The 57,671-nt window shown below is 46.5% G+C and carries 44 protein-coding genes and 1 pseudogene (1 of these 45 running past the window's edge); 25 read left to right on the forward strand and 20 right to left on the reverse strand.

What is annotated here, in order from left to right; all coding sequences use genetic code 11:
• Positions 1-139: 139 nt before the first annotated feature.
• A complete protein-coding gene (locus tag QUA80_RS18110) occupies positions 140-688 on the reverse strand; it encodes an inorganic pyrophosphatase (RefSeq protein WP_333426502.1) in 549 nt (182 codons plus the stop codon).
• 174 nt (positions 689-862) lie between these two features.
• Between QUA80_RS18110 and QUA80_RS18115 the strand changes: the two genes are divergently transcribed.
• The gene (locus QUA80_RS18115) at positions 863-1,105 is read left to right on the forward strand and encodes a hypothetical protein (protein ID WP_333426503.1); all 243 of its coding nucleotides are present in this window, start codon (positions 863-865) and stop codon (positions 1,103-1,105) included.
• Between the two features lie 31 nt (positions 1,106-1,136).
• Here QUA80_RS18115 and QUA80_RS18120 read toward each other — a convergent pair whose 3' ends face one another.
• From QUA80_RS18120 to ruvB, 5 genes are all read right to left on the reverse strand, one after another.
• Positions 1,137-4,310: a GAF domain-containing protein gene (locus QUA80_RS18120; protein ID WP_333426504.1), complete on the reverse strand. Its 3,174-nt coding sequence runs from the start codon at positions 4,308-4,310 to the stop codon at positions 1,137-1,139.
• Positions 4,311-4,426: 116 nt separating this feature from the next.
• Complete coding sequence (locus QUA80_RS18125) at positions 4,427-4,573, reverse strand: hypothetical protein (RefSeq protein ID WP_333426505.1); 147 nt, start codon at positions 4,571-4,573, stop codon at positions 4,427-4,429.
• 339 nt (positions 4,574-4,912) lie between these two features.
• On the reverse strand, positions 4,913-6,667 hold the full coding sequence (recN, locus tag QUA80_RS18130) for a DNA repair protein RecN (protein ID WP_333426506.1): 1,755 nt from the start codon (positions 6,665-6,667) through the stop codon (positions 4,913-4,915).
• Between the two features lie 281 nt (positions 6,668-6,948).
• Positions 6,949-7,515, reverse strand: coding sequence for a Uma2 family endonuclease (locus tag QUA80_RS18135; RefSeq protein WP_333426507.1), 567 nt, complete (start codon positions 7,513-7,515; stop codon positions 6,949-6,951).
• 12 nt (positions 7,516-7,527) lie between these two features.
• The gene (ruvB, locus tag QUA80_RS18140; RefSeq protein WP_333426508.1) at positions 7,528-8,616 is read right to left on the reverse strand and encodes a Holliday junction branch migration DNA helicase RuvB; all 1,089 of its coding nucleotides are present in this window, start codon (positions 8,614-8,616) and stop codon (positions 7,528-7,530) included.
• Positions 8,617-8,687: 71 nt separating this feature from the next.
• Here ruvB and QUA80_RS18145 point away from each other — a divergent pair, with 71 nt between their 5' ends.
• The 7 genes from QUA80_RS18145 (at position 8,688) to QUA80_RS18175 (ending at position 21,169) form a co-directional block, all read left to right on the forward strand.
• Entirely contained in the window at positions 8,688-9,227 is a 540-nt protein-coding gene (locus QUA80_RS18145) for a hypothetical protein (protein WP_333426509.1), read from the forward strand.
• 189 nt (positions 9,228-9,416) lie between these two features.
• Positions 9,417-10,226, forward strand: a complete 810-nt coding sequence (locus QUA80_RS18150) for an ABC transporter permease (protein WP_333426548.1) — start codon at positions 9,417-9,419, stop codon at positions 10,224-10,226.
• Positions 10,227-10,395: 169 nt separating this feature from the next.
• Positions 10,396-11,808: an ABC transporter ATP-binding protein gene (locus QUA80_RS18155; protein WP_333426510.1), complete on the forward strand. Its 1,413-nt coding sequence runs from the start codon at positions 10,396-10,398 to the stop codon at positions 11,806-11,808.
• Between the two features lie 15 nt (positions 11,809-11,823).
• Positions 11,824-13,344: a methyltransferase gene (locus QUA80_RS18160; RefSeq protein ID WP_333426511.1), complete on the forward strand. Its 1,521-nt coding sequence runs from the start codon at positions 11,824-11,826 to the stop codon at positions 13,342-13,344.
• Between the two features lie 42 nt (positions 13,345-13,386).
• Positions 13,387-18,816, forward strand: a complete 5,430-nt coding sequence (locus tag QUA80_RS18165; protein WP_333426512.1) for a glycosyltransferase — start codon at positions 13,387-13,389, stop codon at positions 18,814-18,816.
• Positions 18,817-18,912: 96 nt separating this feature from the next.
• Entirely contained in the window at positions 18,913-19,641 is a 729-nt protein-coding gene (locus tag QUA80_RS18170) for a class I SAM-dependent methyltransferase (protein ID WP_333426513.1), read from the forward strand.
• A 247-nt stretch (positions 19,642-19,888) separates the two neighbouring features.
• Positions 19,889-21,169: a glycosyltransferase family 4 protein gene (locus QUA80_RS18175; protein WP_333426514.1), complete on the forward strand. Its 1,281-nt coding sequence runs from the start codon at positions 19,889-19,891 to the stop codon at positions 21,167-21,169.
• Between the two features lie 327 nt (positions 21,170-21,496).
• Here the strand turns inward: QUA80_RS18175 and QUA80_RS18180 are convergent, their stop codons facing one another.
• The 3 genes from QUA80_RS18180 to rppA form a co-directional block, all read right to left on the reverse strand.
• Positions 21,497-22,048 carry a DUF3124 domain-containing protein gene (locus tag QUA80_RS18180; RefSeq protein WP_333426515.1) on the reverse strand — a complete coding sequence of 184 codons (552 nt, stop codon included), beginning with the start codon at positions 22,046-22,048 and terminating at the stop codon, positions 21,497-21,499.
• A gap of 74 nt (positions 22,049-22,122) precedes the next feature.
• A complete protein-coding gene (locus QUA80_RS18185) occupies positions 22,123-23,403 on the reverse strand; it encodes a HAMP domain-containing sensor histidine kinase (protein WP_333426516.1) in 1,281 nt (426 codons plus the stop codon).
• Positions 23,404-23,421: 18 nt separating this feature from the next.
• Positions 23,422-24,099, reverse strand: a complete 678-nt coding sequence (gene rppA / locus QUA80_RS18190; protein WP_333426517.1) for a two-component system response regulator RppA — start codon at positions 24,097-24,099, stop codon at positions 23,422-23,424.
• Between the two features lie 71 nt (positions 24,100-24,170).
• On the opposite strand from rppA, the pseudogene QUA80_RS18195 reads away from it, so the two are divergent.
• Positions 24,171-24,494: pseudogene (locus tag QUA80_RS18195) on the forward strand (YnfA family protein).
• Positions 24,495-24,617: 123 nt separating this feature from the next.
• Positions 24,618-25,004, forward strand: coding sequence for a hypothetical protein (locus tag QUA80_RS18200; protein ID WP_333426518.1), 387 nt, complete (start codon positions 24,618-24,620; stop codon positions 25,002-25,004).
• A 132-nt stretch (positions 25,005-25,136) separates the two neighbouring features.
• On the opposite strand, the gene QUA80_RS18205 is transcribed toward QUA80_RS18200, so the two are convergent.
• Positions 25,137-25,541: a BON domain-containing protein gene (locus QUA80_RS18205; RefSeq protein ID WP_333426519.1), complete on the reverse strand. Its 405-nt coding sequence runs from the start codon at positions 25,539-25,541 to the stop codon at positions 25,137-25,139.
• 344 nt (positions 25,542-25,885) lie between these two features.
• On the opposite strand from QUA80_RS18205, the gene QUA80_RS18210 reads away from it, so the two are divergent.
• The 4 genes from QUA80_RS18210 (at position 25,886) to QUA80_RS18225 (ending at position 31,410) form a co-directional block, all read left to right on the forward strand.
• On the forward strand, positions 25,886-28,600 hold the full coding sequence (locus QUA80_RS18210; protein ID WP_333426520.1) for a cation-transporting P-type ATPase: 2,715 nt from the start codon (positions 25,886-25,888) through the stop codon (positions 28,598-28,600).
• Between the two features lie 201 nt (positions 28,601-28,801).
• Positions 28,802-29,329, forward strand: coding sequence for a hypothetical protein (locus QUA80_RS18215; protein WP_333426521.1), 528 nt, complete (start codon positions 28,802-28,804; stop codon positions 29,327-29,329).
• Between the two features lie 20 nt (positions 29,330-29,349).
• A complete protein-coding gene (locus QUA80_RS18220; RefSeq protein ID WP_333426522.1) occupies positions 29,350-29,535 on the forward strand; it encodes a hypothetical protein in 186 nt (61 codons plus the stop codon).
• Positions 29,536-29,778: 243 nt separating this feature from the next.
• Entirely contained in the window at positions 29,779-31,410 is a 1,632-nt protein-coding gene (locus QUA80_RS18225) for a sodium:proton antiporter (RefSeq protein WP_333426523.1), read from the forward strand.
• Here the strand turns inward: QUA80_RS18225 and QUA80_RS18230 are convergent.
• From QUA80_RS18230 to QUA80_RS18240, 3 genes are all read right to left on the reverse strand, one after another.
• Positions 31,367-32,083, reverse strand: a complete 717-nt coding sequence (locus QUA80_RS18230; RefSeq protein WP_333426524.1) for a TrkA family potassium uptake protein — start codon at positions 32,081-32,083, stop codon at positions 31,367-31,369. The genes QUA80_RS18225 and QUA80_RS18230 overlap by 44 nt on opposite strands.
• Positions 32,084-32,292: 209 nt before the next feature.
• Positions 32,293-32,574, reverse strand: coding sequence for an Asp-tRNA(Asn)/Glu-tRNA(Gln) amidotransferase subunit GatC (gatC, locus tag QUA80_RS18235; protein ID WP_333426525.1), 282 nt, complete (start codon positions 32,572-32,574; stop codon positions 32,293-32,295).
• 129 nt (positions 32,575-32,703) lie between these two features.
• Positions 32,704-33,225, reverse strand: a complete 522-nt coding sequence (locus QUA80_RS18240) for a photosystem I assembly protein Ycf3 (protein WP_333426526.1) — start codon at positions 33,223-33,225, stop codon at positions 32,704-32,706.
• 624 nt (positions 33,226-33,849) lie between these two features.
• Here QUA80_RS18240 and QUA80_RS18245 point away from each other — a divergent pair.
• A complete protein-coding gene (locus QUA80_RS18245) occupies positions 33,850-35,145 on the forward strand; it encodes a hypothetical protein (RefSeq protein WP_333426527.1) in 1,296 nt (431 codons plus the stop codon).
• 284 nt (positions 35,146-35,429) lie between these two features.
• On the opposite strand, the gene QUA80_RS18250 is transcribed toward QUA80_RS18245, so the two are convergent.
• Together QUA80_RS18250 and QUA80_RS18255 are read right to left on the reverse strand one after the other, a co-directional pair.
• A complete protein-coding gene (locus QUA80_RS18250; protein ID WP_333426528.1) occupies positions 35,430-35,696 on the reverse strand; it encodes a hypothetical protein in 267 nt (88 codons plus the stop codon).
• A gap of 220 nt (positions 35,697-35,916) precedes the next feature.
• Complete coding sequence (locus QUA80_RS18255; protein ID WP_333426529.1) at positions 35,917-37,092, reverse strand: SpoIID/LytB domain-containing protein; 1,176 nt, start codon at positions 37,090-37,092, stop codon at positions 35,917-35,919.
• A 268-nt stretch (positions 37,093-37,360) separates the two neighbouring features.
• Between QUA80_RS18255 and QUA80_RS18260 the strand changes: the two genes are divergently transcribed.
• The 4 genes from QUA80_RS18260 (at position 37,361) to secA (ending at position 45,819) form a co-directional block, all read left to right on the forward strand.
• Positions 37,361-38,299 carry a ribonuclease Z gene (locus QUA80_RS18260; protein ID WP_333426530.1) on the forward strand — a complete coding sequence of 313 codons (939 nt, stop codon included), beginning with the start codon at positions 37,361-37,363 and terminating at the stop codon, positions 38,297-38,299.
• A 68-nt stretch (positions 38,300-38,367) separates the two neighbouring features.
• On the forward strand, positions 38,368-38,682 hold the full coding sequence (locus QUA80_RS18265; protein ID WP_333426531.1) for a hypothetical protein: 315 nt from the start codon (positions 38,368-38,370) through the stop codon (positions 38,680-38,682).
• A 486-nt stretch (positions 38,683-39,168) separates the two neighbouring features.
• Positions 39,169-42,660, forward strand: coding sequence for a HEAT repeat domain-containing protein (locus tag QUA80_RS18270; RefSeq protein WP_333426532.1), 3,492 nt, complete (start codon positions 39,169-39,171; stop codon positions 42,658-42,660).
• Positions 42,661-43,002: 342 nt separating this feature from the next.
• A complete protein-coding gene (gene secA / locus QUA80_RS18275) occupies positions 43,003-45,819 on the forward strand; it encodes a preprotein translocase subunit SecA (RefSeq protein WP_333426533.1) in 2,817 nt (938 codons plus the stop codon).
• A 72-nt stretch (positions 45,820-45,891) separates the two neighbouring features.
• Here the strand turns inward: secA and QUA80_RS18280 are convergent, their stop codons facing one another.
• The 3 genes from QUA80_RS18280 to QUA80_RS18290 form a co-directional block, all read right to left on the reverse strand.
• Entirely contained in the window at positions 45,892-46,185 is a 294-nt protein-coding gene (locus tag QUA80_RS18280) for a DUF3288 family protein (RefSeq protein WP_333426534.1), read from the reverse strand.
• A 98-nt stretch (positions 46,186-46,283) separates the two neighbouring features.
• Positions 46,284-47,222: a hypothetical protein gene (locus QUA80_RS18285; RefSeq protein ID WP_333426535.1), complete on the reverse strand. Its 939-nt coding sequence runs from the start codon at positions 47,220-47,222 to the stop codon at positions 46,284-46,286.
• 46 nt (positions 47,223-47,268) lie between these two features.
• Positions 47,269-47,814: a tetratricopeptide repeat protein gene (locus QUA80_RS18290; RefSeq protein ID WP_333426536.1), complete on the reverse strand. Its 546-nt coding sequence runs from the start codon at positions 47,812-47,814 to the stop codon at positions 47,269-47,271.
• A gap of 152 nt (positions 47,815-47,966) precedes the next feature.
• Between QUA80_RS18290 and QUA80_RS18295 the strand changes: the two genes are divergently transcribed.
• Positions 47,967-48,707 (forward strand): SDR family oxidoreductase, encoded by a 741-nt coding sequence (locus tag QUA80_RS18295; protein ID WP_333426537.1) that lies wholly within the window; start codon positions 47,967-47,969, stop codon positions 48,705-48,707.
• 284 nt (positions 48,708-48,991) lie between these two features.
• Positions 48,992-49,978: an NADPH:quinone reductase gene (locus QUA80_RS18300; RefSeq protein ID WP_333426538.1), complete on the forward strand. Its 987-nt coding sequence runs from the start codon at positions 48,992-48,994 to the stop codon at positions 49,976-49,978.
• A gap of 188 nt (positions 49,979-50,166) precedes the next feature.
• Here the strand turns inward: QUA80_RS18300 and QUA80_RS18305 are convergent, their stop codons facing one another.
• A complete protein-coding gene (locus QUA80_RS18305) occupies positions 50,167-52,212 on the reverse strand; it encodes a serine/threonine-protein kinase (RefSeq protein ID WP_333426539.1) in 2,046 nt (681 codons plus the stop codon).
• A 499-nt stretch (positions 52,213-52,711) separates the two neighbouring features.
• Here QUA80_RS18305 and msrP point away from each other — a divergent pair, with 499 nt between their 5' ends.
• The 3 genes from msrP to QUA80_RS18320 all read left to right on the forward strand — a co-directional run bounded on the left by msrP (position 52,712) and on the right by QUA80_RS18320 (position 55,352).
• Positions 52,712-53,695 (forward strand): protein-methionine-sulfoxide reductase catalytic subunit MsrP, encoded by a 984-nt coding sequence (gene msrP / locus QUA80_RS18310; protein WP_333426540.1) that lies wholly within the window; start codon positions 52,712-52,714, stop codon positions 53,693-53,695.
• Between the two features lie 268 nt (positions 53,696-53,963).
• Positions 53,964-54,626: a Uma2 family endonuclease gene (locus tag QUA80_RS18315; RefSeq protein ID WP_333426541.1), complete on the forward strand. Its 663-nt coding sequence runs from the start codon at positions 53,964-53,966 to the stop codon at positions 54,624-54,626.
• 66 nt (positions 54,627-54,692) lie between these two features.
• Positions 54,693-55,352 carry a Uma2 family endonuclease gene (locus tag QUA80_RS18320; RefSeq protein ID WP_333426542.1) on the forward strand — a complete coding sequence of 220 codons (660 nt, stop codon included), beginning with the start codon at positions 54,693-54,695 and terminating at the stop codon, positions 55,350-55,352.
• A 109-nt stretch (positions 55,353-55,461) separates the two neighbouring features.
• On the opposite strand, the gene miaA is transcribed toward QUA80_RS18320, so the two are convergent.
• Positions 55,462-56,352 (reverse strand): tRNA (adenosine(37)-N6)-dimethylallyltransferase MiaA, encoded by an 891-nt coding sequence (gene miaA / locus QUA80_RS18325; protein WP_333426543.1) that lies wholly within the window; start codon positions 56,350-56,352, stop codon positions 55,462-55,464.
• Positions 56,353-56,610: 258 nt separating this feature from the next.
• Here miaA and gyrB point away from each other — a divergent pair, with 258 nt between their 5' ends.
• Positions 56,611-57,671, forward strand: partial view of a DNA topoisomerase (ATP-hydrolyzing) subunit B gene (gene gyrB / locus QUA80_RS18330; protein ID WP_333426544.1) — the beginning only. Its footprint extends 2,185 nt past the window's final position; 1,061 of the gene's 3,246 nt are visible here — the first part of the coding sequence; it begins with the start codon at positions 56,611-56,613; its stop codon lies off the right edge, out of view.

Raw genomic sequence — 57,671 nt, forward strand, 5'->3', positions numbered from 1 at the left:
GCAGACAACAGTCGCTAACTGACTCTCTGTCTTCATCTGGAGTGCTGGCGAGCGCGCGCAAACTTGACATGCTCCCTTTTGCACTGACCTACTTAATGCGATCGCGCACAATGAAGAGACCCGTGATTTAAGCTTGAATTTAACTTTGAATTTGCTTGTAAATTGACTGCACTACATCTAGCAGTGTCAAGACTTGCTGCCATTCGGGAGCGTCTGGTTTGTAGCTTTTGGCGCGCTGAGTTTTTAAACTTTGGTGCAAAAGGTTCAGCAGCGAATCAGGAGACTGCAAGGAGTTCTCATCTTCATCTGTTGGGCTGTGGGCTGCATTTTCTTCTATGTTTTCTTTGATACTTTGTGCCTTATCTGCCAGACTCAAAGCTCTGCCGGCGAGGTTTTCCGGCATTTTTGGCCGTTCCGACAAAGACTCGCCGGTCAGTTCTTCGAGCAGGTGACGGACTTGAGACACCCATTCAAGATCGTTTACCGAAAAGGAATCGGATTTAAATGCTTGCCCCTGTGGTCTTTGCTGAATGCTTTGTAGTTTCTGGATCAGGGGAAGAGACTTTAGAGTGATGTTTTCGGGGATTCTGGGGATATCTGACAGCGAACTGCGAGCAATCTCTAGCAATAGTTGGTAAACCTGATCTACCGACTCAATATCTCCCGATTGCGAATTCCAATTATCCATAACTGATGCTAGTAGTTTTCTATATCTAAGACTACAACGTTGACTATCTGATGAAAGCAAGCTGCTTTTATGAGTCGCCAACGCTATTAAAGCTTACGCGGGCGGGGTCAATAACCCGCTTTCTGAGCGGATGTTTCATCGCCTTTCCCCAAGATTTTTTTTATAAACTGGGTAATGCGAGCGCAACTCTTAACTGTGTTTCAAGCTCTTCTCACGGTAGAAGTGCTTTGTTTGTTGCCACTGGTAGCGCGAAAGGCGGGCATCGGGCAAAAGCAAGTTAGCGAGTTCAAGTCGGGTTATCTAACAATGATACCTGTTGGAGCAATTTTAAATAAGCTCCAACAGGATATTAAGGTTAATTGGCAGTCGGATGGGAGCCGCACCCCCGATCGCGATCGCCCCCGCCCCGAACCCTGACGCTACCGCGAGGATTTGCTGTGGGCCGCTGCTATTTTTCTGTGAGATTCCACACACCGTCCCAGTTGAGTACGTCTGAAAACCGATGTTGAAATAACATACAGCGATCGACGTGCAATTTAGCTGCCTTGTTTTTCGGGTCAACGTCCAGAACGGCGTTAAATTCGCGTGCGGCGTCTGTAAAAGCTTGCTTGGCTTTTGGTTCTAAGGCTTTCTTAAACTCGCTCAGCAGTTTTTTCACCCTATCGAGTCCCAGGTTTTCAAATTCCTCATCTAACATTTCTGCAACTGTCTCGCAGGCCCGACTTTTAATTTTCGCCTGCAATAGCTGCCTGATCTCGGCAGGTTTCAGCCGCTTGATTTGGGGATTTGATGGTTCTAAGATGTCTGCTTCCAACAGCTTTTTGACTTCGCCTTCTTGCAAGTATTGAATCTCGTCTGCTGATAGCGGCTTGATTTTTGCTTGCAGCAGCATTTTAGCTTCGTCTTCCGAGACGTTTTTGATGCCTTCCAATTTCAGCAGTTGGATTTCTGGCTGCAGAATCACGATGAGTTTGTCTGCTTCGGACAAGTGTTTTGGGTCGTACTCTGACAGCTTTTTCAGTTGACATAAGAGGTTCTTGAGTTCGTGTTCCAACTGTTGCTCGACATTGTAGGACAGTTTCTTAATCTCTGCCTCCGGCATTTCGGCGACATTCTTTAAGATCTTTTTCACCTCACTCTCAGAGAGTCTTTGGTGGACTGGAGCTTTGTAATATTCGCGCCCCTTCGTGTAATGTTCTATAATTTTTTGCTGTGTTGCGGTTAGTGACTTGCCCACTGGCGAGTATTCCTCGCGGATGCCGACGAGTTCGTAAACGATTACGGGTTCGCTTTTGCCTTTAACAGTAATAAAATCGAGTTCCCGCACGTACAGTCGATCTTTGTAGTCTCTGTATGTGTTGTCGCTGACGATCAAGTCGGTGCCGTACTGCTTGCTGGCTCCTTCTAGGCGAGAGGCTAGATTTACCCCATCTCCGATCGAAGTCAGTTCCATGCGTTTGCTCGATCCGATGTTGCCGCTGACAACTTCGTCGGAATGGATGCCCATGCCAATGCCGATCGGCAATTCCCCATGTGACATACGCTCTCGATTGAACTCAGCCAGTTTTTCCCGCATTTTCACTGCTGTTTGCATTGCACACCAAGCATGATCCTCTAGGGGCGCTGGAGAGCCAAAAACTGCCATCAAAGCGTCGCCGATGTATTTGTCGAGAGTCCCTCCGTACTCGAATACGACATCTACCATCACTTCAAAATATTTGTTGAGCATCACTACCACTTCTTCGGCTTGCAATTTTTCCGTAAGTGTGGTGTAGCTGCGAATGTCTGAGAACAGTACCGAAACGTTTTTGCGCTTGCCGCCCAATCCGTGATCCCCTGAAGCTAACAGCGCTTCGGCTACTTCGGGGGTCATGTAACGGTACATCAAGTTTTTGATTTGCTTGGCGTCGCTGATATCTTCCATGACGACTAACGCGCCGTTGACCTTGTTGGGGTCAGTAGCGTCGGTCATTGAATTAATCGAGAGATTGATACTCTGTGCTTTTCCTTCCAAGGAAAGCAAAACTTGATCTGGGTAATACTGCTGGCGGTCGTTATCGTCTTCGGGAGACAAAGACGCATCGAACCATTTGGCAAAATCGCCTTTTTCTAACTTAATCAAATCCCGCACAGATTGACCTTCTGCTAATTCGGCATCGCTGACACCCAGTAATTTTTTGGCACTGGGATTGGTCGCTACTATATTCCCTTTTTTATCGGTAGAAATCACGCCGTTAGTCAAGGCGTGCAGCATATCTTTTTGTCTTTGTTCTTGCTGTTTGACTTCTGCAAACAGTTTGGCGTTTTGCAGGGCGACTCCTGCTTGGATGTTAAACGCCTTCATAAATTCCAGGTCGTTGCGATTGAAACTCGCTTTCCACTGATCGGGGGCGTGCGGCCAATCTTCCGGGTTGTAGCGGGGGAATTCTCCTTGTCTTTTTTTGTTGATTAGTTGAGTAACTCCAATCAATTTATGGTCTGCATTAAACACTGGCATACAGAGCATACTGCAAGTCCGATAGCCAAACTGCTGGTCGGTTTTTTGGGAAGTAGCTGAACGCAAGTCGTCGTACAGGTCAAAGGGAATCAGCAAGGGTTCGCCAGATTGGGCGACGATCCCAGCAAACCCCGCGTTACTGGATATTCGCAGTTCTTCTAAGACGCCATCTTTGGGAATTTTTGTCCAGAGTTGATTTCTGTCTTCATCGATTAGCCAGAGGGTGCTGCGATCGGCGTTCATCAGTTCTTGGGCCTGATCCATAACCCTTTTTAGGGTATCTTCTAAGTCTAAACTGCTCTGAGAAAGAGCGTTGACGGCGTTCATCAGCGCTGTCGCGGCCCGTTGTCTTTGAGTTGCTGCGTAAAAAGATTTAGAAGACTCTAGAATTAAGCGAATCGACGGGGCAAATTCTCGAAAAACTTGTTCGTCTTCTTGAGTAAAACCTACCTTATCAATCTGTGCTTCTAAAGTACCATAATGTTCGTGGTTGGGCTTGAGTTTATTAATCAGTTGAACGACTGCTACTAACTCTCCTGTTTCTTCGTTGATCAGGGGCATCGCCAGCATTGTATAAGTGCGATATCCTGTTCTTTCGTCAGTTTTTTTGGCGTTAGCCGAGCGGGGGTCGTTATAAAAATCATAAGGAATGTTCACCACTTTTTTCTCCGTGGCTACTTCTCCAGCAATGCCTACATGGGCGGGTACTCTGATCTCTAGGTTGTTGCCATTTTCGTCTTTAGCGACTCTGGCCCAGAGTTCATTTTTTTCGTCGTCTAATAAAAATATAGTGCTGCGATCGGCATTTAGCAATTCCCCTGTTTTGAGGGTAATCGACTGCAACATTTCGTTAAGGATGGCGTCAAATCCCTGGCTGTCCAGGATATTGTCGAGCATTCCCAGCGTTTGATTGACAACCCTCAGTTTTTCCTCTACTTCCCTGGCGACTCCTTTAAAACTATCCTTGTTTAGGGGTGCGAGGAAACTGGAGAAGTTTCCTTGGCTTTTGACGATTTGATTATTGCTAGAGGGATAATGAGAATGCTGTTCCTGATGATTTTCACTTACAGGAGTGACATCTATCACGTTTTCCATAGCTGACAGATTGGAAGATGCAGATTTCATAGACCTTTACAGAAGCTTAAGTGTAAGGGTTAGTCTCTAAGCTAGGACAGCGGGCAAGTTCATTGGTGAGTCACCTGTCGCACAAAACTCAAGTATGTGTGAAAGTATTTCCCAGTTTACAGAACTCCGGCCACAGGGCAAGGGCAATTCTGTTGGGATTGCTGGTGAACTGCTGGTGCGACGGTAACGCTGCTGTGGCATTGCTGCACTCTTTTTAGAGAATGCGAATCCTGTTTAAATAGTTTATTAACTGATTGTGACATCGTGCGTGCCTGGTTTAACTAGGTTCTGCTGGTCTCCGATCCGATCGCCCGCAGGAACGCGAATGCGTGCAGCAGGAAGGACTGCTGAAAGAGGGACGGCTTTGCGGGACTACTGGCAATTGTGACACCACCAGTTGCTACTGATGTGTGCCCTTATCTACACAATTGTGTTTTTTAACTAGAATTTCTGTCAATTTTTCTGTTCTTAGCTTTCATCCCGCGACTAAAATTACGGGGCTTTCAGCTTTTTTTGTAAAATTTGCGGTTGATATTTTTAGTGTAACCTCCGGCTCTGAAAAAACTCCGTTTTTTGACCCCCCGATCGGCTTGAGGGTATCGTCAGGGTTGAGCCGACTGAATTTTTCGCAATCCGGCGGCTTCGACGAGCAGGGATTCGGCGAAGGCGATGGCTTCTGTTGCTGAGCGGCCGCTGGCGAGTTGGGCGAGTTCTTCGCGCCGCTGCTCGCTGTTGAGGGCGGCAACTCTGACTACCGTGCGTTCCAATGGTTCGGAATTGGCTGCGGGTTCGTCGATACTCGGTTCTGCTTCGATCGTCTGTTTGTTGACGCGAAAATGAAAATCAGCCATCGCGGCGATCAGCGGCTGGTGGGTGACGCAGAGAACTTGGTGTTTGTCGGAGAGTTGGTAGAGTTTTTTGGCAATCGCGCCGGCGACTCTCCCGGAGACTCCGGCGTCAATTTCGTCAAAAATCAGCGTACCGGCGCTTTCTATTTGCGAAAAACAAGCTTTGACGGCGAGCAAAAAGCGGCTCATTTCTCCCCCAGAGGCGATCGCGCCCAGGGGTTGCAGGGGTTCGCCGGGATTGGGACTGAAACAAAAGGCGATTTGGTCGGCACCGCTAGCGGTTGGGGTAGAAGGCGAGAGCTCGACTTGAAATTGCACTTTTTCCATTGCTAACGGCTTAAGTTCTCCTACTAAGTGCGTTTCTAGTTTGAGGGCTGCTTCGCGCCGCAGGGTAGTGAGGTGGCTGCAAGCGTCTTTTAATTGCTGTAGGGCGGTCTGATATGCGAGCTCTAAGGCTTCCATTGACTCGCCTCCTTCTAAAAGTTCGTTTAGTTCGTTTTGAATGCTTTGGTAGTAGGCGATCGCCTCTTTGAGCGGCCCGTATTTGCGGCAAATTTGTTTGAGTTCGCGAATTCTCTCTTCTACTTCTTCGAGTCTTTCGGGATCTGCTTCTAATTGTTCGCCGTAGCTGCTAATTTGCCTGCTGGCTTCTGTGGCTTGAGCTAAAGCATCGCTGACCATTTCTAGGATTGGTTGCAACTGCACGTCGTAAACAGCCATGTCGCTTAAAATTACTTCGGCTTTGCTCAACAAGTCGGCGGCTGATGCGGTGTCGCCGTCGTTTTGGTACAGGGCTTGGTGGACTTGGTAACTCTGCTGCTGCAATTCGACGACGTGGCCCAGCCGGATTGATTCTTGTTCTAGCTGTTCGAGTTCGCCGGGGTCTTCGATGTGGGCTTCGCCGAGTTCTCGGACTTGGTATTCTAACAAATCAAGTCTTTGCAGCCGCTGCTGTTCCGACTGACGCCTGCGTTTGAGGGCTGTTTTGGCATTGCTGGCACAGATCCACGCGGCTGCGACGATCGATCGCGCTTCAGCGAGCTTTTTGCCGCCGTAGAGGTCGAGCCATTCTCGCTGGAGGGTTTCTTGTCCGAGGTGGACGGTTTGGCCTTGGGCGGTAATTTCGACCAGCCGATCGCGCAGTTGGTCCATTAACTGGCGGTTGACCAGAATTCCGTTCAAGCGGGATCTGGTGCGCAGATTACCGCTTGATGCGTTAATTTCCCGGCTGCAAACGGCTAAATTTCCGTCTATGGGTTCGATTTCTTGCTCGCCCAGCCACAAAGCTGTGGCTTTGTCCAATTCAAAGGTAGCTTCCAATATTGCCCGCGCTGCTCCGGTGCGAATCGATCGGCGATCGACTTTCCCGCCCAACACTGCATCGATCGCGTCTAGAATAATCGATTTACCAGCGCCTGTTTCCCCTGTAAATACGTTCAAACTCGGGCCAAATTCTAGATCCAGGCAGTCAATTAAGGCAAAGTTTTCTATTCTGAGGGATATTAACATGGGGAATTGGTAATGCGTAATTGGAATTAGTAATTGGTAATGTGTAATTCTAATTGAATTAGTAATTGGTAATTGGAAGCACTGCCGGGAAAATTATTAGTACCCAATAACAAATAACAACTGTCAACTGTCAACTGACCGAAAGTAATTATGTCCGTGCCCCCGGATTCATCCGTGGAGGTAGAAAAAAAGCTCCGAATCATCTTGTGCTCGCCCCCGGATTCATCCGTGGGGTCGAATCTAAAATCTAAAATCTAAAATCTAAAATCGATTGACTTCTGCTATAGTTTCAACCACCCAAACAAATCTCCTACCGTCAGCCGCAATTCTGCTGCCCAATCTGGAACAGGCAACAATTCTTCGGGTTTTGCTAAAATTTCCGCTTGCTTTCCCGGTGGATAAATTAATATCGAGCGTACCATCGGATCGATCGGCCAACCCATTTTAGTGCCGTTTTTCAGACAGTGTAAAATATTCCCAGTTACTTGAGTTTGACTCTGGCATGGAGACAGAATTTCAATTGTCCAATCTGGGTAAGTTTCAAATACATTAGCAACATCCCCATTTTCATCAACAGGTATTCTTTCCCAAGTAAATACTGTGACATCTGGCACAATTGATCGACCGCCAAAAATACACCGAAATTCAGGAAAAGCTAAGGCAATTTTCTGATTTTTAACTGCCACATTAATAGCTGGGACTAATTCACATAGAATTCGGCTATGTTTTCCTTGTGGCATAGGCTTTTGGATGATTTTACCGTTGATATATTCGCTAGCTGGTTCTGTTTCTGGCTGTTTTAGAAACTCTGACAAACTTAGTGTTTTTGTTTCTTGTATTTGTACCATTTTTTACTCCTTCTATTCGAGTAAACCCAAGTGTTTTCTAGCAGCCACCGTTACCATTCTTCCGCGACTTGTCCGCTGCAACAATCCGATTTGCATTAAATAAGGTTCGTATACATCCTCAATGGTTTGAGTATCTTCTCCTGTAGAAGCTGCGAGGGTTTCTAAGCCCACTGGACCGCCGTTAAAGTTCTCAATCATTGCTGTTAAAATCCGCCGATCTGTCCAATCTAAACCTAGCGGATCGACGTTGAACAGTTCTAGGGCTACTGAGGCAACTTCTGCATCAATTGGCTTTAAATTTTTGACTTCGCTGTAGTCTCTAACTCGCCGCAGCAAGCGGTTAGCGATCCGGGGCGTTCCGCGAGATCGGCGGGCAATTTCTGCGGCTCCTTCTGGGGTGATTTGAGTGTCTAAAACTTGGGCGCTTCTTTGGATAATTAGACTGAGTTCGTCTATTTCGTAGTAGCGCAATCTTTGGATCAAGCCGAAGCGATCGCGCAGCGGAGAGGTCAGCGACCCGACTTTTGTGGTTGCTCCTACTAAAGTAAACGGTTTCAGGGGTATGCTGCGGATTTTCGCGCTTTTGCCTTGACCGATCGTAATATCTAACCGACAGTCTTCCATCGCCGGATAGAGAATTTCTTCTGTAACTTTAGATAAACGGTGAATTTCGTCAATAAACAGCACGTCGCCTGCTTTGAGGTTGATCAGCAATCCGACAATATCTCGCGGTTTTTCTAAAGCAGGGGCGGTGGTAATTTTGCATTCAACTTCCATTTCTGCTGCTAGAATTAGCGACATTGTGGTTTTACCCAACCCTGGAGGCCCGTATAGTAACAAGTGATCCATCGGTTCGCCGCGAGATTTGGCGGCTGCAATTGCGATCGCCAAAACTTCTCTCAAGTCTTTTTGCCCGATGTATTCTGCTAAGCGTTGGGGTCGGATTTTGTCGTCTTGTTTGCTGTTGATTTCGTCGGGTAGTTCTTGCGATTCTAGCAAAGATTCCGCCTGGGGTTTGGCGGCTTTTTTGCGGCGGGTCGGGGCTATGTCTTCAGGTAGATTTGGATCGGGGGGCTGTTGTTTGGAGGAGATAATAGCCATATTTATTTGCGATCGGGCAGCGGGAAGTGTTTACAATTGTTAGCAGATTCTTTAAAATTATTGAGCTCGTTATGAGTATTCCATCTTCTTTACTAGCATCGGAAAGCATAACTTTTGAAGGGGCGATCGAGCTGACTCAATCTTTACTGTCGTTCATGGAGGCCGATCGACTTTTACAGGCCGACATCGAGCAAGCTGTGGCTTCTCTGGTGAAAACACAGAACGGTGCTAGGGGGTTTTTTGTCACCTATCTAACGGACGACCGACAGGAGGCAGATCGCCCGTCACCCGGAGTAGTCGAGGCGCTGCGATCGGCTCCTGAGATCGTAGCAGAACTGCTGGTGAAAAATTTGGCGATGTCGGCGGCAATGGTCGTGCATCATTCGCGCCAGCAAAAGGAGGAAATGGCGGCCGATTCTGCTAGAGTGCAGGAGCGATCGCGCAATTTAATTCAAATCCTGCAAATGCCGGCCTGTCAAACTATAGGGTCGCAAATGCTAGAAAGTTTGCAGAATGCCAACGGCGAGTACGAAGAATTTTTCCGGCGGTGGGGCTACGACGACGAGCAAAAACTAGCGATCGGTTCGGCAGTGCGATCGGCGATCGGCTAAAATAACATCCTTCGCCAGGGTGACAGGTGCTTGATCAAAACGACGGGGCTGTGGAATAATTGCGGTTTAGTAAAAGCTGCACAATTGTAGCTTGAGTTGATTTAGGTGTGAAGGTAGTGAACGAGGGCGAAAAAATTGCTGAGAACGGTGAAAGGAGTTGCCCAAAAAGCCCGAAGGGTAAGCAGCAGGCTGCCCGCAAGTACGCCCCGGCGCTGGGCGAAGCTGAATCTGCTGGGAACATTGGTGCGCCGGGACTTGGAAGCTCAATACAAAGGCTCGATTCTGGGCAATTTGTGGCCGCTGCTGAATCAGCTATCGCAATTAGTGATTTACACATACGTATTTTCGATCGTCCTCAAGGTAAAGCTCAGCCTTGCAGGGTTCCCGGAAAACAGCGACATTACATTTGGAGTCTGGCTGTTTGCAGGTTTGCTGCCTTGGACTGCCTTCACCAGCGGTTTGATCAAGTCGGGAGTATCGGTGGTGGGACAGCCGAATTTAGTGAAAAAAGTGGTATTTCCTCTCGGTTTGCTGCCCCTAGTGCCGATTTTTACAGCTTTTCTTGAAAGTTCTTTGGGTTTAGCAGCTTTGATTGTGATAGTAGCAGTGTCGTCGCAAAAGCTCAACGCTACTTTATGCTTGCTGCCGCTGGTGTGGGTGCCTCAGTTGCTGATAACTGCTGGTTTGGGATATTTGACAGCGGGCTTGACGGTATTTTTGCGAGACATTCCTCAGACATTAGGTGTTATTCTAAATTTTTGGTTTTATTTGACGCCGATCGTCTACCCGGCATCAATCATCCCCCAAGAGTGGCGAGTGTGGATATTTTGGCTGAATCCAATGGCCGCCATCTCGGAGGTTTATCGAGACCTCATACTGCTTGGAGAAGTTAAGCATTGGGGCGAATGGGGTGTCGCCACGCTAATTTCTGCTGCTATATTTTGTGCGGGTTTTGGGATTTACCGACGTTTGCGTCCCGCTTTTGCTGACGTGCTGTAAATTTGTTTTAGATCCAAAGTCAATTCTTCAATCTAAAATCGCAATCAAGGTGTTTGCAGCATCGGAATGCAAGTCCTCATAAAAATCAGAGGACGATCGTACTCACTACAAACCTATTTTTCCTTCGAGCGGGCATAATATCAATCTAAAATCTAAAATCTCAAATCGGATGACAGAAAATGTAATTTCATTAAAAAATGTTTCCAAATGCTTTAAGCGGTACGATCGTCCAGGAGACCGCTTAAAGGAAATTATTTACCCCAGCAAAAAACTCGCTGACGAATTTTGGGCCCTGCACGATATCAATTTAGAAATTCCTCAAGGACAAACTCTGGGAATCGTCGGCCGCAACGGTTCGGGAAAAAGCACTCTCCTGCAAATAATTGTCGGGACGCTGACTCCTACCGCAGGAAGCGTAGATGTTAAAGGCAGAGTCTCCGCTTTGTTGGAACTCGGAAGCGGGTTTAACCCGGAATTTACCGGGCGGCAAAATGTGTTTTTCAACGCTCAGTTACTGGGATTCAATCAAAAACAAACTGAAGAAAAGTTTGACGATATCGCTGCTTTTGCTGATATTGGGGATTTCATAGAACAGCCAGTCAAAACTTATTCTAGCGGTATGTTTGTCAGGCTAGCTTTTGCCGTTGCGACTAGCGTAGAGCCAGATATTTTGGTGGTTGACGAGGCGCTTTCGGTGGGCGACGAAGCTTTTCAACGCAAGTGTTTTGCCCGCTTGCAAAGCATTCAAGAAGGTGGCGGAACGATTTTATTTGTTTCTCACGCTGCTACTTCTGTGGTGCAACTTTGTACCTCTGCGATTTTAATGGATAGCGGTGAATTGCTGCTCGCTCACACTCCGAAGGTAGTAATTTCTAAGTATCAAAAGCTGATTTATGCCGACCCGGATCTGGTTCTGGGATTGAAGTCAGATATTCGAGCTCTGAACCAACTGACCAAACAGGAAAGTCAAGACCAGCTTCAGGATGCTAATTTAGACAGCACAAAGACGGAAGTTAAACCGGAGCAACATCTCTCTAAACCCAAGGAATATTATGATGAATTTTACGATCCGGGGATGATACCGTCGAATACGGTAAGGTATCCGTCTCGCGGCGCGGAAATTATCAACCCCCACATCGAGACGCTGAAGGGAAATCAGGTAAATCACTTGATCGGTCGTCAAGATTATATTTACACTTACTCTGTCACTTTCTCCCGGTCAACTTCCAAAGTTAGGTTTGGAATGTTGGTTAAAACAATTAGCGGTTTTGAGTTGGCGGGTGCTTCTTTGAAGGCTTCTACTCAGTCAGTTAGGTATGTGGAAGCGGGAACGACAATTGTAGTGAAGTTTCAGTTTAAATGTTTGCTGAATCCCGGGGTTTATTTTCTGAATGCTGGGGTTGTGGGAACGGTAGATGGAGATTTAACTTATCTGGATCGCTGCGTTGATGTGGCGATGTTTAGAGTTCAGTCTTGTACTGAGTCCTGCGGTAACGGCATCGTTGACTTGCTGATCGAACCGTGTTTAACTGTGGTTAATGCTGACACTCTAGTGAAAGAGGAGTCAACAGAGGTTATCTAAAATCCTGTAAAAACAATGAACGATATCAATTTAGATTTAGTCAAAAATCCCGTAATCAAAGCATTTATTCAAGATCAAACTAAGTTTCCCGAAAATTTTAAATTGAATATCTGCGAAGACGATGAAATGTATTTGTTCAGCTTGAACAACGTTAAAGACGATCGCGATCGGGCTTTGGTGCGCTACTATTCGATCGGGCGTCGCATCTTGGATACGGTTAAACAAGTTGTGGATTGGCATTTTGGCAGTTTTGAAAATGTACCCTCTTTTCTAGATTTTGCCTGCGGTTACGGTCGATTTACCCGGTTTTTGATTCAGGAAATGCCGCCGGAACGAATTTGGGTTTCTGACATTTATGCTAACGCGGTTAAGTTTCAAACTGAATACTTGGGCGTCAACGGTATTGTCTCGACGGGAAAACCAGAAAATTATTTAATTGACCGCAAGTTTGACTGTATTCTGGCTAATTCTTTTTTCAGCCATATGCCGGAAAGAACTTTTACCAGTTGGTTGCAAAATCTGTACGATTTGTTGACTCCTAGTGGCATTTTGATGTTCAGCGTTCACGATGAGTGTTTGCGCCTAGCTGATATAGAAATGCCGGCCAACGGTATTTTGTTTAGTCCTCAAAGCGAAAGCCAGTCTTTAGATAAGGAGGAGTACGGCACAACTTATGTAACTGAAAAGTTTGTGAGAGAATGTGTCGAGCGAGTTAGCGGAGGCAAAGCTTTTGTTCACCGCATCAAAAAAGGCATATGCAGATTTCAAGATTTGTATGTTGTCACAAATGAGCTAGTTAGAGATTTTTCGGAGTTAAAATTCAATCACCACCCGGAAGGATATATTGATGTTGCTGCTTTTACTAATAAGGAGAATTTGTATCTGGAAGGATGGGCGGCGGATGTGAACCTCGACGGTCGAATTGAGGAGCTGCAAGTGCTGGTAAACGGCGAGGTTGTACAGAGGTGCGAGCCTTTTTACGATCGCCAGGATGTGGCTGGATATTTTGAAACTGATGTGGCTTTGCAGTCGGGTTGGAGCTGTTATTTACCAAAAAACACTGTAGGGCTGGAGGATGTGTTAACAGTCAAAGCAATCAATAACTACGGTTGGGAATGGATTCTGGAAAATAGCACTGTGAAATCGCTGGTTAATCAAAGGCAATCGCAGTCTTTGTTGGGGTCTACTCAAACCAAACTCAAATTACTCGAAACTCAGTTAGCGTCAGCTAGGATAGAATGGGAGCAAAGCCAAAGTAACTTAATGATTACTCAAACAAAGTTGGAAGAATCTCAAACAAAGTTGCAAGAAACTCAAAATCAATTAGTTTCAGCTCAAACGCAATTGGAGCAAACTCAAAATCAGTTAGTATCTGTGCAAATGCAGTTGGAGAAAACTCAAAATCAACTCATGAATGTCAAGCAAGAATTAGAGCAAGCGAAGTGTCGGGTTTTGGCAATGGAAAGCAGCAAGTTCTGGAAACTGAGAAGCGCGTGGTTTCAAGTCAGGCGATCCCTGGGCGTAGCGGGAGAGTAGCGAGTAAATTTGGTGTGGGAATTAGGGCGAGGGAGATAAATTGTGAGTACAAATGACAGCAAACCGTCGGTTTTTATTGTTACCGGAATGCACCGTTCCGGTACGTCTTTAACAGCTTCTTTGTTTCAAAAAGTCGGGGTTGATATTGGCAAAAAGTTAGTGGGCCCGGCAGACGGAAATGTGAAAGGTCATTTCGAGAATGTTGATTTTGTGGAGTTTCACAAAAGTGTTTTGCGATCGCACGGTATTGATGAACTCGGCTGTACGTTTGAAAAAACGATTCCGGTAGCAGCAGAATACGTGGAAATGGCCAAAAGGGCGATCGACCAAAATCAACTTCCTCACAAACATTGGGGTTGGAAAGACCCGCGAACAGCCCTTTTTTGGGATTTTTGGCTGACTTTGCTTCCCGAAGCTAATTTTATCTGTGTTTATCGATCGCCCTGGGAAGTAGTCGATTCCCTTTACCGCCGGGGAACGGATGTCAGCTTGCTGCAAAATCCCGCAAAGGCAGTAAAAATGTGGATTCACTACAATCAAAAAGTTTTAGAACTTTACGAACGTTTTCCCCATCGCTGTCTCCTAGCAAACGTTTACCCCATCGGCAATACTCCCGAACTTTTCCTCGATCGAGTCAACGAAAAATTTAATGTTAACTTAGGTGCAATACCTGCCGACAATTTTGAAGAATCTTTATTAGTCAACGATATTGTTAACAGTCACAGACCGAGTTTAATCGAAAAATATTTTCCCGAAGCATTAGAATTATATGAAGTTTTGGAAACCCAAGCTGGCAATCTCAGCAGCGAATCGAAAGGTGCGATCGATCGAGTTATTAATTTCCCCGCATCTCCAGTCTGGCCATTTGAAGATTGGCTAAAAATCCGCTTGCTGGAAAAACAGCAAAAAACTAGCTCTTCCGAACTCAAACAGTGGCAAGAACAATTTCACCAGGCCCAGGCGAAAGTGTTGGGGTTAGAGACAGAATTAGGAGCAACTCAAGTACAGCTTGCAGGCAAAGAATCAAATTTTCAAGAAGCTTTAGCAAAACTCCTCGGATTAGAAACAGAATTAGGACAAACTCAGGTACAGCTTGCAGGCAAAGAATCGCAATTTCAAGAAGCTTTAACAAAAGTCTTAAAATTAGAAGCAGAATTAGGGCAAACTCAGGTACAGCTTGCAGGCAAAGAATCGCAATTTCAAGAAGCGTTAGCGAAACTCCTCGGATTAGAAACAGAATTAGGACAAACTCAGGTACAGCTTGCCGGGAAAGAATCGCAATTTCAAACAGCTTTAGCGAAAGTATTAGAATTAGAAGCAGAATTAGGGCAAACTCAGGTACAATTTGAAGAGAATGAATTTATATTGCAGCAAAAGTTAGCTGAGTTACTTCAGTTAGAAACAGCACAAAGTCAAACTCAGGAAAGATTAAAGGATACTCAGGAAAAATTAGAACAATCCCGACAGGAAACTGAAAATTTTCGGGCAGAAATTGCTACAATCAAGTCTTCTAGATGGTGGCAAGTGAGAGAAAAATGGTGGGAAGTTCAGCGCAAAATACGCGAATTGTTCCCTAAATTTATTTTTTCGTTAGATCGACCCACTACTTGGCAAGTTTGTGATTCCAACCTGCTAATTGTCGGCTGGGTTTTTCACAAAAAAAGAGAGACTACAGCAGTCCGCGCCAGAATAAAAGACCAGAGTTTCGCAGGCGTTTACGGCATAGATAGAAGTGATATAGCGCTAGCACACTCTAATATTCCGGCTGCGAAGAAATCAGGTTTTACAATTCAATTGGAAGCGCCTGCAGGACGGCACGAAGTGCTACTGGAAGCGCAAGACGATCGAGGTAAATGGCATTTGTTGGCAGCTTATCCGCTGTTAGTTTCAACTATTCAAGCATCCTTAGATGTACCGGTGGTGTGGGAACAGCGTCAGGGTCAAATTTTGTTTGCTGGTTGGTGCTGCCACCACGATCGCAAAATTGCTAAATTAAGCTTGTTGTGCGGCGATACTTCTGTAGAATGCGCCTACGGTTTGCGGCGAAAAGATGTCGGCGAAGTGTTTCCCGACTGGGTTAACAGTTCGGAAAGCGGTTTTGAGGCCCTTGTCGATTTGCCTCCTGGCGAATGGCACGTTTCTCTGCAAGCTGAGTTAGAAACCGGGGAAATTTTGTATTTTCAAGCGCCGAAAAAATTGACTGTGCGGCGGTACCATATCTGGCAGCGAAGTGCAGATAAGTTTGACGAGTTATCGAGGTTTACAGCCGCAATTCAGCAGCGGGCGAAGGAGAGAAAACAGCGTCTCGGCAGAATTGTGCCCCTGCCCTGGGAAATTGTGAAAGTGATCCGCCAGTTGGGGAAGATTTACCGCCAGCAAAAACAGTTTAGTGCGCCGGGAGATTTACTGCCGCCTGCGGGTTTTGTGGTGCCTCAACCCATTGATAGATATGACGCATGGCTGGAGGTGAATCAGTGGAACGATCGCGCGCGCGATTACTTAATTTCTCGGTTAAAATCCTGTCGGGAACCCCTGCCAAAAATTTCGGTAGTAATGCCAGTTTACAACCCGCAGATAGATTTTTTAGAAAGTGCGATCGCTAGCGCGATCGATCAAGTTTATCCAAACTGGGAACTCTGCATTGCCGACGATTGCAGCACCGATTTCACTGTGGCTGAGACTTTGAAAAACTGGGCCCAAAAGGACGATCGCATCCGCATCACATTTCGTACAGAAAACGGCAACATCAGCGCAGCAACCAACAGCGCCGCCGCCCTCGCAACAGGCGACATCATCCTGTTTTTAGACAACGACGACGAACTAACTCCCGACGCATTAGGCGAAGTCGCCCTATATTTTGCAGCGCATCCAGCCACCGATTTTCTCTATTCCGACGACGACAAAATCGACACTAAAGGTCGCCGATTCGCCCCGCAATTCAAACCCGAATGGTCGCCGGAACTGCTGCTTTCCTATATGTATCTCGGTCATTTGTGCGCTGTCAGAAGACACATTTTTGAAGAAATAGGCGGTTTGCGGATAGGTTTTGAAGGCTCGCAAGATTACGATTTTGCCTTGAGAGCAACCGAAATTTCTCGCCGCGTCGCGCACCTGCCGCTAGTGCTGTATCACTGGCGAACCGCACCCGGTTCTACAGCCATATCTGGGGCAGCAAAACCCGCCAGTTTTGCCGCAGGTCAAAAAGCCATTCAAGACGCACTAAACCGCCGAAAAATTAACGGCAATGTCGCTCAGCACGCATGGGCAATTAAAGAAAATCTGGGCATATTTGCCCATGATTTCCCGGATAACGGCCCATCAGTAACGCTAATTATTCCTACTAAAAATCAGCTCAAATTGCTGAAAGCCTGTCTGGATTCTCTAGAAACTACAGCATACAAAAATTATCAAGTTGCAGTCATCGATAACGAAAGCGACGATCCGAAAACTCTGGAATATTTAAAGGAATTAACTTGCCAAGTTTTGCGCATAAAAAATCCTGACGGCAAGTTTAGTTTTGCAGCAATTAACAACCGCGCTGCGGAACAAGTTGATAGCGAATATGTATTGTTTTTGAACAACGATACTGAAGTAATTAACCCGCGCTGGTTGAGTCAAATGGTGGGATATGCTCAAATTCCCGCAGTGGGTGCAGTCGGCGCGCGGCTTTTATATCCTGACGGCAGAATTCAGCACGCGGGCGTAATTCACGGGCTGCATCACGGCTTGGCGGGTCACGCTTTTAAGCTGATGAACAGCGACAATCGAGGCTATCTTTCTCAAGCGATGGTGACGCGAAATTACTCTGCGGTAACAGCGGCTTGCATGATTACTCCGCGTCAATTGTTCTTAGAATTGGGCGGTTTTGATGAGGAGAATTTTGCTGTTGCTTACAATGATGCAGATTACGGATACCGACTGTTAGAACGGGGTTATCGGTGCGTATATTGTCCCGATGCGGAGTTGTTGCACAAAGAGGGAACTTCTAGGGGTTTTACCGACAATCCTCAAGAAGTGGCGGCTTTTAGGCGCAAGTACGCGGGGAAAAATGACAGTTTTTACAGTCCGCACTTGTCTTTAGAAGATGAGTATTTTCATATTCAACCTCGACGGGTTTTTATGAAGGAAGAAGAGAGAAGGAAGAAGGAAGAAGGAAGAGGGAAGAAGGAAGAAGGAAGAGGGAAGAAGGAAGAAGGAAGAGGGAAGAAGGAAGAAGGTTATACATTGGAAGTTTCCGATTCTGGTTTGTTGGTAGCAGAAGCAGAGAATTTGATTCATCGTGTTAAGGTTTTGATGTGCAGCAATTCGCTGGATTTTACAGGGGCGCCACTGCATCAGTACGAAATAGCCGTGAAATTGGCGGCTGAGGGTGCGATCGAGCCGATCGTACTTTGCGTAACAGACGGGCCGCTGCGTCAAGCTTACGAACAGCAGGGAATTGAAGTAATTGTGCGCGAAAATCCTCTCGAACACATCTATCAGCGCGATGCTTACGATGAAGCCATCCGCAGTTTTAGCACAGAAATTGCCAGTTTAAAAGTAGATGCAATTTATGCCAATACTTTAGAAAACTTTTTTGTAGTTGATGCGGCGCACCAAATGGGAATTCCTGTGGTGTGGAACGTGCACGAAAGCGAACCTTGGCAAACTTATTTTAACAGGTTTGGTTCGGAGATTGCGGCGAGAGCTTTAGAGTGTTTTCGCTTTCCTTACAAAGTTATTTTTGTGGCGGATGCCACGCGGGACAGGTATTTGCCTCTCAACAGCCACCACAATTTTACCGTGATTCACAACGGCTTAGATTTGAGCAAACTGGAAAATTCGGACAATTGTGAATTGGCTAGAAAAAGTTTAGGTGTTGCAGCGGAAGATGTGGTTATTTTGCTGCTGGGAACGGTATGCGAACGCAAAGGACAGCAGGATTTAGTTAAAGCACTTTCACTTTTGCCTGACAAATGGCACAATAAAATTAAGTGTTTTATTGTGGGCGATCGCCCGAGTATTTACAGCAATAAATTAGCCGAGTTGGTGGGAGAATTGCCGCAAGAGTTGCGGCAAAGGGTGACAGTAGTCCCGGAAACTGGGGAGACTGGAAAATATTACAAAGCGGCCGATCTTTTTGTTTGCACTTCTCGCGTCGAAAGTTTTCCGAGAGTAATTTTGGAAGCGATGGCTTGCGATTTGCCAATTATTACAACGCCGGTTTTTGGGATAAAAGAACAAGTGCGGCCTGGAATTAACGGTTTGTTTTATACGCCCGATCGCCCGGATGAATTAGTTGCAGCTTTGATTAGTTTATTGGAGGATAAATCATTGCGGCAGCAGTTAGCTGAAAACGCTAAATATGTCTTGGATTCACTGAATACTTTTGAGGAGATGACTCAAGCTTATGCAGAGATTTTCTGCGAAGCATATTTCAGCAGTCATCAGTCATCTGACAGTACCAGCGCGCCGCGCAGTCAAGCGCGGTAAACTACCTCGTAGATTTTTGGCAGGATTTGATATAATTTGCCAAGACTTGCGGAACATATTTAAAATTGAGCCATCAATACTATAAAACAATCAAAAATGAACGATGAAAAAATGACCGATCGCCCAAGAGTAGATTATGAAAGGGCATGGGACAGTTACGCCCAACAGTGGCAAAAAACTAATGCCGAACTTGCCCATATTGGCGACGAATGGATAGGTAAAGCTGCCGGCGCCGCCAACTCCTTAGCCGAATACGAAGCGCTAATAGAACAGCAATTTATTGCACCGTACATCAAAAAAGAACATACGGTTTTAGAAATTGGTATCGGCGGCGGAAAAACAGGTTCGCTGCTGCTGAAATATTGCGATCGGCTAATTTGTGCCGACATTTCCAGTCAAATGCTGCAAGCGACACGATCGCGCTTGGGAGACGATCGCGTTTCTTACGTCAAACTCGACGGTTTAACATTAGACGGCATCCCTCCAAGTTCAGCCGATGTCTGCTTTTGTTACGATACAATGGTACACGTAGAGCCTGTAGATATATTTAACTACCTGACTCGAATTCCCAAACTGCTGCGGGGCGATCGAATTTGCGTGTTTCACCACACAAATATTTTTAGCGAATTAGGGTGGCAAAAATTCGCCAGCGAGTGGGACAAAAACTTGCTAGGGCACAGAGACGGCACAGCATTTTCAGTTATGACTGATACAATTATGGAAAAATTTCTCAACCATTTAAACTATCAAATCATCCTGAAAAATACATCTTCCGTACCGCGAGATTGCGTCTGGATCTGCAAAGCACCAACACCCAATGAATAAAACCAAAGCTTTTTAGCCGAATCAAAATATTTTATTTCAACTAACAACAGTCAACAGTCAATCGATTTTAGATTTTAGATTTTAGATTGTTATCAGTCAACAGTCAACAGTCAACAGTCAACAGTCAATCGATTTTAGATTGTTATCAGTCAACAGTCAATCGATTTTAGATTTTAGATTTTAGATTGTTATCAGTCAACAGTCAACAGACAACAGTCAACAGTCAACAGTCAACAGACAACAGACAATGAAAGCATTATTTCTCCATCCCAACTTCCCCGCCCAATACCGCCACATTATCACGGCTTTAGGCGCAGAACCCAAAAATCAAATTGTTTTCGGCACTAAAAACGAGCGCCCAGAGTGGAACATTCCCGGCGTTCGCAAAGCAGCATTTACACCCAGCCGCGAACCCCACCCGCAGACTCACCAATACGTCCGCCCCTTAGAAAGTGCCGTCATCTACGGACAAGCCGTATTTAGAATGGCAGAACAACTCAAAGCAGACGGTTTCGTACCCGATATTATCTGCGGACATTCCGGTTGGGGGCCGACATTGTTTGTCAAAGAAGCATTTCCAAATACGCCACTTTTGTGTTATTTCGAGTGGTTTTATCATGCTATTGGTTCCGACGCAGATTTCGACCCAGCGGAACCTTTAACAGTTGACGATATGGCCAGAATTAGAATCAAAAATGCGCCGATTTTGATCGATTTATACTCTTGCGATTGGGGTTTGTCGCCGACTTATTGGCAGCGATCGCAATTCCCGCCAGAATTACAAAAGAAATTGTCCGTCCTCCACGACGGCGTAGATACCGATTACTTCAAACCAAACCCCGGTGCTAAACTGGTCTTGCCTAACTTAGACTTGTCTGGCGTTGATGAAATTGTCACCTACGTATCGCGGGGAATGGAACCTTACCGGGGTTTTCCCGAATTCATTGAGTCGATCGCCTACGTACAAGAACGCCGCCCCAACTGTCACGTCGTAATCGTTGGTTCAGAAAGAGTTTGTTACGGTCGTTCTTTACCCAACGGCGAGTCTTACAAAGACTATATGCTCAAAAAAGTGCCGCTAGATTTGTCGCGAGTTCACTTTGTCGGCCCCCTACCTTACGGACTGTATTTAAAAGTAATTCAAGCATCCGACGTACACGTTTATTTAACCCGACCTTTTGTGCTATCTTGGTCAATGATTGAATCTCTATCAACGGGATGTTTAGTAATAGGTTCCGACACCGGGCCGGTGAGAGAAGTTATCCGCGACGGAGAAAACGGTTTGCTAGTCGATTACTTCTCGCCCAAACAAGTAGCCGATCGCATTGATGAAGTTTTAGACCATCCTACCCGCATGGCAGAAATTCGCGTCAAAGCCCGTCAAACAGCATTAGAACAATATAGTTTAGCTAAAATGCTGCCGCAACATTTACAACTGATCGAGCAAGTAGCAAATCGTTCGATGCCGCCCACAGTTGGTATGCAACCAGAACGGGAATTAGCAGCATCTTTTGCAGTGAGAATGTAGCAATAAAGTTGGTCGGGACGAAAGCCCTCGTCACAAGCGTTCCTGTGCGACTACACCGGACAGGAACACCAACTAGACGATAAACATCAGAACATCTGGACGTTTTAGTTGCCCAATTAAATATTTTGACAGCAATCCGTCATATCATGTCTGGTCGATTACCAGACATCAGGTAGGGGCGGGTAAACCTGCCAATATCTGCCAACAATCTCCAATCTCAAAAACCCGCCCGACCGGGATATTATGGTCAATCGATCGTCCATGATATCAATCCCTTCTAGGATACTCGGAAACTACCTTCGATAGCAATAATCTAATCCTCTAAAATCACTTCTGCATCTTGTGTTGCTTGAGAACTTTAGCTGGGCTGACAAATGAAATGCCCTGAGAAGAAGAGGTACTAATCATGACAGCTTCAATGACAGGCTCATAAACCGTTTTTTCTGCAACCCACTCCACAATAAAGTTTGCACCTGAGCCTCCACTTGTATCATCTGCAGCAATGAAAAAATCTGTGGAAGCAAGCGGCTTGAGTTCTACAGGACTCTTAATATCCTGCCTAATCAATTTCCCATCGGTATCGTAGTAACGCACAGAAGTGATAATAATAGAATTTGTCAGATCCGTATTGCGGATACTGAGCGTGGCTGACAAATTCATCACATTATTTTGGCTGTTGTAGTGATAAATATGCGAGTAAATAGGGACATATACGGTTTGTCCCATCACAACTTTTGTTTTATCTAACGTGACTGTTCTCAGTGAGGTTTCACGTTTTATATCAGGTTGTTGCCTTTGTGAGGTAGTTTGGTCCCAACAAGAGGTAATGACGATCGCCCCGATCGCCCAACCAACCCAGAAATGCTGTTTCAGCTTCATCGGCATCCATCCAAATACACCACATACATTGCAGTTACGCCTGCAGCAGAGTGCACTTTCTCGTTTGAGGCGGCTTAGCGATAAGGTTTGAGCGGCAGTTCAATCTGAAACGTTGAGCCTTTGCCCACTTCACTCGTAACATGAATTTTTCCACCGTGGGCCTCGACAATCTGTTGGACGATCGCTAACCCCAGTCCAAATCCACCACTATCGAGCGATCGCTCAGTGTCCACCCGATAGAAGCGATCGAAAATATAGGGCAAGTCCGCTTCTGGAATGCCGATGCCCGTGTCGAGTACCTGAATGATTGCCCAGCCTGGATGGGAAATTAAGCGTAATTGTACCATTCCTCCAGCAGGCGTGTATTTACAGGCATTGTTGAGCAAGTTTTCGACTACCTGCCTTAGCAAATCAGGGTCAGCCCACAATTCGCTCCGCTGCTGAGAAGGTTTGTAGGTTAGTTTGAGGTTTTGAGATTGTGCAAGCGGAGCGAACTCGGTTGCTAAATTGCCCAGCAGATCGTTGAGATTGAGTAACTTGAGCGATTCAGGCACAAGCCGTCCTTGATGACGGGCCAACAGCAGCAAATTATTCACCAGCAGTCCCATTGATTTGGCACTGTCTACAATGTTTTCCAAGGGGGGGTGGTAGCGCGAGTCATCAGTCGCAATCATTAACCCAAGCTGGGCATTGGTGAGGATGGCAGAGAGGGGCGATCGCAACTCGTGAGAAGCATCGGCTGTAAAGCGCTGAAGCTGTTGATAGGCTTGCCGAATCGGTTGCATGGCCCGCCCGCTGAGAAACCAACCTGTGAGGGCAATTAAGGCCAGTGCGATCGGGACGGCGAGAGTTAGGACAATCTGAAGCTGAGTCAGCCTGTTTTGAGTTTCTGTCAGGGGAGTTGCCACCTGAAGATAGCCAAGCACCCCGGTTCTGCCTTCGACTGGCAATGTCACCTGACGCAGCCAGATTCCTTGTCCCAAAAGTGGGTCAGTCGATCGAACTGTGAGATAACCAAAAGGCGTATTTAACTGCTCTGATGGAGGAGTCCCAAAAAAACGAACTAGCCGCCTTTGTGCGTTATACCAGCGCACATAAATCAGATCTTCTGCAAGGGGATGAGACCCAGTGCCTAACAAGGGGACATGACTCAGATCGACCTGGTTCTGGTTTTGGCGAACTTCATAATACACGCTGGCAGCCATGACTCTAGTTTTGTCATAAAGCAGTAGGTCAAGGGCTTCTAGTTTATCTTTTATCTCAATCTGATAAATTGCCCCCGCAAACAGCACGAGAATGCTTCCCATTGAAAGGGTGAACCAACGAGCCAAATTGCGACGACTTTGATTAAACACGGCTTGCTTTTACGATCGTTACTTTTCAGGGGAAGTGAGGCGATAACCCATACCGTAAATGCTCTCAATCCAGTCTGCCGATCCTACAGCCTGCAAGCGCTGGCGGAGTTTGCGAATTAGAACCGCGATCGCATTGCTCTCTGGTTGGGTCCCCCATTCCCACACAGCTTGTTCAATCTGATTCCGAGTCAAAACTTGCCGGGGATGGCGCATAAAATACTCGAACAACTGAAACTCTCGACTGGAGAGGGAAACGGTTGCACCTTTTCGCTCCACAGTCAGAGTATCGAGGTGGAGGTGCAGATCCTCAAGGCTGAGCGTATCTCCTTGCCAAAGGGGCGATCGCCGTCTTAAGGCCCGCACTCGTGCCATGAATTCAACCAAGTCGATCGGTTTCACCAGGTAATCATCTGCACCTGCGTCTAACCCGGTCACTTTTTCAGGCGTGGTGTCTCTTGCCGTGATCATCAAAATCGGCGCTGTTTTCCCTGCCGATCGATATTGACGGCAGAGATTTACCCCACTGATATGTGGCAACATCCAGTCCAAAATCAACAAATCATATTCTTTTTCTGATAACAGCCACTGTGCCGTCTCTCCATCTTTTACCCCATCCACACTATGTCCTGCTTGAGACAGCACTGTTTGAAGCGGCATCAGTTGCTTTGGGTCGTCCTCCACAAGTAGGATTCTCATATATTTCTTTTATTTAGCTTATAACATTTATATGCTGATGGAATTTACCTATTTTAAGCATTAATCTAAAAATGCCAACACTTGCTTTTTTTCTACTTGCAGCTTTAGGAGAAATCTCCGGGTGTTACGCTTTCTGGGCATGGGTGAGACTTGAAAAGAGTATTTTGTGGATTGTTCCAGGCATTTTAGCTTTAATCAGTTTTGCGCTTTCTCTAACTCAAGTCAATGCTTCAAATGCTGGAAGAGTATATGCTGCCTAGGTCGGTATTTACATTCTTGGATCTCTGGTTTGGTTGTGGCTCATCGAAGGAGTTAAGCCAGATAAGTGGGACTTGCTTGGTGTTACAATTTCCCTGATGGGAACCGCTGTAATTTTGTTCGGCCCACATCGCTAATCGGTGTTAATATCGAACTGGAACAGTTGACGCATCTCCCTTGAGTAGGATTTCAGCAGAGCGATCGCTCCACTAAATTGCAAATAGATCGCGGGCCAAGCGTTTAAAACAGATAGGTGTAGTATGTGGCAGGTTACTAAACGTTGGCTAAAAGCATCAGGCGCAGAATTTTGGTTGCCGCTACCGTTTGTGGCGATCGCCTTTTGGGTTGGTTCCAGTTTCCTAATGGCTCAAGAATTACAACAACCCAAGATCGTTAAAAATAAACTTCAGGCAGATACCCAGCTTAAAGCAACGGTGTCTGTCAATATATTGCTGATCAACGCGGTGATTAACCGAAAACAAGGAACAACCCAAGTTGCGGTAGAAACAGCAGAACCGATTTTGAAGCGATTGGAATTAGAATTGCCAATGACTGACGCAACCCAGATAGAGGCAGCGATCGCGCAAGAACTACAGTTATCGCGTCAAAATGTTCGCCAGTTAGTTCGTTACGAGATCGTTGACTAAGTTTATTGTTTCAATATTGCGATCGCATCCAGTCAAATAATGTCGGCAAATCCATAAGTTTCCTCGCCGCGATCGAGCAATTCCTCAAGCGGCAAGAAGCGCCAAATACTCTTGCCGCTTGAGGATTAAGAACTACTGAACGACGATTTCGTTATTTATGGAAACATTCGCTGCAGTTTGCCGAGCAATTTGTTCTGCCAATGATTTTTGTTCTGCCGTTTGAACGCGCCCTGTTAACACAATCGAATTATCCCGATCGTCTGCGTCTAAATCGAATTGCTTCAGGGTGGCATCGGAGTCTAAGGCCTCTTCTACGCGATCGGCAATATCGTCAATGTCTTGATTCTGAGCCGTCTGTGCGGGCGTGGTTGCAGGCGCAGGAGCGGTTGGAGCAGTCGTATTTCCAGTGGCAGTTGTGGGAGCAGAAGTAGATGGAACAGTTGTCTGTGAAGTATTGGGGGGGGTGCAAGCACCTAAACCCAAAATTGCAACTGTGCTGACACTGATTCCTTCCACAAATAGCTTTAATAATTGCATATTCTTTGTTTGTTTTGTTTGTTGTGAAACGCAATTTTGCCGATCTACCTCAGCATGAAGTCTTTTAGTCTTTCAACTTAACAAGTGAATGTACGATAGTTCATCCATCAAAAGGAATGCTTTTTACAACTCTATTAATAAAAGGCAACAATAAATCACATCTAGTGAACTAAGGTTGTCAAATCTATAAGTTATCTCAATCGGTTCTCTGCCTAAGTGTAGGAAGCAAATGTGATCCAAATGTGATCGACAGAAATCTATCGATCATTTTTCCCTCACTTTCATCAATGAAGCTAGAAACAAGACGAAATAACAGAGAAGCACTTGGCTTGACAAGAAACGTTATGACTGCAACCAATGTAGAAAAATTACTAGAACACTCTTGGCATCACCTCTCTGTCGAGAAAGTGGCTCGGATTTTAGAGACCGACCTGGAAATAGGCCTATCTTCCGACGTGTCAGCCCAACGGCGCGAGATCCTCGGTCCCAATCAACTAAAGGCTCAGAAGCCGCAAAGTGCCTGGTTGCGATTTTTGCAGCAACTGAATCAGCCGCTAATCTACATTTTGTTAGCTGCTGGGATAGTTACAGCATTTCTGAAAGAGTGGATTGATTCAGGGGTAATTTTGGGGGTGGCTCTGACGAATGCCACCATTGGTTTTGTTCAAGAATCAAAGGCAGAAAATGCGATCTCCGCTTTAGCAAAATCTGTTGCAACCGAGGCAACCATTCTCCGCCACGGTCAAAAGCAAGTGGTTTCATCCAGCGAACTGGTTCCTGGCGATCTCGTCTTGCTGTCTTCTGGGGATAAAGTGTCTGCCGATCTGCGCCTGATCGAAGTCCGTGACTTACAAGTCGATGAGTCAGCGTTAACGGGAGAATCTGTCCCCGTTGAGAAGGAATCCCGGGCGCTAGAGGCAGACGCTGCACTGGCCGATCGCACGAACATGGCGTATACCGGAAGCCTGGTAACGTTTGGACAGGGACGCGGACTGGTCGTCAGCATTGGCGAGATGACTGAGACCGGACACATCTCCCAACTCATGCAGCAAAGCACCGCACTGGAAACTCCACTGAGTCGCAAAATTGACAAATTTAGCAAAACCTTGCTCTATGTCATTTTAGGTTTGGCTGCCTTCACCTTTGCTGCAGGCATTGCCCAGAGATTTTCTTGGGTTGAGGTGTTCAAGGCATCTGTGGCGCTTGCCGTCAGCGCAATTCCTGAAGGCTTGCCCGCGATTTTAACGGTGACGCTGGCGATCGGGGTTTCCCGAATGGCAAACCAACACGCCATTATTCGCAAACTTCCGGCAATTGAGACGCTGGGCAGCACCACCGTGATTTGTTCCGACAAAACCGGAACCTTGACAGAGAATCAAATGACTGTTCAAGAGATCGATGCCGGTGGCAAGCGATATCGGGTTAGCGGTGGAGGATATGCACCAGACGGGGAAATTTCTGTAAACGGACATTCCGTTGACTTAACGAACGCGCCTGCCTTATATGAATGCCTGCAAGCAGGACTGTTGTGCAACGATTCGCATCTAGAAGTGCAAGATGGAAACTGGACTGTAGTCGGTAGTCCCACGGAAGGGGCGCTGGTTGCGGTAGCCCAAAAAGCGGGGTTAATTACTGAGAAATTGGAGGAATCGCTTTCCCGGATCGATACACTGCCGTTTGAATCTCAGTTTCAATACATGGCAACCTTACATGACGATCGTCCACAACGGTTGATTTATGTCAAGGGTTCAATTGAGGCAATTCTCAAGCGGTGTCGGCAGATGCTCGATGAAGAGGGAGAGGCGATATCTCTCAACAGGGCGCCGATCGAGCAAGCCGTGGAGAGGATGGCAAAAAAAGGGCTGCGAGTTCTGGCACTTGCCAAGAAAGTTGTACCCGCTGCTCAATCTTCTATTGACCATTCTGATATTGAGCAAGGGTTAACTTTTCTGGGGCTGCAAGGCATGATCGACCCGCCTCGCCCCGAAGCAATTCAAGCGATTCAAGCCTGTCGGTCTGCGGGAATTCAGGTCAAGATGATTACGGGCGACCATGCCAAAACAGCAGCAGCGATCGCGCACCAAATGGGACTGAATCAAACCCAAGAAGCTCCCGTTTTTACCGGTCAAGAACTCGCTCAAATGAATCAGCAGCAATTCGCCAATGCTGTGGAACAAAGCAGCGTGTTTGCTCGTGTAGCGCCTGAACAAAAGCTCCGCATTGTCGAAGCACTTCAGTCTAAGGGCGAGATTGTGGCGATGACTGGAGATGGAGTTAACGATGCTCCCGCCTTGAAGCAAGCTGACATTGGGGTAGCGATGGGCATCACGGGCACCGAAGTCACAAAAGAAGCAGCGGATATGCTGTTGACAGACGACAACTTTGCTTCGATCGAGAAAGCAGTTGAGGAAGGGCGCACGGTTTATAAGAATCTGCTGCGGGCGATCGCTTTCATTTTGCCAGTCAATGGTGGCGAGTCGATGACCATCTTGATTGCCGTACTTTTGGCAACCCCCCTACCCATTTTGCCAGTACAAATTCTCTGGCTGAATATGGTCAGTTCAGTTGCGTTGAGCTTACCGCTGGCATTTGAGCCGCCCTCTCCCGATGTCATGCAACATCCGCCTCGACCGGCCAATGAACCGCTTCTGTCTCGCAGGCTGACGGCTCGAATTCTGACAGTTTCGGTATTTAACTGGATTGCGATCTTTGGGATGTTTGAATGGATCGTCCAAACCACAGGCAACGAAGCTCTAGCCCGGACGATGGCAATTCAAGCGTTGGTTGCTGCCGAAGCTTTTTACCTGTTAAGCATTAGCCGCTTTGTTCCGGGGCTCGTCGCCAAACTGCGCGGTAAAGATGAATCAGTTAGCTATGCTGTGGCGATCGGCATTGGGGCTATTTTCATTCTCCAATTCCTGTTTAGCCAATGGGGCATTATGAATCAGTTATTCGATACTCAAGCTTTGAATACAATCCAAGGCTTAATTTGTATCGGATTCGGATTGCCAATGATTGCTTTGTCAGCTTTGCTAAAGCGTTTTGCACCTCTGAATTAATACTAAATCCTGGTTTGTCATCCTGTCGGTCGATCGGCGGTTGAAACCGCTCTTTGTCAAACAAAGTCGGCCTGAGCCGACTAAAGAATAACAGGATCTCCAAACCCTGATTCGGTATAAGCGGTTTTTGTGATGCGGCCATTCACAGCGGCTTTACACACTATTTACGAATTTTGTAGCGTTGAATATTGAATATTTCTCATGACTTCCCAAAATCTCAAACGTGCTAGCGGCCTATTTACCAATCATCGAAACGTAAAGCAGGCGCTAGTTGAGCTAAAAAGCAGGGGCTTCCCCATGCACAAGATTTCAGTGATTGCTCAACCTTCTGACAATAATGATTTGGACTCTCTGGGTGTGCAGAAAATTTTAATCACAAGAGCAGCAGGTGCACAAGTAGGCGCGATCTTAGGTAGCATACGACTAGGTTCAGTAGCCTTAATTGTTGGACTCAGCAGCCTGCTAATTCCCGGTATTGGTCAGGCATTAGCGGTGGAAAGCATTTTAGCAACTTTCTTTGGCAGTGGGATTGCTGCAACTGCTGGCGGTCTATATGGCGCATTTCAAGGATGGTTGGTGCCAGAAGAACAAGCAAGAATTTACAATAACAGATTTAACCAGGGAGATTATTTGATCGTCATGGAGGCAAGAGAAAATGAGATCGTGATTGCTGAACCTGTTCTTAAACGTTGGGAGATTGTGACGTGGCGTGTTTGTGATGCTACCTAAATTCAAGGTAATAAAGGACGATGATTTTCAAGGAATTTAGTCCCGCGAATCAGAACGTCCAAAACCCACTCAAAAATTTGACTGTCGGTGGCTTTGGGCGATCGCTCTCCTACTCCTTACAGATGGATCTACAACTTCCATTACTCGTCGGTTCGGCAACCGCGATCGCGTCGGCAATGCTTCAGAAGAGACTGTTAAAAAAATAAAAACCAGCACAATTAAGAGCAATTAGCATCCTGTAAGGGTTGGGAAATCATCCAGATATACCAAAAAGATTGCACTATAAAAACGCCCCGATCGCCCAACCAACCCAGAAATCTTGTTTCAGCTTCATCGGCATTCATCCAAATACACCACATAAATTGCAGTTACGCCTACAGCAGAGTGAACGGTCTCCTGTAGACTAAAACCGTAGTTAATCTGTAAATTTCTTTGAGGAAAACGAGTTTATGACAGGAGTATCGGCGATCGAGTCGATTGTAGCGCAAGCACCTCCCTTGGGCAGCAATCCTGCTACAAATAGCCCAACGGCAGGAGGCATTCCTGAATTGGTCATCATCTCGATCGTTCTGCTGCTGATGGCAACTGTTGTGGCACTCGTAACCCAACGGTTGCGAATTCCCTATGTGACGGGCTTAGTGTTAGCAGGTCTGCCCATTACGGAGGTCTTGTCGCGTCGAATTGGTTTAGACCCCTCTTTAGTATTAAATCTTTTCCTACCAATTCTGATTTTTGAAGCCTCGATCAATACCGATATCAGCCGTCTCCGCAGCACCTTTAAGCCGATCGCCCTGCTGGCGGGTCCAGGCTCTATCTTTTCCTCAGCAATTATCGCTGTTCTGGTTAAATTTGGGCTGGGGCTAGACTGGATTCCTGCGTTGCTGATCGGAGTCATTCTGGCAAACACTGATACAGTCTCGATGATCGCGGTTTTTAAAGAGATCCGCGTGCCTTCTCGACTGTCCACCATTGTTGAGGGAGAAACTCTGTTCAATGATGCGGCTGCTCTAATTTCATTTAATTTGGTTTTGGTAATTTATGCGACAGGCTCTCTCACCGCTGTACAAGGCGTGAAGGAACTGCTCGTGGTTGCCTTAGGTGGGGCAGTAGTCGGGGGTGTTTTAGGTTACTTGAGCGTGCCGATATTTGTTCGCTTAAACGATCCGTTGAGCAGCCTTTTGCTAACCGTCGCTCTCGCATTGGGAACCTTCCAAATCGGACAATTTTTAGGCGTATCGGGCGCGGTGGCGGTGGTCATCACCGGACTTGTTTTTGGCAACCTCGGGCTGCCTCGCAGTTCGTCTGCCTCGGATCGGATTACCTTGCTGAGTTTCTGGGAATACGCTGGTTTTGGCGTCAATACGTTTATTTTCCTGCTGATTGGGATTGAAATTAACCCGCTGACGCTGTGGAGAATTTTGCCATCCATTTTATTCGTCATTCTGGCCTATCAACTGGGACGGATTCTCTCGGTCTATTTGTTTTTAGCGGGGCTGCGTTGGTTCGATCGCCCCATTCCGCTGCGCTGGCAGCACATTTTGGTTTTAGGGAATATTAAAGGGTCTCTATCAATGGCCTTAGCTGTTGCGATTCCCTTGACGCTACCAGGACGGGATAACATCATTGCCCTAGTGTTCGGTGCAGTTTTATTCTCCTTGGTCGGACAGGGATTGAGTTTGCCGTGGATGGTAAAACGGCTAAAAATTAGCCGTGTTTCTGATGTTATGCAGGAAGCTGGGCAGTTACAGATTCAGTTGATCGCTTCCAAAGCGGCTCAAGATGAGCTAGATAGTTTGCTGAAATCTGGGGTGTTGCCGAAGGCAGTTTACGAAGAGTTGTGGGCATCGTATCAAGCACGAGTAGCACACTCTGAGCGAGTGCTGCGCGATCTCTACAACAAACATCGGGCCGGGCAAATAGAGGGCGATCGCAGCGGGTTAGATACGATTCGACGGCGATTGCTCCTAGCAGAGAAAGGAGCCGTTAGCGATGCCCTCCGCAAGCGAATTGTTCCAGAGGATCTGGTTCAGCCTTACATCAAAGATTTGGATGAGAAACTTCTAAGGTTGGCAGATGACTAGCGCGAATGCCGAGGTAATCAATCATCTGGTGAACTAGCTCTGGACGAGTAACAACGAGAATGGTAGAGCCTGATTCGAGAACAGTATTGCCGTTCGGAATCTCCAGATTGGCGCAGGCATGGCATTGATAACCAATAATCAGCGAACCTGTAGGAAAGCGGGGGTCTTGAGCAATTTGAGCAACGGTGCGACCTGCCACCTTGCAATCGCCTGGAACTGGCAGCTTTAGTACCTCGACTTGCCCGTGTTCAAAGTGCATCATCGACTCGATTTGGGGATATTCAATCGCATTCGCCATTGATGCAACTGCCAAATCAATAGTGCTGATGATGTGACTGGCTCCGGCAAGTCGATAGGCTTCCATGAATTCGCGATCGCGCATTCGCACCACAATATGGGAAAGGCCATAGCTCCTGGATAGGGTGATCAGCGCTAAATTGAGTGCATCATCCCTGAGTGCTGCAACGACTGCGTTTGCTTGTTTAATTCCCGCTTCCAGAAGAACCGTTGTACTCACCGCACTGCCTTCAAATGCCATCACTCCGATTTTTTCACGAGCAAAGCGACAGGCAAGCGGGTCGGCATCGATGATGGCAACCGTATGACCGACTTTTAATAGCTGCTGGGCTAAACCCAGCCCCATCATTCCTGCTCCACCAATTAATACGTACATGACTATTTGTCACCCCAAAAATGAACTTTCAAGATCGATCGCTGTGAGTGAGATTGTGTTGAGTTTCTATCCGTTTAATCGGCTTGTGGGGTGGCTTATACCGGGCTTACTTATTACCTGTTCGGCAGTTAATTTAATCTGCTTTTGGGGTAGGCATTGCTAGCCCGCCCCTGCATAGATTTTCCTCAGTTAGATGCGTAGCGGGAACTCTACATAATCTTAGGCACTTTAAAAAACTCCCCATCGCGATCGGGAGCTTCCTCCAAAATACTTTCTCGCTTAGGAAAAGGTTGCAAATCGTCCGATCGCATCACATTACTAACATCGAGCGCCCGCGTTGTCGGCTGCACCTTACTGGTATCGAGTTCGCTCAACTGCTCGAAATAATCTAAAATACCGTTGAGTTGATCGGTAAACTGCTCTTCTTCTTCCGGCGTTAATTCCAATCTCGCTAAATTCGCTACTTTCCGAACTTCTTCTCTGTCAATCATAAAAATCGGGAATGGGGAATCGGGAATGGGGAATCGGGAATCGAGAATGGGGAATTGGTTATTAGAAACAATAACAAACAACAAACACAGAACAAATAACTAATGCCCCATTCCCCATTCCGATCGTAGTTAAAAATATACATCAATCTGCGATCGGCCTGTCGTCTTCAGCCAATTTTGCACCTCAATGTAATTGTTCGGGGCCAAGCGAATAGCCTCTTTCCAATAATCCGCAGCTTTATCAAACAGCCCTTCCGCCACTTCAAAATTGCCCGCTTCCTTTTCCTTTTCGCCTTGATAGTGATAAATCACAGCAATATTATTCAGCGCTTGCGGCAGTCTCGGATTGAGTTCCAGGGCCTCGCCGTAATACTCCAAAGCTTTATCGTGTTCGCCGTTGCTAGTATGGATCAGCCCCATATTGTACAAGACATAACTGCGATCGTAAGGATCTTCCTCCAGCTTCAGCGCTTCCTGATAATTTTCTAGCGCTTCAGCATATTCGCCATCTGCTTGAGCTGACATACCATCCCGGTAATAAGCAAAAGCTTCCTTCGCCTGCTTTTTGGCCGGCATAATCTTGAGGATGATATCTGCCATTACCGTGAAACTTTTGTCAATAAAGTTATCGTTGCGTTGAGTTCTGGGCATATGCGATTCTTTGGTTAGCGGCTAATCATCAAAATTAGCCTGTAAAGTTTTCCTATTAAATTATGCGCAACTGTTTTAGTTGGCAGTTGTGTTGAGGGCGCTAAAAAGCATACTCGATCGCCAGTGCGAACCTTAAAAGACGCCCTTGGGTTTAACACCCGCGCAAGCTCTATCTATTTTATATAAGTCTTGCAAGACTTGCAAAAAAACTAGATTTCTTTAACATATCTCTGGCACTCTACACAAAACTTACAAAAACCCGCGCCGAAGGGAAAAGTTCTGCTTTAGAGTGCAGGGGCGAGCCTGTTCTAGGGCTTGCCTTCGGATCGATTCGCTAACGCCAACGGACGATCGCGCACCGTACCATACTAACTTTACTCACAATCCCCCGCTGTTGCCCTTTTGGCCAACCAGTAAATAGCCTGCCGAGGAGAAATTTGATGCAAAGTTTTATTAAGCCATCCGGGTTTAGCCAACAGTTAAAAGTTATTCGGCAAAACACTAGCAATATTTTGCCCCAAAGTCAAGGGCAGCAAAAAAATCAGCAACCCGGACACCAAAACCAGCTCGAATTCCCGCAATATATAATAAAAATAACCGGGTAATTTTCACAGAGAGAAACCTATGGCTCCGAATCCCACCATTATGCAAGCCGTCGAACAACTTGGCTACCGCGTTACGGTTGGAGACGTGGCGGCAAAAGCTGGATTAGATGTCAATTTTGCCCAACGAGAACTGTTAACCCTAGCCTCCGAAGCAGGCGGCAACCTGCAAGTAGCAGAATCCGGCGATATTGCCTACGTATTTCCCAAAAACTTTCGAGATATTTTGCGAAACAAATTCTTGCGCTTGCAGTTGCAGGAATGGTGGCAAAAAATCTGGCGAGTTTTATTTTACCTGATTCGGATATCTTTTGGCATAGTGCTGGTAGCTTCTATCCTCTTAATTTTTGTTGCGATCGCGCTTTTACTCTCCAGCAACAGCGACAATGACGGGGGAGGAGATAGTGGCGGCAACGACAGAGGCGGTGGTTTTTTCTTTTTTCCCTACTTCTGGAACGACTTACTCTGGATATTTTACTGGAACCATGACGAACCTTACTACCAGCAGCGATCGCGCTTGACCGACCAAAAACCCGAGATGAGTTTTCTGGAAGCAGTTTTCTCATTTCTATTTGGAGATGGCAATCCGAATACAAATCTAGAAGAGCGCAAATGGAGCGATATTGCCACTGCTATTCGCAACAATCGAGGTGCAGTCGCCGCCGAACAAATTGCCCCGTATCTCGACAATCTCGGACAGGGATACGCCCGAGAATACGAGGAATACATGCTACCAGCGCTAGCTCGTTTTGACGGCAGGCCCGAAGTCAGTCCCGAAGGGCAAATAGTCTACCATTTCCCGCAATTGCAAACCACAGCAACCGAGAGAAATTCTGAACCAGTAGCAGCTTATTTGCGAGAAATGCTGTGGCGTTTCAGCAACGCCAGTTCAGGACAAATCATGCTCGCAGCAGGGTTAGGGGCCGTCAATCTGGTCGGTGCGTTAGTTTTAGGAAATTTATTAGCTAAAAGTGCGATCGGCAGTGGATTTATCGGTTTCGTCAGCGCTATTTATCCAATGCTGCTAATTTACGGCGTCGGATTTCTCGCAATTCCTTTAATTCGCTACTTCTGGATTCAGTGGAAAAATAGCCGGATAGAAGCCCGCAATCAAGAGCGTCAGCAGCGAGCTATGTTATTAAATGAACCAGATGCCAACTTGCTCCAAAAACTTGCTTACGCCCGGGAATTTGCAGCAGAAAACGTTCTGAATGGAACCGACTTAGCTTATACAACAGAAACCGAATTAACCCAACAAGAACTAGAACAGTCAGCAAAAATAGATGCCGAATGGCAGCGGAGGCTCGATCGATTTTAGATTTTAGATTTTAGATTTTAGATTTAGCAGTTTTGAGCCAGAATCTAAAATCGTCAGTCCTGGAGTAATCAAAACCCAAAAAATTGGTTTTTTTGACCAGAACAAATGGTTGCAACGAAGTATTTTTGTCCCTAAAACTGGGTTTATGCTTAAGTGGCGATCGTAAATCTCAACTCCGACGGAGGTTTGTAGTGAGGAGTGAAATTCTCATAATTTTCTGAGAACTTTACTCCTGAGTGCAAACCTGTTTGATTGGAGTCGATCGCTGGGACAGGATATCACAGTCAAATTTTTGGCGCGTGAGATTCTTTCGTATTCTTGATTTTTTTAACAACCTTAGGGCGTTTAAAAATTAAACTATTTTGGTCGTACTTCGAGTCGTGGCTCAGACCCACGAGTTCCCACCCATCGTCCCCCAACTGATTGACAAATAGATGTAGCGAGCCTTGTTTCCAATCTCGCTGTTCTTCACCGTTTACATATAAACTAATCAGCTTGTTTCCAAAAGGATACATATTTGCATCGACAAATAAATACTCCCACTTTTGCATAGCAATCCTTAATGTAGTTAGTCATCAGTCATCAGTCATCAGTCATGCCCAATTCCCAATTTCCAATTCCCAATTCCCAATTCCCTGTATTCACGACACGGAAGTTACGGGTACAAGAATAGCTGTTTTTCTATTATTCGTTCCCCCTTCCCCCTTCCCCATTCTTCCTTCTTCCTTATTGCTTATTCCTGATTCTTTCTTTCTTGCCCATTCCCAGCAGTTACTGCACTGCAATTCTAGCCAAAGCAGTACCCCGGTAATAGTGCAACAAAATCTGCTGGTAGCCGTATCCCTGCCTGGCCAAATTGTAGGCCCCCCACTGACTCATTCCCACAGCGTGACCGAAACCTTTGCCATTCACTTGAAAACCGGTAGGAGCTTGGCCCCTGTTCCTTGGGTTCCCACCGCCCCCGTACTGAGGAATCACGGTAAAGCGGGTACTCCTCAAATTTAAAACCCGGCGTAAATCGGCGCCAGTCATGACCCTAGAACCGCCATCTCCGACTACTTTCATCCTCAAAACGCTGCCGTGAGCGGTAGTGCGTTCCGGCTTCATCGAGATCACATTGCCCACGCCAGAAATCCTATTGCTGATTTGAGCCCGGGAAAAACTTTCTTTCCATTGGTAAACCGGCGCCCCTTGGTCGAAGTCAGGAACAGCACGCAGGTAAGGCAGAGGTTCTGTCCAAACATCCTCGACATTTTCAGTATGTCCCCCAGACGCAGAGTGAAAAGCGGCTAAAATAATTTGACCGTTGTAGGCCAGAACTTGACCTGCGGTTGCATCGACTGCCGAATAAGTGCCAGAAGATTCTGTTTGCAGTCCTTTGTAAACCTGCGAAGACTGAGTGTTGTCCACGTCGTAAAGCTCGGTTTCGCTTTTGAGGCGCTGGTGGATAGCGTAGGAACGGGCGGCGACTGCTTGGGCTTTCAAAGCTTCAATAGGCCAATTGCCACTCATTTCGGCGCCGAGAACGCTGTAGAGATATTGTTCGATATCCACGTAGTTGATGGCAGTCAAGCCTCCTTTTTGGGGAACTAGAAGCGTGCGTCCCCGATACCAGCGATCGCCAATCCAAACATAACCGTTCCCCGTCGGCTCGATCCAAACTTGGTTGGCCGCCCAGCGACCGATCGCCACTGTTCCCGATCGAAATTGAGCAGACTGAGAACTGTTTGCCGGCAGTTCGCCCAAATTGCGCCCGCTACCGTCGCGAATTGCAGCCTTAGTAGAACTGCCGACTTTTACCTGAGTTGCCCCGTCTTGTACCGCCACTCGCAAGATCAGCGCGGCCTGTGCTGGGGCTACCATTACCAGCCAAAACAATAGCGAAATCCAAAAGTAGCGTTTTTTTAATGTCGAAAAAACGGAAGCAAAAAATACTCCTGACTGCATTTGAAAATTTTCCTCCTGTGCTGTACGAGTTTAAGAATTTTTCAGGAAAGAGAAGGTAAGGGAAAAGGAAGGGGAACGGAAGAAACAAAACGTTAGAATTGGGTCGATCGCCCTGTGTGCTTGTCAAAAATGATTCGATCTACTAGATGTTGGCAGGAACCGAGATAAATCGCGGTTCCTGCCTGCGACTATTTCCTCTAGGTCGGATTGACCGCACTCTGGATATATGTAACATATTTTTTAAGACTTAATTGAGGTGATTTGACTCTTGCAGATTACATTTCTCGGAACTAGCTCCGGCGTACCCACGCGATCGCGCAACGTTTCCAGCATTGCCCTCCGCTTGCCCCAGCGAGCGGAACTCTGGCTGTTTGACTGCGGCGAAGGAACTCAGCACCAGTTTCTCCGCAGCGACCTCAAAGTCAGCCAACTAAGCCGCATTTTCATCACTCACCTGCACGGCGACCACATTTTCGGCTTAATGGGTTTGCTAGCTAGCTGCGGTTTGGCGGGGAATGTCAAGCGCATCGATCTTTACGGGCCTCCGGGACTTGAAGAATATTTGCAAGCTGGCGTTCGCTATTCTCAAACTCATTTTTCTTATCCGGTTAAGGTGCACAAAAGTCACGAGGGAGTCATCTATGAAGATGACGAATATATTGTTAGCTGCGGCCCTTTGAAGCACCGAGTTACTGCTTTTGGTTATCGAGTAACTGAGAAAGACCGTCCGGGACATTTTGATGTAGAAAAAGCGAAGGCTGCGGGTATTCCTTCCGGGCCTATTTACGGTCAGTTAAAACAAGGAAAGACGGTCAAGTTATCGGACGGGCGACAGTTTAAAGGTAGTGATTTTTGCGGCCCGGAGCAAATCGGGCGGAAGTTTGTGTATTGTACTGACACGGTTTTTTGTGAGGGGGCGGTGGAATTGGCGAAGGATGCTGATTTGTTGGTGCACGAAGCTACTTTTGCTCATCAAGATGCTCAAATGGCTTTCGATCGCCTGCATTCAACTTCGACAATGGCGGCTCAAGTGGCTTTGATCGCTGGAGCGAAACAGCTAATTATGACGCATTTTAGCCCGCGTTACGCTCCTGGAAATGCGATCGTCCTGGATGATTTGCTCAAGGAAGCGCAGGCCATTTTTCCGAATACGAAAATGGCCTATGACTTTTTGACTTACGAAGTGCCGAGGCCTGTTTCAAACTAGGGTTATTTAATCTGGTCTGAGATGTTACGGCTCACAAAAACATTGATTTTTTTTGTGGAACAGGCATCTTGCCTGTTCAGGAATTAGGGATCGACACTACTGTTTTGGAGTGGTTTAAATCTCAAGGTCGTGGTAAAATGGAAAAACGAATTCAATGGCGTTTTATGTCAAATCTTGAATTATTAGCCCAACTTCGGCACTTGTCCCGTGCTGATAAATTTCAAATGATGCTGTTTTTAATAGCAGAATTGGCCAAAGAAGAAGGAATTGTCATGGGCAATGAATCTGCTGAAATCATGTATTCTGTGCATACCTCTAATAGTGCAGCAGAGCAATTGATGCAGTTACTAGAAACAGAACCAAAACAAACTCAAAATGTTTAATGGTAGGCGATATTCTTTTCAACCTAGACGAGATGAATCAGGTGTTTTAGCTGATGTTCCGTATTTGCCTTTAACACTAACTTATCAAAATCGTTCTGTTGAGGTTATGGGTTTACTAGATACAGGAGCTAGTGTAAATGTTTTGCCCTATAATGTTGGGTGCAATTAGGGGCCATTTGGGAAGAGCAAAGATTTTCTGTTACTTTAGCGGGAAATTTAGCGAGTGCTGAAACGAAAGGGTTATTAGTCTTGGCAAAAGTAGGGGACTTCGATCCAGTTCAGTTAGTTTTCGCATGGACTAGGGTGAATAATATTCCGATTCTTTTAGGGCGAACTAATTTTTTCACTGAGTTTGATGTTTGTTTTTATGGATCGCAATTAGCGTTTGAAGTGTGTCCTAAATTTAGAGATAGTTGAGATTATCAACGTAGGTGGACATAATTGCGTTTATGTCCATCAACTTCAACACAAATATTTAAAATTACCATGATAATTGAATTCGGAGCATTAGGCTTAAAAATAACACAAGCAATCGCGCCTAAACTTGCAGAAATAGGATTCAAAGAAGCTATGAAAAAATTTAATCCTAGCGATTTTGAAAAAGCTTGTACTTGGGGCATCAAAGCTGCCCAGAAAACTCATGAATTATTCTATGCTTGCGAACAGGGTGTCGTCGAAGATTTTCTTAAAAGTTTCTTGACGGGTGCAGCACTTCCCGAACTCCTGAAACCTTTCAAAGACCAAGGAATGCCTCAAGTTGAGTTTTTAGTTGAAGCGTTTACGGATACAGTTCCAAAACATAAGAAAATTCAAGACAGATTCGAGTCCGAAAGACTGCATGATTGGTTGGAGGTTTTTGCTGAAACCTATTTTCAGAAAACAAGTAGTTATTTAAGGTTTAAAGTTGCCAAAGCAGACTATTTGAAGCAACTGGCTAACTGGTTTGATGATGTTAAGTTTGCTGGCATTGCTGTCGAAGGTCAGGAAATCGAAAAATCGGAAAAATTGGCTCAAATTTTTGTAATGCCCGATGTCTTGGAAGAGGTAAATACTTATAGTCGCTTGGATATACAAGAATTGGTAGAAGGCCAAAACCTGCAACAGATGCAGAGAGAGATTCGCTCGGGTAGAAAGTTTTTAGCATCACAATTATTGAATCAAAATCAATCAAATAAATTTGTATTGCTGGGCGCTCCTGGTTCAGGCAAAACAACTTTATTGAGCTTTTTTGCGGTAATGTTGGCTCAGAATTATCCAGAAAAACTCGGCTGGGATGTTGAGAGAGATTGCTTGCCGATTTTGATTAAAATTCGCGACTTTGCTAGGCTTTCAGATATCAATCTCCTCGACTATGCCCGCCAGTTTGCTGAAAAAACTATGTCCGTGAAACGGCTACCCGAAGGCTTTTTTGAGTATTGGCTGGCAGACGGTAGGGCGATGATTTTGTTGGATGGATTGGATGAAGTTGTAGAAGAATCCAAGCGCTACGCCGTAGTGCAGCAAATTGAGAATTTTTTGGGGCAGTACCATCAAAATCTGGCAATTATTACTTCTCGCCCTGCGGGTTATAAGCGCGATTTTTTTAATAGTTCGGAGTTTGAACACTATCAGTTACAACTGCTTGATAATGCTAAGGTTGATGAGTTTATTAATCATTGGTATGACAGCCGCGTTCGAGATGTGGCAGAAGCTCAACGTCGGAAAGAAAGCATTAGAAAAGCTCTAGCTGATAATGACCGAATTAAATTGTTGGCGAGAAATCCGCTGTTGCTAACAATTATTGCTTTGATTCACCGCTATCAAGCGGTACTGCCGAGGGCGCGTCACAAACTTTATGAAAAGGCTGTGGAGACACTATTAAAGTGTTGGGATGCCAACAAAAAAATAACCGAGCAGTCGGCATTCAAATGTTTAGATGAAGACGACTTACGGCGGCTGATGGAAATTCTCGCCTATTGGATTCACACTCAGGGTAGTACGGATAATCCTGAAGGCGGAACGCTGATTGCCCAGGATGATTTGTTAGAGCAGTTAACTCAGAATATTAAAACCAAAAAACAGGTTGAACGGTTCCAGGCAAAACAAGAAGCTAAACGATTTGTTGATTTTATTCAACAGCGGACGGGATTGCTGAACGAACAAGGACAAGACTTGTACGCTTTTGTACACAAGACTTTTCAAGAATATTTGTGCGTTCAAGAAATTGCCTATCAGGCAGATGATGACGGTGATTTTGAGATTGTTTTGAATCATATTCGAGACAATTTGCACGATGCTCACTGGCGGGAAGTGTTGCTGTTGTTGATTGCTCAACAAAAACCGAAGAAAGCGGCGAAAGCGATGCGGGCAATTTTGGCGGCTAATAGCGAGTACGAGGAATGGTTGCACCGTGATTTGTTTTTTGCTGGCACTTGTCTTGCTGAAAATATTAAAGAGTTAAAGGTGGTAGATGGCAGTTTGATTGTGGAGATTTTGGAGAAGTTAGTTGAGTTGGAGGTAAGGGGGGAGGGAAAGGTTGGTAACAAAGTTCGCTCTCAGGTTTTTCAAATTCTTTGCAGTATGAATGAGACAGAGTTTGAGGCGCAAACTTTGCAACTTTTGAAAGCAAGGGGTATGGATGGAAATCGCTTGTGGAGATATCAAGCCGAATTAGGGGAAAAAGAAGCTGCTATCAGTTTTCTGTTGCTGCGTCTCGAAGATGAGAATGAGGATGTGCGTCGTGAGGCAGTACAAGCTTTGGGAGGGTTGAGAAATACTTCAGAAATTGTCATTAATGCTCTGTTGTTACGCCTCCAAGATGAGGATGCTAAGGTGCGTAATCAAGCAGCATTTGCCTTGGGATGGTTGGGAAATGCTTCAGAAATCGTTATTAATGCCCTGCTGTTACGTCTCGAAGATGGGGATAACTCGGTGCGTGCCTCGGCAGCACGAGCGTTGGGCAAGTTTGGAAATGCTTCAGAATCAATAATCAGTGCCCTGCTGCTATGTCTCGAAGATGGGGATAACTCGGTGCGTCGTAAGGCAGCAGAAGGGTTGGGCAAGTTGGGAAATGCTTCAGAAATCGTGATTAATGCTCTACTGCTACGTCTCGAAGATGAGGATAACAGGGTGCGTCGTAAGGCAGCAGGAGCCTTGGGTGAGTTAAGAAATGCCTCAGAACCTGTGATTAGCGCCTTGCTGCTACGTCTCAAAGATGGGAATGAGGATGTGCGTGCCGGGGCAGCATACGACTTGGGTGACTTAGGAAATGCTTCAGAAACCGTCATTAATGCCATGCTGTTATGTCTCGAAGATGCAAATGAGAATGTACGTTTATTAACAGCACAATCCTTGGGCAAGTTGGGAAATGCTTCAGAAGCCGTGATCAGTGCCCTGCTGCTACGTCTCGAAGATGGGGATAACTCGGTGCGTGCCTGCACAGCACAAGCGTTGGGCAAGTTGGGAAATGCTTCAGAAGCCGCGATCAGTGCCCTGCTGCTACGTCTCGAAGATGGGGATAACTCGGTGCGTGCCTGCACAGCACAAGCGTTGGGCAAGTTGGGAAATGCTTCAGAAGCCGTGATCAGTGCCCTGCTGCTACGTCTCGAAGATGGGGAGGACTGGGTGCGTCGTGAGGCAGCCTCGGCCTTGGGCAGGTTGGGAAATGCTTCAGAAGCCGCGATCAGTGCCCTGCTGCTACGTCTCGAAGATGGGGAGGACTGGGTGCGTCGTGAGGCAGCCTCGGCCTTGGGCAGGTTGGGAAATGCTTCAGAAGCCGCGATCATTGCGCTGCTGCTACGTCTCGAAGATGGGGATAACTCGGTGCGTTACTTTGCAGCAGAAGCCTTGAGTAAGTTGGGTCTGAAATCAAGCGAGGTTTTGTCTGCTGTCGTGCAATGGATCGATCGCCATCAGGATGCAAAATATGTCGGCTCAGGTATTGATGTGTTGTGGGATTTGGTGGTGGGTGAGGGGAATCGATCGCCGATGGATTTTTAGAAGTATGTAGCTTTTGGGCCAGTAAAACCCGATCGCACTTCCGGACTTTTCACCAAAAATGCGGTCAGTCTGCTGCTTGACGATTAGGCCCCTCCATCCCCTCAATAACCCGGAACAGAGGTCAACTATTCAATCCAAAATCCAAAATCCAAAATCCAAAATCGATCGATTATTCAATCGAAAATCCAAAATCGAAAATCCAAAATCGGTCGCTCGCCCGCAGCGACGGCCCAGGAGAGCCAATGGTTGCTACAATCGGGGAGGGTATATGTTGTGGCTAACACTACAGCCCGTAACCCTGAAAGCTAATAGCTAAATTATTAAAAATCTGCCTCTGTTGCCATGTTTAAAAATCTGCTAGGCGATCCCAACGCGCGCAAACTTAGAAAATTTCAGCCTTGGGTAGCTGATATCAATATCTTGGAACAAGACTTCCGCGCACTCTCAGACGACGACCTCAGAGGCAAAACGGCGGAGTTTAAAGAACGTCTGGCAAAAGCTAGATCTCTCAACGAAGAGAAAGAGATCCTAGACGAAATCTTGCCCGAGGCTTTTGCAGTGGTGCGGGAAGCGGGACAGCGGGTTTTAGGAATGCGCCACTTTGATGTGCAACTCCTCGGGGGCATTATCCTGCACAAAGGCCAAATTGCCGAAATGAAAACCGGTGAAGGCAAAACTCTCGTGGCGACGCTGCCTGCTTACCTCAACGCCCTCAACGGTAAAGGCGTACACATCATCACCGTCAACGATTATCTCGCCAGACGGGACGCGGAATGGATGGGACAAGTGCACCGCTTCCTGGGATTGACTGTGGGACTGATTCAGCAGGGCATGGATCAGGTGGAACGAAAGAAAAATTATAGCTGCGATATTACCTACGCCACTAACAGCGAAGTCGGCTTTGATTATTTGCGCGACAACATGGCTACTGTCATGGAAGATGTCGTGCAGCGTCCTTTTAATTTCTGCGTGATTGACGAGGTTGACTCGGTGCTGATTGATGAAGCGCGGACGCCTTTAATTATTTCCGGCCAGGTGGAACGCCCCAGCGAGAAGTATATCCGGGCGGCTGAGGTAGCTGCTGCTCTGAGAAAGGAAAATGAAGAACATTACGAGGTTGACGAAAAGGCTCGGAATGTGCTATTGACCGATGAAGGCTTTGGTGAAGCTGAGCGGTTGTTGGGTGTTAGGGATTTGTACGACCCGGCCGACCCTTGGGCGCATTACATTTTTAATGCGATTAAGGCCAAGGAATTGTTTATTAAGGATATTAACTACATCGTCACTCCCGATCGCGAAGTCGTGATTGTGGATGAGTTTACCGGCCGGGTGATGCCGGGACGCCGCTGGAGTGACGGTTTGCACCAGGCGATCGAAGCCAAGGAACGGGCGGAAATTCAGCCGGAAACTCAGACGCTGGCGACGATTACCTATCAGAATTTCTTTTTGCTTTATCCGAAGCTGTCGGGGATGACTGGGACGGCAAAGACTGAGGAGACGGAGTTTGAGAAGATTTACAATCTGGAAGTGACGCAGATTCCCACTAACCGGATTACCAGCCGCACAGACCTTTCGGATATGGTTTACAAGGCGGAGGCTGGGAAGTGGAATGCCATCTCCCAAGAATGCGCGGAAATGCACGATATGGGTCGGCCGGTGCTGGTGGGCACTACAAGCGTGGAAAAGTCGGAGTTGCTGTCGCGGCTGCTGCAGGAGAGGAAAATTCCTCACAATTTGCTTAATGCTAAACCGGAAAATGTGGAGCGGGAATCAGAAATTATCGCTCAAGCCGGACGCAAAGGCGCTGTGACGATCGCCACAAACATGGCGGGACGCGGTACTGATATTATTTTGGGCGGTAATTCTGAGTACATGGCGCGCCTGAAGTTGCGGGAGTATTTTATGCCCCGGATCGTGCAGCCCGAGGATGAAGAAGGGTTTTCGGTGGTGCAAGTGCCTGGTATTAGTGGCCGCCCCGCACCTCAAGGTTTTGGTCAAACTGCGAAAAAGGTAAAGTCTTGGAAAGCTTCGGCGCAGATTTTCCCGACGCAGCTATCGAAAGATGCCGAGCAAATGCTCAAGGCGGCGGTGGAATTGGCGGTGAAGGAGTACGGCGAGCGATCGCTCACGGAATTGCAAGCCGATGATATCGTGGCTATAGCTTCGGAAAAAGCGCCGACAAAAGACCCGGTAATTCAAAAATTGCGGGAAGCTTACAATTTAACTCGCAGAGAATACGATGCTTTTACCAGCACCGAACACGATGAAGTCGTGCAGTTGGGAGGCTTGCACGTCATCGGTACCGAACGCCACGAATCGCGCCGGATCGACAATCAGTTGCGCGGCCGGGCGGGACGCCAAGGAGACCCTGGTTCTACACGGTTTTTCTTGAGTTTGGAAGACAATTTGCTCAGGATTTTCGGCGGCGAACGGGTGGCCGGTTTGATGAAGGCTTTTGGTGTGGAGGAAGATATGCCGATCGAATCTGGAATGCTGACTCGTTCCCTCGAAGGCGCTCAGAAAAAAGTAGAAACCTACTATTACGATATCCGCAAGCAGGTATTTGAATACGACGAAGTGATGAACAATCAGCGTCGAGCAATCTATGCGGAACGCCGCCGAGTATTGGAAGGTTTGGACTCGAAGGAACAGGTAATTAGGTATGCCGAACAGACGATGGATGACATCGTGGGAGCATACATCAATCCCGATTTACCTTCGGAAGAATGGGAACTCGACAAACTTGTGAGCAAGGTGAAGGAATTTGTTTATCTGCTCGCTGACATGACACCGAATCAGCTAGAAGATTTGTCCGTTGAGGAAATTAAAACATTCCTGCACGAACAAGTCCGCAATGCTTACGACATGAAAGAAGCGGAAGTTAATGCAATCCGAGCTGAATTGATGCGAGATGCGGAACGGTTCTTTATTTTGCAGCAAATTGATACTTTGTGGCGGGAACACTTGCAGCAAATGGATGCTTTGCGCGAGTCTGTAGGGCTGCGCGGTTACGGGCAGAAAGACCCGCTGATCGAGTACAAAACAGAAGGTTACGAACTGTTTTTGGACATGATGACGGATATCCGCCGCAATGTGGTTTATTCGCTGTTCCAGTTCCAGCCGCAGCCGGCAATGCAAGTTTCGCCAGAGATGGTTTGAAAATAGTTAACAGTTGACTGTTGACTGTTGACTGCAACTTCCAGGCTCTTCCTGGAAGTTGCAGATTTAAGATTAAAGCCAATCTTCTTGATCGCTTTTTTGTCGCCTGTAAACCTCACCTGTAGCGTGAATTTTGCGGGTTTTTTCGTAAAGACTTTCTTCAGTATAATTCCATTTTTGCAGGACTTTTTTTAAGTCTGATTGGATATCTCTAGCGCCGGGAAAGCCTCGGTACCGAATTATCAATCTTGCTAATTCTGATAAATTGTAGTCGGTTGCTTCTCCTGCTAATAAACTATCGACACTGGCTCGATCGCGCTTGTATTGCGGATGCTGCTGATCTTGAGTTTTTTCTACTGAATCCATACTATTTATGTTTCCCAATCATTTAGAATACCGAGATACCCGAGTGCTTGAAGAAGTCGGGTATCTAATTAGACGTAGGGACTTAGCCTGGGCCGTGTCTAAAGCTGCACTTCTTCAGTCATCCCCAGAAATTTTTGTGTTTTTTGACTAATACCAAATAGTCGATCGCCGTGACAAAAGATTTCCCAGGCGCGAATTCCCATAAAACCAATACCTGCAACCGCTAAGGGCATCGCTGCGGCACCTAAAAGCGCGGCAATGGGGGGAAATATCATGCACAGTGTTAACAGAATGCCAGTAACAACACCGCCAGCAATACCAGCTTTGGCGGTGGCGGTGGCGACTTGTTCCACTAATTCTGACTGGGTAATTTTGCCTTCTACGCACAATAGCGAATTTTCTAAGATCGAAAATATTAACTCAATTACTGCTGCGGCGATCGCCCCTTTCATTGCAGCCCCAGCGATTTCCGCAACTGCTGCTTTAAACGCTGCATCCGCTAAAACTTGCTTAGCGACTGCTAATTCTGCGGCAGTCATGTCTGCACCACCGCGAGCACGATTCACCCAAAAATATTCAAAAATCCCGTTAGCAGCTTCGCTTGAACCTCCATTGACGTGCGCTTGGATGTGACTCCAATCTTTATCTTGACAGAAGTTGCGAATTGCTTCTGGGCCTTGGGCGCGAATTTGGGCGGGTATGGATTCAAATACTTTTGCTGCTTCTTGAACATTTCGCATTCCGTCACGCACCCCAGCCCTAGCAAATTTGATTTGCAGATTAGTTGGCAGGTTCTCAAAACAGATGTTGTGTGCTATTTTAAAAGCTTCTTGACTGGCGATCGCCCCGGCACTAACCATTGAACTTGGCGCTGATTGTATCCACGCTGTTAATACAGTTGCGCTTTCCTCCACTTTGGCAGCGATTTGGTTGGCTAAGTTTTCGGTATCGGCAACAGTTTCTTGTAGTTTAGTTGTTAGCAATTCGAGCGGATTCTGGTTAATTTCCATTTCGATCCAGGTTGCATCGTTAATCATTTAATTATTCTGACTGTAACATTCCTTTTCAAATAAATGTTATTTTTTACTGAATAGCTTCTAACTCCGGCTGTAAATCTAGAGCTTTTTTTTGATAAAACAAACCTTCATTGATTCGCCCTTGTTTTTCCAAAATTTTGCCTAAATTCCAATAAGCAGGGGCTAAATCTGGTTGAAAAGCCAGAGCTTTTTGGTAGTACATTATGGCATCATCTAGCAGACCTTGTTTGTAAAACATACTGCCCAAATTAACATATGCTTCGACAAAATTTGGGTCAAATTCGATCGCCTTAGAATAGGCACGAATAGCTGCATCTATTTTGCCTTGGGCTTGCAGGATATTGCCTAGAGTTTTGTAGGCTGCAGCAAAATTGGGTTGGTGGCGAAGTGCTTGGTAACAGGAGGCGATCGCCTCGGTAAATTTTTGTTGAGCATAATAAATTTCAGCTATCTTGTTGAGTGCGATCGCACTCTCCGCTGGAATGGCTAGTAATTTTTGATATTGAGCGATCGCTTCATCAAAGTTACCAGATTGTTGGAGTCGATCGCCCGCTTCTAAATGCTGCGAGACTAACTCGGAATTTACGGTCATAGATTTTAGTTGGACAGGCGATATCACTTTAGCATAAACAGGACTTACCCAGAAACCCTATTTATAGCTGCGCCGAAGAGCACCTTACTACTATAGATAGTGTAAAATCCGTGATAGCCATCTAAAATTTAAAATCTAAGATCTAAAATTCCATGACATCACTAACAGGAAAAGTAGCAATTGTGACCGGTGCCTCGCGGGGAATAGGACGCGCGATCGCCCTCCGATTATCCCAAGAAGGCGCATCGGTTGTAGTCAACTACGCCAGAGGTGCACGGGAAGCAAAAGAAGTTGTGTCAGCGATTGAAGCAGCAGGCGGCAAAGCGTTGGCCGTGCAAGCCGATGTCAGCAAAACCGCAGAAATTCGCGATTTGTTCGATCGCACTATCGAAACCTATTCACGAGTCGATATTTTAGTCAATAATGCGGGAGTAATTCTTTACAAACCTGTAGCGGAAGTTACTGAAGCAGAATTTGACAATATTTTTGGAATTAACGTCAAAGGCACGTTTTTTGCTTGTCAAGAAGCTGCTAAACGCATGGCAGAGGGAGGCAGAATTGTCAATTTTTCCAGTTCGACAACGGCGATAATGATACCGGCTTACGGGGCTTACGTGGCGGCAAAAGGCGCGGTGGAACAGCTAACTCGATCGCTGGCTAAGGAATTGGGCGATCGCCAAATTACAGTAAATGTCATTTCTCCGGGCCCAACGGATACAGAACTTTTCACTGGCGGCAAAACCGCCGAAGAAATACAAAACTTTACTAAAATGATAGCTTTAGGAAGATTGGGAGAAGTGGAAGATATTGCCGATGTAATTGCATTTGTGTGCAGCGAACAAGCGCGGTGGATTACCGGACAAAATATCCGCGTTAACGGCGGAATAGCGTAAATTTGTCAAGTAGTTGATTGCAGAAGATATCTGTAAGACTGCGGCAGTGCCGTGTCCCTAGCCGCAGTACATTTAGCCGTCATTCGATTTTAGATTTTAGATTTTAGATTTTGGATTGACCCCACGGATAAATTCTAGGATTTTAGATTTTAGATTTTAGATTTTGGATTCCACGGATAAATCACGTGGCGGGTACCATCTAGAAATTCTTGGTCATGATATGATGAGGATTAAAATTTAACAATCCCGCCTATTGTTACTCTAAACCATCAGGAGAAAAAAACGTGAAAGCTGCTTACTACGAACAAATCGGCAGCGCCAAAGATGTCCTCAAAATTGGCGAAATAGATGTACCCGAATTCGGTAAAAATGAATTGCTAATTAAAGTCCGCGCATCCGGCATTAACCCATCCGATGTCAAGCAGCGCAGCGGTTGGGGCGGACTCACAATGCGACACCCGCGAGTCATTCCCCACAACGACGGTGCTGGGGTAATTGAAGCAGTAGGAAAAGACGTATCGCCGTCAAGAATTGGCGAACGAGTTTGGATTTATGAAGCCACATTACCCCGCGCCTTTGGCACGGCGGCGGAATATGTTATTGTACCCAGCGAACAAGCTGTTTTGCTGCCAGATAATACAGAATTTGTAGCAGGTGCTTGTTTGGGAGTTCCGGCGATGACAGCTCACAATTGCGTTTTTAAAGATGGTGCTGTAACTGGGAAAACAATATTAGTTACAGGCGGCGCAGGTGCTGTTGGAAATTATGCGGTTCAATTAGCAAAATGGGGCGGCGCTAATGTTATTGCAACTGTAAGTTCGGCTGAAAAAGCAGAAATTGCCAAAACTGCGGGAGCTGATTATACTGTTAATTATAAAACCGAAAATGTAGCGACACGAATTAAAGAAATTACGAAAGGGGAAGGAGTCGATCGCGTAATTGAAGTGGATTTTGCTAGGAATCTCGAAACCAACTTAAAAGTCCTCAAACGCAACGGTGCGATCGCTACTTACGCTTCTGATTCCGATATAACGCCTCAAATTCCCTTTTACTCATTAGTTTACAAAAATCTAACCGTTCATTACGTGCTAGTTTATGCGATGGACAAAGCAGCCCATCAACAAGCGGCGGCAGATATTACCACTTGTTTGCAAGCAGGAGTTTTGCGCCACGCGATCGCTGAAAGCTTTGGTTTGGAGGAGATTGTCAAAGCGCACGAAATCCAGGAAAGCGGAAGGGCGATCGGGAATTTGGTTTTAGTTATCAATTAGAAGAAAAAAGGAAGAAGGAAAATATTATATTCCTACAGTCTCGCGTTGCGCGAACTTCGTTTGCGCGCCCGTAAACTCAGCGATTTCAACCGCCGAATTCCCAACCACAATCTTTGATTTGGTTGGGAATTCTTCAAATCCGATCGCCCGCGTTCTTCAAAACTCGCTCGAAGGGGCGATCGAACAAATCAAGGAGACAGCCGCCACACCTTAATCGTTTCGTCAAAACTGCCGCTGATCAGAGTCTTGTCTTGAGGATTAAAAGCCAATTCCACCCAAGTAGAATGACCTTTTAGCGTACCGCGTTCCCCGCCATCCATCGCCCACAGCTTGATAGTGCCGCTCAAATCGGCGCTGGCAAGCGTCTGGCCGTCGGGACTGAAAGCTAGAGACTGAATTCGATCGGCATGACCGGTAAAAGTCACCTCACCCGAAGGCTGAGGGCCGTGTTCCGTGGTGATATCCCAAATCCTCACCGTATTGTCCCAACCGCCGCTGCCCAAAATGTTACCGTCAGGGTTGACAGTAAGAGCCGAAACAGCATCGGCATGACCCGTGAGAGTCGCTTGGAATTCCCCTGTCTTCCAATTCCACAGCTTGATAGTACCGTCGCTGTTGCCAGTAAAGAGAGTGTCTTTATAGGGACTGAAAGCCACCGAATGCACCTGGTCAAAAACCCCTTTGAAGGTTTCCAACTCCGAACCGTCTTCCACTTGCCACAACTTCAAAGTATTGTCCTTACCTACACTGGCGAGGGCTTGGCCGTCGGGACTGAAAACCACCGAGAACACGCCGTCTTGGTTCCCGTCCACAGTCCGAATTAACTTACCCGAATAGAAATTCCACAATTTAATCGTACCGTCAGCGCTGCCGCTGGCGATCGTCCTGCCGTCGGGACTGACAGCCACCGACCACACGGGGCCCAAATGTCCTGTTAAAACCTTGAGCAGCTTGCCGCGACGCTTGTGCAGCAGGTGAATTGTGCCGTCGTTATTCCCGCTGACTATCACGCGGCCGTTGGGAGTGACTGCAACCGCCCAAACCGGGTTTTTGTCTCCATCCGCCAGAGTTCGCACTGCGGGCCCGGACTGAGACTCGCCACCACTGCTGAAATTCTGCATGGGGGGCGGATTGAACCGAATTTCAGGAATGCTAGAAACTGGTTCGCCAGAAGTGAAAGCCTGCGGTGCTGGAGATGGCAAGCGAACACCCAGCACTACGGACAGCAGGGCAACCGCACTTGCTCCCCACACAGCTAAAGTCCACTTGGGTTTGCTGAGAATCACTTCTACCGGTGCCGGGCCGTATTTCATGTCTGTGAGAATTGCCTCGGTCGATCGATAGCGTTTTGATGGTTCTCGCTGCACCATTTTATCCAGAATGCGGCCGAGTCGCGCCGAAACCGGTACTTTCAAATAATGCCTCCAAGCCCAACTGTCGGCTTTGATGTCAAACAAATCAAAGGGCGACATTCCTGTTAACAAGTGAATGCAAGTGACGCCCAAACTGTAGATGTCGCTGCTTTTAATCGCTTGACCTTTAATTTGTTCCGGGGCCGCGTATTCGGCAGAACCTGTCACCGTTTCTGCTTTCAGCGGCCCGCTGTTTGCCGGAATTACCGAACCGAAATCGACTAAAACTAGCCCCGAAGCACTTTCCTGGGGTAGGGGATATAAATCCTCTTTCCCTGCCCAAGCTGGGGATGCTTGGGGAGTTTTGCGGTGAATAATATTGGACGGTTTGATATCTCCGTGAATCAGTTGATGTTCGTGAACAAATTGCAGGACTGGCAACAATTCGCTCAGCAGATACCAAATTTGAATTTCTTTAACAACACCTTTTTCTGAAAGCCGATCGGCTAAATTGCGACCTTCGATGTATTCTTGCACTAAATACTGGCAGCCCTCGACTTCAAAAAATGCCAGGAGTTTGGGTATTTGGGGATGCCTGCCCAACTCGCCGAGAACTGAGGCAGACCCGCGAAATGTCCGGTTGTGCTGTGTGCCAACGTCGGCGACTGCTGCGGGCGCGCAGAACTGTTGAATGACGCAGCGGGGTTGCGAAGGTTGGTCTTCATCGACGGCTAAGAAGGTGCGGCAAGCGAGACTTTGACCGAGGGTGTGAAAGACTCGGTAGCGACCTTTTAGCAGGAGGTTCGACTCGCAACTTTTGCAGACTGTCGCGCGATCGAGATTTTGGGGGTTCTGGCAATGGGGATTGGTGCAGTAACTCATTTGTCTTTCCGCTGGAGACCCCCCGTCCGACATACACTTGCTGGTGGGGGAGGAAAGCGGGGCGGTGCGTGCCGCTTCCTGTGGACAAATTAAATAATTGGAATCTTTGCTTTATGATAATTGTTTCCCAGATTTTCGCCACACTTGCTTCGGTCGATCGCGCGTAAATAATTGCTGACTTTCCTGCGAGCGAGGTTTAATAGGTCGATGTACGGGCGGGCTCTTCGGCCCGCCCCACAAGAAAATGATTCTTCGCGGAACGGGCTAGGGAAGCCTGTTCTTTAGAATGGTGAAATATCTCAGTTGTTACCGAATTAAGGTATACTGTCATTGCGAATACTTGCAGTGCGATCGCACCAAAGCAATCGCGAGGCATTACCAAATATCCGCGATTCTTTCTCCTATGGAGTCAATCTAAAACTGCAAATTTCTAATCGACTAACAGATTAAAACTTAGGCAACTTTCGCCAAACTAACTACTAACTTTTAACTATTACTTATGCCGTTAATTCGCGTACCTAAACCTTGGGACATTCTCGACCACCAAATTACCCCAGAAACAGCCTTTCTCAACCGCCGCCGCTTCATGACAAATTTAATTGGCGCCGGCGTGACTGCTTCGCTGCTGCCGCTGACCGGCTGCCAAAGCAATGCTAGCTCAAAAACTGCTCTGGAGCGAAGCTCAACCCAAGCATATGCGGGATTGAGCCGGAATCCTGCCTTTGCGAAAGTCGATCGAGCAATTACCGACGAAGCCTTAGCTACAAAATACAACAATTTTTACGAATACGGCGGCACAAAATCTATTTGGCAAGCCGCTCAAGCTTTGCCAACAGAAAACTGGAAAGTAGAAGTAAGCGGTTTAGTAAAAAATCCCCGCACTTATGATATCGACGACCTCTACAAAAAATTTCCCATCGAAGAACGAGTGTATCGATTTCGCTGCGTAGAAGCCTGGGCGATGGTAGTTCCTTGGGTCGGATTTCCGATGAAATTGCTGATGGCTGATGTCGAACCTAAATCAAACGCTAAATTCGTTCGCTTTACCTCATTTTACGACCCCAAAATTACTCCCGGCCCCGGTTTGATGTCGCAATTTTATCCTTGGCCTTATACCGAAGGCCTGCGAATTGAAGAAATGGCCAACGATTTAGCATTTTTTGCCACAGGCTTGTACGGCAGAAAACTACCAAAACAAAATGGTGCGCCGCTGCGGCAAGTGATTCCTTGGAAATACGGCTTTAAGGGCGCAAAGTCGATCGTAAAAATTGAATTTGTCGAAAAACAGCCCGCCACTTTTTGGAATACAATCGGCCCCAACGAATACGCCTTTGAAGCAAATGTCGAACCCGACAAGCCGCACCCCAGATGGTCCCAGGCCAGCGAACGCATAGTCGGGCCCGGTAACAGTTGGTCGTGGGAAACTCGCCCAACTTTGCCCTATAACGGTTACGGCGAATATGTGGCGAGTTTGTACAGTTAATTAAGTACGCGAGATATAATTTGAGGAACAGGCTTTTCGGCTTGTTCCTCAAATTATTATTACTTTCTCTACTTTCTCCTTCTCTGCGCCCTCTGCGTTCTCTGCGGTTAATTTAAAAAACTTTTTTGTTCGCTTCAGGAAAATAAAATACAGGACACAGCAGTGCCGTATCCTTACCGGATACCTGCACTATAATTGTAAATTATACTTTGATTTTGCAGTCGAGCGACGACAATAAAAATTGATGAAGCTACCAAGGAATTGTTAAATGGTAACAACAACATCAACTCCCGTAGAGCAGCAAACTACCCCAGAAAACCGAGTTATTTTAAAAGGTGTCAGTTGGTCAACTTTTAAAGCATTGCTGGCAGATGTTGGGGACGATAGAGCTTGGAGAATTGCTTACGATGGAGGAGTATTAGAAATCAGGATGCCGCATCTAGAACATGAAGTTCCGAAAGGACTGATAGAAAGCTTTATTGAAGCTACAGCAGACGAACTAGAAATCGAAGTGATGAAAGCTGGTTCTCTGACTCTGGAACGGGAAGATTTAACTCGTGCTGTCGAACCTGATAGTTGTTTCTACATTCAAAATGAAGCCAGCGTCAGAGGTAAAAGAGATATCAACCTCCCAGAGGATTTGCCGCCCGATTTAGCAATAGAGTCGGATTACACGAATTCTTCAGTTAATAAAGATTCCATATATGCTGCAATTGGCGTACCGGAACTTTGGAGGTACCGGCGGCACTCTCTCCAAGTTTATCAACTTGTAGATGGGAAATATGAAATGTGCGATCGCAGTTTAGCATTTCCGTTTTTACCAGTTGCCGAAATTCCCAGTTTCATCGAACAAAGCAGAACAATCGGACAGCGTGCGGCAGTGCGTTTGTTTCGGCAAAGAATTAGAGAAATGTTACCGAATCAAAGTTAACGCAAAAACCAGACTTACTCTAATCGACTACAATAAAAATTGATGAAGCTACCAAGGAATTGTTAAATGGTAACAACAACATCAACTCCCGTAGAGCAGCAAACTACCCCAGAAAACCGAGTTATTTTAAAAGGTGTCAGTTGGTCAACTTTTAAGGCCTTGCTGGCAGATGTTGGGGACGACAGAGCTTGGAGAATTGCTTACGATAGAGGATTATTAGAAATTAGGATGCCGCTGGAAGAACACGAAGAACCCAAACGACTGATAGAAAGCTTTGTGGAAGCCATTGTAGATGAGCTGGAAATTGAACTTAGGAGTCTGGGTTCGCTGACTCTTGAACGAGAAGATTTAACTCGTGCTGTAGAACCTGATTCCTGTTTCTACATTCAAAATGAATCTTTAGTTAGAGGCAGAAATATCAATTTGCCCAATGACCCGCCTCCAGATTTAGCAATAGAGTCGGATTACACGAATTCTTCAGTTAATAAAGATTCCATATATGCTGCTCTTGGTGTTCCCGAACTGTGGAGGTATCGCCGGGAATCTCTGCAAGTTTATCACCTTGTAGATGGGAAATATGAAATGTGCGATCGCAGTTTAGCATTTCCGTTTTTACCCGTTGCCGAAATTTCCGGTTTCATCGAACAAAGCAGAACAATCGGACAGCGTGCTTCTGTGCGTTTGTTTCGGCAAAGAATTAGAGCAATTTTGCCCAGTCCAAGTTAACGCAAAAATCAGACTTACTTGAGTTGAAAAACTAGCCAATCAATTTAAATTACATCAGCGTTAATCAGCGTTCATCTGCGGTGAAAAAATCTTTAATTTCGCTATAAAATCACTTGATAAATTCCTGCACTCTCTGCCAAACTCTTTCTAGCAAATCTGGTGCGCTAACATCAAACCATTCAATTTCAGGATACGCTCGAAACCAAGTCCGCTGTCTCTTCGCAAATTGTCTCGTGTGCAAAATTGTTAATTCTTTTGCTTCTTCAAGCTTAATGTCGCCCGCCAAATATTGTTTCATTTCCTGATAGCCCAGCGTGTTCAACAATGGCAAGTCGCAGCCGTATTTTTTACACAAATATTCTACTTCAGCGATCCAACCGCGTTCTAGCATTTGTTCGGTGCGCTGTTTGATACGATCGACCAAAACATCGATTTCGCAATCCAACCCAATTTGTAAAATAGGATAATTGGGAGGATTTTCGCCCTGCTGTTCCGAAATAGGGCGACCGGTCGCATAAAATACTTCCAGTGCTCTTAAAGTTCTTACTGGGTCATTGAGGTGAATTTTCTCGGCGGCAGCGCGATCGACCTGCTGCAACATCGCGTAACATTGAGATTGTCCGAGTTCCGCAAGTTGCGATCGCAATTCGGGCATCGGTGCTACCCTCGGCATTTTCAAACCGCGCACGATCGATTTAATATACAAGCCCGTCCCACCAACCAACAACAGAGGAGAATCAACAGCAGCTATTAAATTTTGAGCTTGCTGCTGGTAGTCTGCTAATGTCAGAGTTTCTGTCGGATCGCAGATGTCGATTAAGTGATGCGGTACACAAGTGCGATCGACCGCCGTCGGTTTTGCGGTTCCGATGTCAAACTCGCGGTACACTTGACGGGAGTCCGCACTCAGGATCGAGGATTGCAGTCGCGAAGCCACAGCCACAGCCACTCCAGACTTCCCAGTCGCCGTCGCCCCGCAAATCGTCATTAATCTAGGCATAAGCTGTCGCCAATTTCCTTATAAAAACTCTCAAATCCTCTCCTATCAATGCTTTCCCCTCTCTTGCTTCACTGATTCACCCCGATCGGTCCGGGCCGTCCTCAAGCAATCTCAAAACTATTCCCCTCCCTCCCCCCGATAAATTTCCCTTCAGAAAGCCCTAGCATCGCCTTTAACGGTTTTGTGCTATAATTTTAGAAGTTTTCCCATTTTAGAAGCTTTCGGGGCTTTAGGCCTCATTATTGGAGCTATTTTTGTATGACCAGCAGCTACAGCGCCGACCAGATTCAAGTTCTCGAAGGTCTCGAAGCAGTCCGCAAACGACCGGGGATGTACATCGGTACCACCGGCCCGCGAGGACTCCACCATCTAGTTTACGAGGTTGTGGACAATTCCATAGATGAGGCGCTGGCTGGCCACTGCACTCACATTGAGGTTGACTTCAACGCAGACGGTTCTGTTACTGTCACAGATGACGGCCGGGGTATTCCCACCGGCATCGTTGCCAAGACTGGCAAATCGGGAATAGAAACAGTAATGACTGTACTCCACGCCGGCGGTAAGTTTGGCGGCGGCGGTTACAAGGTTTCTGGAGGTTTGCACGGTGTAGGTATTTCTGTAGTTAACGCACTTTCGGAGTGGGTAGAGGTTAGGGTTTGGCGCGACCAAAAAGAACATTTGCAGCGCTACGAAAGAGGCTTTCCCGTCAGCGAACTTCAGGCAAAGCCCAGCAAAGGAAATCGCACCGGTACTTCAGTTTGTTTCTTGCCAGACCATCAAATATTTAGCACTGGCATTGAGTTCGATTACGCTACTGTTGCCGGACGCTTGCGAGAATTGGCTTATTTGAATGCGGGCGTGAAAATTACGTTTGGCGATCGCCGCTTGGAATTGCTCAAAAGTAGCGAACCCCATGTCGAAACTTATTGTTACGAGGGTGGCATCAAGGAATATGTCACCTACATGAACCGCGAAAAACAGCCCTTGCACGACGAAGTGATCTACGTGCAAGGAGAACGCAACAACGTGCAAATAGAAGTGGCTTTGCAGTGGTGCGTCGATGCTTTTAGCGACAACGTTCTAGGTTTTGCTAACAACATTCGGACGATCGACGGTGGCACGCACTTAGAAGGTTTGAAGGCTGTTTTGACGCGGACGATGAACTCGATCGCCCGCAAGCGCAACAAAATCAAAGAAAACGAGCCCAACCTCGCCGGCGAAAACGTTCGCGAAGGTTTGACAGCAGTGATTTCGGTCAAAGTCCCAGACCCGGAATTTGAAGGTCAAACTAAAACCAAGCTAGGCAATACAGAAGTTCG

It is taken from the genome of Microcoleus sp. F4-D5 (assembly GCF_036704885.1).
GTDB lineage: Bacteria > Cyanobacteriota > Cyanobacteriia > Cyanobacteriales > Microcoleaceae > Microcoleus.

Excerpts from the sequence above, each read along its gene's own strand:
- QUA80_RS18110 (WP_333426502.1), bottom strand. The coding sequence starts at position 688 with ATGGATAATTGGAATTCGCAATCGGGAGATATTGAGTCGGTAGATCAG.
- QUA80_RS18115 (WP_333426503.1), top strand. The coding sequence starts at position 863 with ATGCGAGCGCAACTCTTAACTGTGTTTCAAGCTCTTCTCACGGTAGAA.
- QUA80_RS18120 (WP_333426504.1), bottom strand. The coding sequence starts at position 4,310 with ATGAAATCTGCATCTTCCAATCTGTCAGCTATGGAAAACGTGATAGAT.
- QUA80_RS18125 (WP_333426505.1), bottom strand. The coding sequence starts at position 4,573 with ATGTCACAATCAGTTAATAAACTATTTAAACAGGATTCGCATTCTCTA.
- recN (WP_333426506.1), bottom strand. The coding sequence starts at position 6,667 with ATGTTAATATCCCTCAGAATAGAAAACTTTGCCTTAATTGACTGCCTG.
- QUA80_RS18135 (WP_333426507.1), bottom strand. The coding sequence starts at position 7,515 with ATGGTACAAATACAAGAAACAAAAACACTAAGTTTGTCAGAGTTTCTA.
- ruvB (WP_333426508.1), bottom strand. The coding sequence starts at position 8,616 with ATGGCTATTATCTCCTCCAAACAACAGCCCCCCGATCCAAATCTACCT.
- QUA80_RS18145 (WP_333426509.1), top strand. The coding sequence starts at position 8,688 with ATGAGTATTCCATCTTCTTTACTAGCATCGGAAAGCATAACTTTTGAA.
- QUA80_RS18155 (WP_333426510.1), top strand. The coding sequence starts at position 10,396 with ATGACAGAAAATGTAATTTCATTAAAAAATGTTTCCAAATGCTTTAAG.
- QUA80_RS18160 (WP_333426511.1), top strand. The coding sequence starts at position 11,824 with ATGAACGATATCAATTTAGATTTAGTCAAAAATCCCGTAATCAAAGCA.
- QUA80_RS18170 (WP_333426513.1), top strand. The coding sequence starts at position 18,913 with ATGAACGATGAAAAAATGACCGATCGCCCAAGAGTAGATTATGAAAGG.
- QUA80_RS18175 (WP_333426514.1), top strand. The coding sequence starts at position 19,889 with ATGAAAGCATTATTTCTCCATCCCAACTTCCCCGCCCAATACCGCCAC.
- QUA80_RS18180 (WP_333426515.1), bottom strand. The coding sequence starts at position 22,048 with ATGAAGCTGAAACAGCATTTCTGGGTTGGTTGGGCGATCGGGGCGATC.
- rppA (WP_333426517.1), bottom strand. The coding sequence starts at position 24,099 with ATGAGAATCCTACTTGTGGAGGACGACCCAAAGCAACTGATGCCGCTT.
- QUA80_RS18200 (WP_333426518.1), top strand. The coding sequence starts at position 24,618 with ATGTGGCAGGTTACTAAACGTTGGCTAAAAGCATCAGGCGCAGAATTT.
- QUA80_RS18205 (WP_333426519.1), bottom strand. The coding sequence starts at position 25,541 with ATGCAATTATTAAAGCTATTTGTGGAAGGAATCAGTGTCAGCACAGTT.
- QUA80_RS18210 (WP_333426520.1), top strand. The coding sequence starts at position 25,886 with ATGACTGCAACCAATGTAGAAAAATTACTAGAACACTCTTGGCATCAC.
- QUA80_RS18215 (WP_333426521.1), top strand. The coding sequence starts at position 28,802 with ATGACTTCCCAAAATCTCAAACGTGCTAGCGGCCTATTTACCAATCAT.
- QUA80_RS18220 (WP_333426522.1), top strand. The coding sequence starts at position 29,350 with ATGATTTTCAAGGAATTTAGTCCCGCGAATCAGAACGTCCAAAACCCA.
- QUA80_RS18225 (WP_333426523.1), top strand. The coding sequence starts at position 29,779 with ATGACAGGAGTATCGGCGATCGAGTCGATTGTAGCGCAAGCACCTCCC.
- QUA80_RS18230 (WP_333426524.1), bottom strand. The coding sequence starts at position 32,083 with ATGTACGTATTAATTGGTGGAGCAGGAATGATGGGGCTGGGTTTAGCC.
- gatC (WP_333426525.1), bottom strand. The coding sequence starts at position 32,574 with ATGATTGACAGAGAAGAAGTTCGGAAAGTAGCGAATTTAGCGAGATTG.
- QUA80_RS18240 (WP_333426526.1), bottom strand. The coding sequence starts at position 33,225 with ATGCCCAGAACTCAACGCAACGATAACTTTATTGACAAAAGTTTCACG.
- QUA80_RS18245 (WP_333426527.1), top strand. The coding sequence starts at position 33,850 with ATGGCTCCGAATCCCACCATTATGCAAGCCGTCGAACAACTTGGCTAC.
- QUA80_RS18250 (WP_333426528.1), bottom strand. The coding sequence starts at position 35,696 with ATGCAAAAGTGGGAGTATTTATTTGTCGATGCAAATATGTATCCTTTT.
- QUA80_RS18255 (WP_333426529.1), bottom strand. The coding sequence starts at position 37,092 with ATGCAGTCAGGAGTATTTTTTGCTTCCGTTTTTTCGACATTAAAAAAA.
- QUA80_RS18270 (WP_333426532.1), top strand. The coding sequence starts at position 39,169 with ATGATAATTGAATTCGGAGCATTAGGCTTAAAAATAACACAAGCAATC.
- secA (WP_333426533.1), top strand. The coding sequence starts at position 43,003 with ATGTTTAAAAATCTGCTAGGCGATCCCAACGCGCGCAAACTTAGAAAA.
- QUA80_RS18280 (WP_333426534.1), bottom strand. The coding sequence starts at position 46,185 with ATGGATTCAGTAGAAAAAACTCAAGATCAGCAGCATCCGCAATACAAG.
- QUA80_RS18285 (WP_333426535.1), bottom strand. The coding sequence starts at position 47,222 with ATGATTAACGATGCAACCTGGATCGAAATGGAAATTAACCAGAATCCG.
- QUA80_RS18290 (WP_333426536.1), bottom strand. The coding sequence starts at position 47,814 with ATGACCGTAAATTCCGAGTTAGTCTCGCAGCATTTAGAAGCGGGCGAT.
- QUA80_RS18295 (WP_333426537.1), top strand. The coding sequence starts at position 47,967 with ATGACATCACTAACAGGAAAAGTAGCAATTGTGACCGGTGCCTCGCGG.
- QUA80_RS18305 (WP_333426539.1), bottom strand. The coding sequence starts at position 52,212 with ATGAGTTACTGCACCAATCCCCATTGCCAGAACCCCCAAAATCTCGAT.
- msrP (WP_333426540.1), top strand. The coding sequence starts at position 52,712 with ATGCCGTTAATTCGCGTACCTAAACCTTGGGACATTCTCGACCACCAA.
- QUA80_RS18315 (WP_333426541.1), top strand. The coding sequence starts at position 53,964 with ATGGTAACAACAACATCAACTCCCGTAGAGCAGCAAACTACCCCAGAA.
- QUA80_RS18320 (WP_333426542.1), top strand. The coding sequence starts at position 54,693 with ATGGTAACAACAACATCAACTCCCGTAGAGCAGCAAACTACCCCAGAA.
- miaA (WP_333426543.1), bottom strand. The coding sequence starts at position 56,352 with ATGCCTAGATTAATGACGATTTGCGGGGCGACGGCGACTGGGAAGTCT.